Source organism: Actinoplanes sp. NPDC020271, assembly GCF_044388125.1.
GTDB lineage: Bacteria > Actinomycetota > Actinomycetes > Mycobacteriales > Micromonosporaceae > Actinoplanes.
In genome coordinates this window covers 1-57,671 of sequence record NZ_JBIRWQ010000038.1, presented here as the reverse complement: position 1 = coordinate 57,671, position 57,671 = coordinate 1, and the positions used below count along the sequence as shown (strand labels likewise).

24 protein-coding genes and 3 pseudogenes (1 of these 27 running past the window's edge) are annotated in these 57,671 nt (G+C 73.0%); 18 read left to right on the top strand and 9 right to left on the bottom strand.

What is annotated here, in order from left to right:
- The 10 genes and pseudogenes from ACH442_RS43905 to ACH442_RS43860 form a co-directional block, all read left to right on the top strand.
- A protein-coding gene (locus tag ACH442_RS43905; protein WP_396344115.1) for a type I polyketide synthase crosses the window boundary here: on the top strand, window positions 1-7,820 show its 3' portion. 1,699 nt of this gene lie to the left of the window's left edge; only the last 7,820 of its 9,519 coding nucleotides appear in the window; its start codon lies off the left edge, out of view; its stop codon occupies window positions 7,818-7,820.
- A 149-nt stretch (window positions 7,821-7,969) separates the two neighbouring features.
- Window positions 7,970-28,510 carry an SDR family NAD(P)-dependent oxidoreductase gene (locus ACH442_RS43900; RefSeq protein WP_396344114.1) on the top strand — a complete coding sequence of 6,847 codons (20,541 nt, stop codon included), beginning with the start codon at window positions 7,970-7,972 and terminating at the stop codon, window positions 28,508-28,510.
- Between the two features lie 25 nt (window positions 28,511-28,535).
- A pseudogene (locus ACH442_RS43895) lies at window positions 28,536-34,148 on the top strand (SDR family NAD(P)-dependent oxidoreductase); the annotation flags it as partial.
- A 59-nt stretch (window positions 34,149-34,207) separates the two neighbouring features.
- Window positions 34,208-34,966, top strand: a complete 759-nt coding sequence (locus ACH442_RS43890; protein WP_396344113.1) for a thioesterase II family protein — start codon at window positions 34,208-34,210, stop codon at window positions 34,964-34,966.
- Window positions 34,967-34,974: 8 nt separating this feature from the next.
- Complete coding sequence (locus ACH442_RS43885; protein WP_396344112.1) at window positions 34,975-36,042, top strand: hypothetical protein; 1,068 nt, start codon at window positions 34,975-34,977, stop codon at window positions 36,040-36,042.
- A gap of 9 nt (window positions 36,043-36,051) precedes the next feature.
- Window positions 36,052-36,756: a 4'-phosphopantetheinyl transferase gene (locus tag ACH442_RS43880; protein ID WP_396344111.1), complete on the top strand. Its 705-nt coding sequence runs from the start codon at window positions 36,052-36,054 to the stop codon at window positions 36,754-36,756.
- Between the two features lie 92 nt (window positions 36,757-36,848).
- Window positions 36,849-38,195: a crotonyl-CoA carboxylase/reductase gene (gene ccrA, locus ACH442_RS43875; RefSeq protein WP_396344110.1), complete on the top strand. Its 1,347-nt coding sequence runs from the start codon at window positions 36,849-36,851 to the stop codon at window positions 38,193-38,195.
- On the top strand, window positions 38,159-39,187 hold the full coding sequence (locus tag ACH442_RS43870) for a 3-oxoacyl-ACP synthase III family protein (RefSeq protein WP_396344109.1): 1,029 nt from the start codon (window positions 38,159-38,161) through the stop codon (window positions 39,185-39,187). The genes ccrA and ACH442_RS43870 overlap by 37 nt, the downstream gene beginning before the upstream one ends.
- Window positions 39,184-40,020 (top strand): 3-hydroxybutyryl-CoA dehydrogenase, encoded by an 837-nt coding sequence (locus tag ACH442_RS43865; protein ID WP_396344108.1) that lies wholly within the window; start codon window positions 39,184-39,186, stop codon window positions 40,018-40,020. Before ACH442_RS43870 ends, ACH442_RS43865 begins: the two co-directional genes overlap by 4 nt.
- Window positions 40,021-40,414: 394 nt before the next feature.
- Window positions 40,415-43,417 carry a diguanylate cyclase domain-containing protein gene (locus ACH442_RS43860; protein ID WP_396344107.1) on the top strand — a complete coding sequence of 1,001 codons (3,003 nt, stop codon included), beginning with the start codon at window positions 40,415-40,417 and terminating at the stop codon, window positions 43,415-43,417.
- Window positions 43,418-43,568: 151 nt separating this feature from the next.
- Here the strand turns inward: ACH442_RS43860 and ACH442_RS43855 are convergent, their stop codons facing one another.
- Entirely contained in the window at window positions 43,569-43,865 is a 297-nt protein-coding gene (locus ACH442_RS43855) for a putative quinol monooxygenase (protein WP_396344106.1), read from the bottom strand.
- 111 nt (window positions 43,866-43,976) lie between these two features.
- Here ACH442_RS43855 and ACH442_RS43850 point away from each other — a divergent pair, with 111 nt between their 5' ends.
- Complete coding sequence (locus tag ACH442_RS43850; RefSeq protein ID WP_396344104.1) at window positions 43,977-44,954, top strand: GlxA family transcriptional regulator; 978 nt, start codon at window positions 43,977-43,979, stop codon at window positions 44,952-44,954.
- 462 nt (window positions 44,955-45,416) lie between these two features.
- Here ACH442_RS43850 and ACH442_RS43845 read toward each other — a convergent pair whose 3' ends face one another.
- Entirely contained in the window at window positions 45,417-45,602 is a 186-nt protein-coding gene (locus ACH442_RS43845; RefSeq protein ID WP_396344117.1) for a hypothetical protein, read from the bottom strand.
- 42 nt (window positions 45,603-45,644) lie between these two features.
- On the opposite strand from ACH442_RS43845, the gene ACH442_RS43840 reads away from it, so the two are divergent.
- Both ACH442_RS43840 and ACH442_RS43835 read left to right on the top strand, forming a co-directional pair.
- A complete protein-coding gene (locus ACH442_RS43840; RefSeq protein WP_396344103.1) occupies window positions 45,645-46,196 on the top strand; it encodes a hypothetical protein in 552 nt (183 codons plus the stop codon).
- Window positions 46,197-46,260: 64 nt separating this feature from the next.
- Window positions 46,261-46,413: pseudogene (locus tag ACH442_RS43835) on the top strand (heavy-metal-associated domain-containing protein); the annotation flags it as partial.
- Here the strand turns inward: ACH442_RS43835 and ACH442_RS43830 are convergent.
- Window positions 46,366-46,842: pseudogene (locus tag ACH442_RS43830) on the bottom strand (RNA polymerase sigma factor); the annotation flags it as partial. The pseudogenes ACH442_RS43835 and ACH442_RS43830 overlap by 48 nt on opposite strands.
- Window positions 46,843-46,998: 156 nt before the next feature.
- Here ACH442_RS43830 and ACH442_RS43825 point away from each other — a divergent pair.
- The 3 genes from ACH442_RS43825 (at window position 46,999) to ACH442_RS43815 (ending at window position 50,224) form a co-directional block, all read left to right on the top strand.
- Window positions 46,999-47,826: a DUF4397 domain-containing protein gene (locus ACH442_RS43825; protein WP_396344102.1), complete on the top strand. Its 828-nt coding sequence runs from the start codon at window positions 46,999-47,001 to the stop codon at window positions 47,824-47,826.
- On the top strand, window positions 47,823-48,506 hold the full coding sequence (locus ACH442_RS43820) for a class F sortase (RefSeq protein WP_396344101.1): 684 nt from the start codon (window positions 47,823-47,825) through the stop codon (window positions 48,504-48,506). The genes ACH442_RS43825 and ACH442_RS43820 overlap by 4 nt, the downstream gene beginning before the upstream one ends.
- A 221-nt stretch (window positions 48,507-48,727) precedes the next feature.
- Entirely contained in the window at window positions 48,728-50,224 is a 1,497-nt protein-coding gene (locus tag ACH442_RS43815; protein ID WP_396344100.1) for an IS701 family transposase, read from the top strand.
- 124 nt (window positions 50,225-50,348) lie between these two features.
- Here ACH442_RS43815 and ACH442_RS43810 read toward each other — a convergent pair whose 3' ends face one another.
- From ACH442_RS43810 to ACH442_RS43795, 4 genes are all read right to left on the bottom strand, one after another.
- Window positions 50,349-50,603 carry a hypothetical protein gene (locus ACH442_RS43810; RefSeq protein ID WP_396344099.1) on the bottom strand — a complete coding sequence of 85 codons (255 nt, stop codon included), beginning with the start codon at window positions 50,601-50,603 and terminating at the stop codon, window positions 50,349-50,351.
- On the bottom strand, window positions 50,552-51,382 hold the full coding sequence (locus ACH442_RS43805) for a hypothetical protein (RefSeq protein ID WP_396344098.1): 831 nt from the start codon (window positions 51,380-51,382) through the stop codon (window positions 50,552-50,554). Before ACH442_RS43805 ends, ACH442_RS43810 begins: the two co-directional genes overlap by 52 nt.
- A gap of 111 nt (window positions 51,383-51,493) precedes the next feature.
- Window positions 51,494-51,994, bottom strand: a complete 501-nt coding sequence (locus tag ACH442_RS43800) for a hypothetical protein (RefSeq protein WP_396344097.1) — start codon at window positions 51,992-51,994, stop codon at window positions 51,494-51,496.
- Between the two features lie 153 nt (window positions 51,995-52,147).
- Window positions 52,148-53,953, bottom strand: a complete 1,806-nt coding sequence (locus ACH442_RS43795) for a serine hydrolase domain-containing protein (RefSeq protein ID WP_396344096.1) — start codon at window positions 53,951-53,953, stop codon at window positions 52,148-52,150.
- 257 nt (window positions 53,954-54,210) lie between these two features.
- Here ACH442_RS43795 and ACH442_RS43790 point away from each other — a divergent pair, with 257 nt between their 5' ends.
- Both ACH442_RS43790 and ACH442_RS43785 read left to right on the top strand, forming a co-directional pair.
- Window positions 54,211-55,368, top strand: coding sequence for a sensor histidine kinase (locus tag ACH442_RS43790; RefSeq protein ID WP_396344095.1), 1,158 nt, complete (start codon window positions 54,211-54,213; stop codon window positions 55,366-55,368).
- On the top strand, window positions 55,365-56,018 hold the full coding sequence (locus ACH442_RS43785) for a response regulator (protein WP_396344094.1): 654 nt from the start codon (window positions 55,365-55,367) through the stop codon (window positions 56,016-56,018). The genes ACH442_RS43790 and ACH442_RS43785 overlap by 4 nt, the downstream gene beginning before the upstream one ends.
- 323 nt (window positions 56,019-56,341) lie before the next feature.
- On the opposite strand, the gene ACH442_RS43780 is transcribed toward ACH442_RS43785, so the two are convergent.
- Both ACH442_RS43780 and ACH442_RS43775 read right to left on the bottom strand, forming a co-directional pair.
- A complete protein-coding gene (locus ACH442_RS43780; protein WP_396344093.1) occupies window positions 56,342-57,169 on the bottom strand; it encodes an NAD(P)-dependent oxidoreductase in 828 nt (275 codons plus the stop codon).
- A gap of 22 nt (window positions 57,170-57,191) precedes the next feature.
- A partial coding sequence (locus tag ACH442_RS43775; RefSeq protein ID WP_396344092.1) for an IS5 family transposase occupies window positions 57,192-57,671 on the bottom strand: 480 nt, incomplete at its 5' end.

Sequence of the window (57,671 nt, the reverse complement as noted above, 5' to 3'; positions counted from 1 at the left end):
CGTTGCGGCCGTTGGTGGGTTTCTCGGTCGAGGAGGTGCTGCGGTCGGACGAGTCGTGGTTGAGCAGGGTGGAGGTTGTTCAGCCGGTGTTGTGGGCGGTCGGTGTGGCGTTGACCGCGTGGTGGCAGGCGTACGGGGTGGTCCCGGCTGCGGTGGTCGGTCATTCGCAGGGTGAGGTGGTCGCGGCGGTGGTGGCCGGGGCGTTGTCGGTGCGCGACGGTGCCCGGGTGGTGGCGGCGCGGTCGCGGGCGTTGGTGGATCTGGACGGTACCGGGGGGATGGCGTCGATCGGTGCGAGTGCTGAAACGGTCACCGGCTGGTTGCGGGATGGGATCACGATTGCCGCGGTGAACTCGCCCGGTCAGGTGGTGGTGGCGGGGGAGCGGGCGGCGATCGTGGCGTTCGTGGCGTGGTGTGAGCGGCAGAGTGTGCGGGCGCGGCAGGTCGAGGTCGGTTACGCCTCGCATTCGGCGCAGGTGGAGCCGGTGCGTGCGGATGTGCTGACCGCGGTCGAGGACATCGCCGGTACGGTCCCGGTCATCCCGTGGTATTCGACGGTCACGGGTGAGCGGGTGACCGGGCCGGTCGGCGCGCGGTATTGGTGGGACAACTTGCGTCGGCCGGTGGAGTTCGCTCCGGTCGTCAGCCGGCTGGCCGAGGACGGGTTCCGGTTGTTCGCCGAGGTGTCCGGGCATCCGGTGCTGACCTTGGCGCTGGAGCAGTGCGCGCCGGAGGCCGGGGTGTGGGGCACCCTGCGCCGCGGTGAGGACGGCCCGGCCGCGCAGATCCGGGCGCTGGGCGAGGCCTGGGTACGCGGCGCCGACGTCGACTGGTCCGCCTGGCCCACCGACGGCCGGTGGCTGCCGGACCTGCCCACATACCCGTTCCAGCGCGAGCACTTCTGGCTCGCCTCCGCACCGGGCGCCGGCGACCTGGCCGCCGCCGGCCTCGACGGCACCGGCCACCCGCTGCTGGCCGCCACCGTCCTGCTTCCGGGCTCGGACACCGTCGTGTTCACCGGCCACGTCTCCCGCCGCAGCCAGCCGTGGCTCACCGACCACGACGTGCTCGGCACCGTCCTGGTCCCCGGCGCCGGCCTGCTCGAACTGGCCCTGGCCGCCGGTGAGCGGGCCGGCCTGCCCGTGGTTCGGGAACTGCTGCTGCAGACGCCGATGGCGCTGCCCGAGACCGGCGGCATCGACCTGCGTGTCACGGTGACCGGTGACCGGGCCGTCACCATCCACTCCCGTACCGACCGTGACCAGCCGTGGACCGAGCACGCCACCGGCACCCTGGCCGCGGCGTCCCCGGCCTCCTCGGACTTTCTGGCTGAGGCGAGCGAGACCCAGCCGTGGCCGCCGCGGGACGCCGAGCCGGCCGACCCGGACACCCTGTACGCGAACCTGGCCGACACCGGCCTGCTCTACGGTCCCGCCTTCCAGGGTCTGCGCCGGGTCTGGCGCGGCGCCGGCGAGATCTTCGCCGAGGTCACCCTGGACACCACGACCGACGGGTACGGCATCCACCCCGCCCTGCTCGACTCCTGCCTGCACGCCCTGGCCGCGGGCGGCCTGATCCCCGGCGACGCGGCCCGGCTGCCGTTCACGTTCACCGGCGCCCGCCTGCACGCGGTCGGCGCGAGCAGCCTGCGCGTCCGGCTCACGTCGGCCGCCGGGGCGGAGACGATCCGTCTCCGGGCGGTCGACGAGGGCGGCCGTCCGGTCCTCGACATCGACGCGGTGGCCGTGCGCCCGGCCACCGCCGCCGAGAAGGTCGAGCCCCTGCACACCCTGGACTGGGTCGAGGCCGAGGTTCCGGACGCGCCCGCGCGAGACCTGGTGGTCCTTGACTTCACGAGCGACGCCGACGCCGACCCGGCCGCGGTGCGCGAGCAGACCGCCCGGCTGCTCGCCGCGCTGCAGGAGACGACCGCCGGGCACGTCGTCGTGCGGACCAGCGGGGCCGTCGCCGCCACCGGCGAGGACACCGTGCCGGGGCTGGTCTCGGCCGCGCTCTGGGGCCTGGTCCGCTCGGCCCAGTCGGAGCAGCCGGGCCGTTTCACTGTCGTCGACGCTCCCGACGACGGCCGCCTGGCCGCGATCGTGGCCGCCGGCCACCCACAGGCCGCCGTGCGCGGCGACCGGATCCTCGTTCCCCGGGTGACCCGGCAGGCCCCGTCCGGCAACGAGCTGCCCGATCTGACCGGGGGCACGGTCGTGGTCACCGGCGCCACCGGCACGCTCGGCCGGCTCGTCACGCGTCACCTGGTGACGGCGCACGGGGTACGGGACCTGCTGCTGCTGTCGCGGTCCGGCGGGACCGTCGAGGTGGACGGCGCCACCGTCACCGCCGTCGCCTGCGACGTCACCGACCGCGAACAGGTCCTCGCCGCCCTGCGCGACGTGCCGGTGACCGCGGTCGTGCACACCGCGGGCGTGCTCGACGACGGGTTGCTGGCCGACCTGACGCGTGAGCGGCTGGACGCCGTGCTGCGGCTCAAGGTCGACGCCGTACGGCACCTGCACGACGCCACCGCCGGCCGGGACCTGGCCGCCTTCGTTCTCTTCTCCTCGGCCGCCGGCCTGCTCGGCAACGCCGGGCAGGCCAACTACGCCGCGGCCAACACGTTCACCGACGCGTTCGCCGCGTGGCGCCGCGCCCGTGGGCTCTCGGCCGTGTCGATGGCCTGGGGCCTGTGGGACACCGACGCCGGCATGGCCGGCCGCCTGACCGGCGCCGACCGGCGCCGGCTGCGCCGCGGCGGCGTCCTGCCGCTCGACGCGGCGACCGGCCTGGCGATGTTCGACGCCGCGCTGCGCGCCGATGCCGCCCTCGCGGTGCCGGTAGCGCTCAGCCTGCCCGCCCTGCGCGAGACCGCCGCGAGCGGCCTGCTGCCGGCCGTGCTCTCCGGCCTGGTGCGCACCGGACCGCGCCGCGCCGGCGGCGCCGGCTTCGCCGACCGGATCGCCGCCGTGTCCGACAGCGAGCGCGAGCAGACCGCCACCGAGCTGGTCCGCGGCACCATCGCGGCGGTGCTCGGCTTCGGCGCCGGCGGCGCCGTCGACCCGAACCGGGCGCTGCGCGAACTCGGTTTCGACTCGCTCACCGCGGTCGAGCTGCGCAACCGCCTGCAGCTGGCCACCGGGCTGACCCTGCCGGCGACGCTCGCCTTCGACTACCCGAACGCCCGCGCGATCGCCCGGTTCCTGCTCGAGAAGGTGCTCGGCGCCACCGCCGTCACCGCCTCGGCCGCACCGGCCCGCACCGACGAGCCGATCGCGATCATCGGCATGGCCTGCCGGTTCCCCGGCGGTGTGCGCTCGCCGGAGGATCTGTGGCGGGTGCTTCGCGACGGCGTCGACACGATCTCCGGCTTCCCGGCCGACCGCGGCTGGGACGACCTCGGCGGCGACTTCACCAAGCAGGGCGGTTTCCTCTACGACGCCGGTGACTTCGACGCCGGCCTGTTCGGCATCTCCCCGCGCGAGGCCCTGGCGATGGACCCGCAGCAGCGGCTGCTGCTGGAGATCTCGTGGGAGGCGTTCGAGCGGGCCGGGCTCGACCCGCTGGGCCGCCGCGGCGAGCGCGTCGGCGTCTTCACCGGCCTGATGTACCACGACTACGGCTCCGGCCTGACCACGCTGCCCGAGGGCGTCGAGGGCTATCGCGCGACCGGGGTGTCGGGCAGTGTCGCCTCGGGCCGGCTGGCTTACGTTTACGGCCTGGAGGGCCCCGCCCTCACCATCGACACCGCGTGCTCGTCGTCGCTGGTCACCCTGCACCTGGCGGCCGAGTCGCTGCGCCGTGGCGAGTGCACGATGGCCCTGGCCGGCGGCGTGTCGGTGATGGCCAACCCGAGCACGTTCGTCGAGGTGGCCCGGCAGGGCGCGACCGCGGCCGACGGGCGGTGCAAGCCGTTCTCGGCCGCCGCGGACGGCGCGACCTGGTCCGAGGGCGCCGGCATCCTGCTCGTCGAACGGCTCTCCGACGCCCGCCGGCTCGGCCACCCGGTGCTGGCCGTGATGCGCGGCTCCGCGGTCAACTCCGACGGCGCGTCCAACGGGCTGACCGCCCCCAACGGGCCGTCCCAGCAGCGGGTCATCCGGGCCGCGCTGGCCGGCGCCGGCCTGACCACGGGCGACGTGGACCTCGTCGAGGCGCACGGCACCGGCACCACGCTCGGTGACCCGATCGAGGCACAGGCGTTGCTGGCCACGTACGGGCAGCGCGACGGCGAGCCGCTCTACCTCGGCTCGGTCAAATCCAACCTCGGGCACACACAGGCCGCCGCCGGCGTCGCCGGGCTGATCAAGGCGGTGCTCGCGCTCGGCCACGGCGTGATGCCGCGCAGCCTGCACATCGACGCGCCGTCCCCGCACATCGACTGGCAGTCCGGGGCGGTGGCCCTGCTCGACACCGAACGCGACTGGCCCGAGCTGGACCGTCCGCGCCGCGCGGCCGTCTCGTCGTTCGGCATCAGCGGGACCAACGCCCACATCATCCTGGAGCAGGCCGAGCCGGCCGAGCCCGCGCCGGCGAACGCGGACCTGCCGGTCGTCCCGCTGCCGCTGTCCGGCCGGGACGCCGGCGCGCTCGCCGGGCAGGCCCGCCGGCTGGCCGGTTTCCTGCGCGAGCATCCCGGGGTGCCGGCCGTCGACGTCGCCCACACGCTGGCCGGACGCGCTCAGCTCGAGCACCGGGCCGTCGTGCTCGGCGCCGACCTCGACGCCCTCGCGGCGCTGGCCGACGCCCGGCCGACGCCCGGCGCGGTCAGCGGCACGAGCGGCCCGGCCGGCGGTGTCGTCTTCGTCTTCCCCGGCCAGGGCGGTCAGTGGGTGGGCATGGCGGCCGACCTGCTGGACAACTCCCCGCAGTTCGCGGCCCGGCTGCGGGAGTGCGACGCCGCGCTGGGCCAGCACCTCGGCTACTCGGTCGAGCAGGTGCTGCGCGAGGGCCGCGAACTGGACCGGCTCGACGTGGTCCAGCCGGTGCTGTTCGCGGTGATGGTGTCCCTGGCCGCCTGGTGGCAGGCGCACGGCGTCACCCCGGCCGCGGTGGTCGGGCACTCCCAGGGCGAGATCGCCGCGGCCTGTGTCGCCGGGGCCCTGACTCTCGAGGACGCGGCGCGGATCGTGGCGCTGCGCAGCATCGAGATGATGTCGATCGCCGGGGCCGGGGCGATGCTCGCGGTCGCCGCTCCCGAGGCCGGCATCGTCCTGGCCGACGGGGTGGAGATCGCCGCCGTCAACGGCCCGGCCTCGGTGATCCTGACCGGCACCGAGGACGGCATCGAATCCATGGCGGCGGCGTACGAAGCCGCCGGCGTCCGGGCCCGCCGGATCAAGGCCAGCGCGGCCGGGCACTCGGCGCAGGTCGAGGTGCTGCGCGAGCGGGTCCTGGAGCTGCTCGCCGACGTCCGCATCAGTGCCGCCCGGGTGCCGTGGTACTCGACCGTGCGGGCCGAGCCCATGGCGCCCGAGGACGGCGCCGGCTACTGGTACGACAACCTGCGGCAGCCGGTCCGCTTCGCCGACGCCGTGCAGCGCCTGGCCGCCGACGGCTACCGGCACTTCGTCGAGGTCAGCCCGCACCCGGTGCTGACCGGCGCGATCCAGGACACCGCCGCCGACGCGGCGGTCACCGGCACGCTGCGCCGCGACGAGCCCGGGCGCGCGGTGACCACCCTGGCCGAGGCCTGGGTGATCGGCGTCCCGGTGGACTGGTCCACCGTGCTGACCGGGACACGTCGCGCGCCCGGCGTGCCCACCTACCCGTTCCAGCGGCAGCACTACTGGCTCGCCGACGAGCCCGGCGCGGCCCGCACCGACCCGCAGAGCGACGAGTTCTGGGCCGCGGTCGAGGCCACCGACGCCGGCCGGCTCGGTGAGGCGCTCGGGCTGGACCCGGCCGCGCTCGCCCCGGTGCTGCCCGCCCTGGCCGGATGGCACCGCGGCCGGCAGGAACGCTCCGTGGTGGACCGGTGGCGGTTCCGGATCGCCTTCACGCCGCTGCCCGAGCCCGAGCCCGGGCGGCTCGACGGCACGTGGCTGGTCCTGCACCCGGACGGCGCCGACCCGTCCGACGTCACCCTCGCGCTGATCGGCGCCGGCGCGGACGTCGAGCAGGCCACGGAACTGCCGGACAAGCCGTACGCGGGAATCGTCTCGATGCTGGACGTCACCGGCACCCTCGCGCTGATGCGCGCGCTCGCCGGCACCACCACACCGCTGTGGCTCCTGACCCGGGGCGCGGTCTCGGCCGTCCCCGGCGACCCGGCCGCCCTGCCCGGCCCGGCCCAGGTGTGGGCGCTGGGTCGCACGTTCGCCCTGGAGCACCCGGAGGCGTGGGGCGGCCTGATCGACCTGCCGGCCGTCCTGGACTCACGGGCCGGCGACCGGATCACCGCGGTGCTGGCCGGGCTCCACGACGAGGACCAGGTGGCGATCCGCTCCACCGGGGTGCTCGCCCGCCGCCTGGTGCCGGCGCCGGCCGATCCGACCGCGCCGCTGTGGACCCCGCGCGGCACCGTGCTGATCACCGGCGGCACCGGCGCCCTCGGTGCCCACGTGGCCCGGTGGGCCGCCACGGCCGGGGCCGAGCACGTGGTGCTGACCAGCCGCCGCGGCCCGGACGCGCCCGGCGCGGCGGAGCTTCGCCACGAGCTGGAGGCGCTGGGCGTACGCGCGACGATCGCGGCCTGCGACACGGCCGACCGCAAGCAGACAGCGGCCCTGCTGGCCGATCTGGATCAGCCGGTGAACGCGGTCATCCACGCGGCCGGCACCCTGGACCCGATCCTGATCGCCGACACGACCGAGGCCGATCTGGCCTACGTCAGCGGCGGCAAGGTCGACGGCGCGGTGCACCTGCTCGACCTGATCGACCCGGCCCACCTCGATCAGGTGGTGCTGTTCTCGTCCAACGCCGGTGTCTGGGGCAGCGCGCGGCAGGGCGTCTACGGCGCGGCCAACGCCGCCCTGGACGCGCTGGCCGAGCAGGCCCGGGAACGAGGGTTGCCGGTCACCTCGGTGGCCTGGGGCCTGTGGGGCGGCGGCGGCATGGCCGAGGACAGCGGCGGCGAGGACTACATGCGCAAGCGCGGCTTCCGGGCGATGGACCCGGCGGCCGCGATCACCGCGATGCGGCAGGCCGCCGGGGCCGGGGACGCGTTCCTGGCGGTGGCCGACGTGGACTGGCCGCTGTTCGCCGGCGCGTTCACCTTCGCCCGGCCGCGGCCGCTGATCGCCGACCTGCCCGAGGTACGGGCGATGCGGGAGAGCGCCGAGGCCGCGCCGGCCGCGGACGCCGGGGCCGGACTGCGCCGGGAGCTGGCCGAGGCGGCGCCGCACGAGCACGAGCAGATCGTGCTGGACCTGGTGCGCGGGCACGCCGCCGCGGTGCTCGGGCACGCCTCGGCCGACGCGGTCGACGCCCGGCGGCCGTTCAAGGAGTTCGGCTTCGACTCGCTGACCGCCGTCGACCTGCGCAACCGCCTGACCCGGGCCACCGGGCTCACCCTGCCGGCCACGCTGGTCTTCGACCACCCGACCCCGGCCGCGGTGGCGAAGCTGCTGCTCGACCGGCTCAACGGCGGGGAGAACGGCCCGGAGGCGGTGCTGGCCACCATCGACCAGCTGGCCAAGGAGCTCACCGCCACCGCCGGGGACACCGCGTTGCGCCTGCGCGCCGAGATGTTGCTGCGCGGGCTGCTCGACGGGCTGGGCGAGACCAAGGAACCGGCGGCGGACGCCACGGTCGACCTGGAGTCGGCCAGCGCCGACGAGGTGTTCCGCTTCATCGACGAGCTCGGCGTGGGGTAAAGCCCCAGCTAGGGGAGCGCTAGGGGTAGGGCGGCCCGCGGGGGCCGCCTACCTTCGGCCGAGGCTGGCGGAGTGCGGACACGCGCTCCGGACGGACCGTCACGTCGATCTCCCGCGCCCCGCGCGTACCGATGTCAGTGAGGCCCGAGTTGGCAGATCAAGACAAGCTCCTCGACTATCTCAAGCGCGTCACCGCGGATCTGCACCAGACCCGCGAACGTCTGCGCCAGGCCGAGAGCGCCGACCGGGAACCCATCGCCATCGTGGCGATGAGCTGCCGCTACCCGGGTGGTGTGCACACCCCGGACGACCTGTGGCGGCTCGTCGCCAACGGCACCGACGCGATCGGCCGGGCGCCCGGCGACCGCGGCTGGGACCTCGAGGACGCCTACGACTCGGACGACGAGTACGCGGCCGAGGGCGGCTTCCTCGAGGGCGCCGGGCAGTTCGACGCCGCGTTCTTCGACGTCAGCCCGCGCGAGGCGCTGTCCATGGACCCGCAGCAGCGGCAGGTCCTGGAGGCGTCCTGGGAGCTGTTCGAGCGGGCCGGCATCGACCCCGGAACGCTCAAGGGCAGCCGCACCGGCGTGTTCATCGGATCCAACACCCAGGATTACGTACGCCTCATCGGCGGTTCCGTACAGGCGGCCGAGGGCCTGCTGATCACCGGCACCACCGCCGCGGTCATCTCCGGCCGGGTCTCGTACACGCTGGGCCTGGAGGGCCCCGCGGTCACCATCGACACCGCCTGCTCGTCGTCGCTGGTCGCCATGCACCTGGCCGCGCAGGCCCTGCGCACCGACGAGTGCACGATGGCGCTGGCCGGCGGCGTGACCGTGATGGCCACCCCGAGCGCGTTCACCGAGTTCTCCCGGCAGGGCGGCATCGCCGCCGACGGGCGCTGCAAGGCGTTCTCCGAGCGCGCCGACGGCATCGGCCTGTCCGAGGGCGTCGGCCTGGTCCTGCTCGAACGACTCTCCCGCGCCCAGCGCCTGGGCCACCCGATCCTCGGCGTGATCCGGGGCAGCGCGGTCAACCAGGACGGCGCCAGCAACGGCATCGCCGCCCCGAACGGCCCCTCCCAGCAGCGCGTCATCCGGCAGGCGCTGGCGAACGCCGGGCTGTCCGTGGACGACGTCGAGATGATCGAGGCGCACGGCACCGGCACCCGGCTCGGCGACCCGATCGAGGCGCAGGCGGTGCTGGCCACGTACGGCCAGGACCGGACCACCGGCCGCCCGGCCCGGCTCGGCTCGGTCAAGTCCAACATCGGCCACACCCAGGCCGCCGCGGGTGTCGCCGGCGTGCTGAAGGCCGTGCTGGCCATGCGGCACGGCCTCATGCCGAAGTCGCTGCATCTGGAGCAGCCCAGCCCGCACGTGGACTGGACGGCCGGGCAGGTCGAACTGCTCACCGCCGACCAGCCGTGGCCGGCCGGCGACAGGCCGCGCCGCGCCGGCGTCTCCTCGTTCGGCGTCAGCGGCACCAACGCCCACATGATCATCGAGGAGCCGCCCGTCCCGGCCGCCACCGAGCCGGTCACGCCGATCCCGGCGCCGGTGCCCGTGGTCCTGTCCGCCCGCGACCCCGAGGCGCTGCGCGCCCAGGCCCAGCAGCTCTACACGCACCTCGAGGACCAGCCGCAGGTCGAGGTCGCCGACCTGGGCTGGGCCCTCGCGACCGGCCGGGCCGCCCTCGAACACCGCGCGCTGGTGCTGGCCGACGACCGGGACACCCTGCAGGCGGCGCTGGCCGCGCTGGCCGTCGGCGAGCCCGGCCTCGGCCTGGTCACCGGCGTTCCGGCCGCGGGCAAACTGGCCTTCCTGTTCACCGGGCAGGGCGCGCAGCGACTCGCCATGGGCCGCGCCCTGGCCGAGCGGTTCCCGCAGTACGCCGACGCCTTCGCCACCGTCGCCGCGGCCGTCGACCGGCACCTGGACCGTCCGCTGCACGACGTGCTCGACTCCGAGGACCTGCACACCACCGGGTACGCGCAGCCGGCCATCTTCGCCGTGGAGGTCGCGCTGCTGGAGACCGTGCGCGCGCTCGGGCTCACCCCGGAGATCGTCGCCGGTCATTCCATCGGGGAGATCACCGCCGCGTACGCGGCCGGGGTCCTCTCCCTCGACGATGCGGCCGCGCTGGTCGTCGCTCGCGGCCGGCTGATGCAGGCGCTGCCCGCGGGTGGCGTGATGGTCGCCGTGCAGGCCGGCGAGGCCGAGGTACGGGCCGCGTTCCCCGGCGTCGACATCGCCGCGGTCAACGGACCGACCTCGGTCGTGGTGTCGGGGCCCGAGGCCGACCTGGCGCCGATCGAGGCGTCGGACTTCACCACCACCCGGCTGCGCACCAGCCACGCCTTCCACTCCCGGCTCATGGAGCCCATGCTCGACGACTTCGCGCAGGTCGTCCGCGGTCTCACCTTCACCGAGCCGACGATCGCCGCGGTCTCCACGGTCACCGGCCGCCCGGTCGCGGTCGGGCAGTGGAGCGATCCGCGGTACTGGGTGGACCAGGTGCGCCGGCCGGTCCGCTTCGCCGACGCGGTGGACGCGCTCGCCGCGCTCGGCGCCGGCCGCTTCCTGGAGCTGGGCCCGGACGCGGTGCTGTCGGCCATGGTCGACGGCGCCGTGCCGCTGCTGCGCCGCGACCGCGACGAGGTGACCGCGTTCCTCACCGGGCTCGGCCGCATCCACGCGTCCGGATCCACCGTGGCCTGGGCCGCGCTCCACCCGCAGCGGCCGCAGCGGCGGCTCGACCTGCCCACCTACCCGTTCCGGCACCAGCTGTACTGGCCGTCCGCGGCCGATCTGGTCACCGTCGACGCGGCCGGGCTCGGGCTGACCGCGACCGATCACCCGATGCTCGGCGCCGCGCTCACCCTGGCCGACGGCGACATCAGCGTCTTCACCGGCCGGATCACCGTGGCCACCCATCCGTGGCTGGCCGACCACGCGGTGCTCGGCACCGCCGTGCTGCCCGGCACCGCCATGGTCGAGCTGGCCCTGCGGGCCGGCGAGCAGACCGGCACGCCGGTGCTGGAAGAGCTCACCGTCCAGGCGCCGCTGGCGGTCGGCGACTCCGGCGGCATCGCGCTGCAGGTGGTCACCGGGCCCGCCGACGACGCGGGACGGCGGCCGGTCACCATCCACTCCCGGGTGGCCGACGAGCCCTGGACGCTGCACGCCGCCGGTCACCTCGCGCCCACCGGCCCCGGCAGCGGCGACCTGCGGGTGTGGCCGCCCGCCGGCGCCGTGGCGGTGCCGGTCGACGGGTTCTACGAGCGGCTGTCCACCGCCGGTTTCGGCTACGGCCCCGCGTTCCGGGGGCTGAGCGCCGCCTGGCGGCTCGGCGACGAGGTCTACGCCGAGATCACCCTGCCCGCGACCGCGGCCGGCGAGGCCGCCCGGTTCGGGATCCACCCGGCGCTGCTCGACGCCGCCCTGCACGGCGTGGCCCTGGCCGGGACCGGCGCCGAGCCGGGTGCGCGGATGGCGTTCTCGTTCACCGACGTGACGCTGCATGCGGTCGGTGCGACAACCCTGCGCGTACGCCTGACGCCCGCCGGCACCGACCGGGTCACCCTGCTCGCGGCCGACGGCGCGGGCGAGCCGGTCGTCACCATCGGTTCCCTGGCCATGCGGTCGGTCGCGGCCGACCGCCCGGCGCCGGCCCAGTCGCTGTTCGGCGTGGACTGGGCCGAGCACCTGGTCGAGCCGGTGCCGGCCCCGTCCGGCTGGGCCGCGCTCGGCGACACCCGATGGGCGCTTCCGGACGTCGACAGCCTCGACGACGCCCCCGCCGTGCTGCTTCTCGACTGCCCGCCGGCGCCGGCCGCGGACACGTCCGGCCTCGCCGGCCGGGTGCACGCCGCCACCGGGCGGGCCCTGTCCGCCCTGCAGCGCTGGATCACCGACGAACGGATGGCCGCCACCACCCTGGTCGTCACCACCACCGGAGCGGTCGCCGGCGGCCCCGGCGAGGAACCCACCGACCTGACGCACGCCGCGGTCTGGGGTCTGCTCCGCTCCGCCCAGTCCGAATACCCGGCCCGGATCGTGCTGGCCGACCTGGACGGCGCCGCGGCCTCCTGGGACGCGCTGGCCGCGGTGGTCGCCGCCGGTGACATCGCGCAGGCGATCATTCGCGGCGGCAGCGTCAGCACGCCACGGCTGGTGCGGGCGCTCACCGACCCGGCGATGACCCCGCCCGCCGCGCCGGCCTGGCGGCTGGAGAGCGCCGGCGGCAACACCCTGGAGCACCTGCGGCTGGCCGCCTACGAGCCGCCGGCGCAGGCGCTGGAACCGGGCATGGTCCGGGTCGCGGTCCGCGCCGCCGGCCTGAACTTCCGGGACGTGCTGATCGCGCTCGGCGTCTACCCCAGCGACAACCCGCTGGACATGGGCAGCGAGGGCGCCGGCGTGGTGCTCGAGGTCGGGCCCGGCGTGGACCACCTGGTCCCCGGAGACCGGGTGATGGGCGCCTTCGCCGGCGGGTTCGGTCCGGTCGCGGTCACCGACGGGCGCCTGCTCGTGCGGATGCCGTGCGACTGGACGTACGCCGAGGCCGCCGCCGTCCCGATGGCGTTCCTGACCGCGTACTACGCCCTGGTCGACCTGGGCGGGGTGCGGGCCGGCGAGACCGTGCTCGTGCACGCCGGCGCCGGCGGGGTCGGCACGGCCGCCGTCCAGATCGCCCAGCACCTCGGCGCTCGCGTCCTGGCCACCGCCAGCCCGGCCAAGTGGGACGCCCTGCGCGCGCTCGGCCTGGCCGACGACGCGATCGCCTCCTCGCGCACCCCCGAGTTCGCCGCCACGTTCGGCCGCGCCGACGTGGTGCTCAACTCCCTGGCCGGCGAGCTCATCGACGCGTCGCTGAGCCTGCTGCCCGAGGGTGGCCGGTTCCTGGAGATGGGCAAGACCGACCTGCGCGACCCGGCCGGGCTGGCGCACCTGCGCTACCGGCCCTTCGACCTGTTCGAGGCCGGCCCGGAGCGCATCCGGGAGATGCTCACCGAGATCGTCGCGCTCTTCGACAGCGGTGCGCTGCGCCTGCCGCCGCTGCGTGCCTGGGACATCCGGCACGCCCGCGAGGCGTTCCGCTTCGTCAGCCAGGGCCGGCACGTCGGCAAGAACGTGCTGATCATGCCGCGCCCGGTCCGGGAGACCGGCACCACCGTGGTCACCGGCGCCACCGGCACGCTCGGCGCCCTGCTGGTCAAGCACCTCGTCGAGCACCGCGGCGTGCGCGACCTGCTGCTGCTCAGCCGCAGCGGCGCCGACGCGCCCGGCGCCGGCCGGCTGTGGTCCGAGCTGGTCGAGGCCGGCGCCCGGGTCCGGCTGGTCCGCTGCGACGTGGCCGACCGGGACGACCTGGAACGGGCGCTGCACGACGTCGACGTGCGCGCCGTCGTGCACGTCGCCGGCGTGCTCGACGACACCGTGCTGACCGGGCTGACCCCGGAGCGGCTCGGCACCGTGCTGCGGGCCAAGGTGGACGCGATCGTCAACCTGCACGAGGCCACGCTCGGCGCCGACCCGGACACGTTCGTCGTGTACTCCTCGGTGGCCGGCCTGCTCGGCACCCCCGGCCAGGGCAACTACGCCGCGGCCAACGCGTTCCTGGACGCCTTCGCGGCGGCCCGGCGCCGCCGCGGGTTGCCCGCCACCTCGCTGGCCTGGGGCGCCTGGGACACCGCGGCCGGCATGGCCGGCAACCTCACCGACGTCGACAAGCGGCGGCTCAGCCGGGGCGGCATCGCGGCGCTGCCGCCGGCCGAGGCCCTGGCTCTGTTCGACGCCGCGCCGGACAGCGAGCGGCCGCTGCTCGTGCCGATCCGGATCGACCGGACCGTGCTGCGCGCCCGCCAGGGTGACGCCGGCCTGCCGCCGCTGCTGCGCGCGCTGGCCGGCGACGCGGCGCCGGCCCGTCGCACGGCCGCGGGCGCCACCGCCACCGGCCTGCTGCAGCGGCTGGCCGCGCTGGCCGTCGCCGACCAGGACCGGATGCTGCTCGACCTGGTCCGGACGCAGGTCGCGGCGGTGCTCGGGCACGCCTCGCCGGACACCGTCCCGGCCGGGCGCGCGTTCAGCGAACTGGGATTCGACTCGCTGACCGCCGTCGAGCTGCGCAACCGGCTCAACGCGGCCACCGACCTGCGCCTGCCGGCGACCCTGACCTTCGACTACCCGACCCCGCAGGCCCTCGCGACGTTCCTGCGCGGCGAGCTGGTCGGCGCGCTCGCGGTACCGGCCGGGCCGGACCGGATGGCCACGACCGATCAGGACGACCCGATCGTCATCGTCGGCATGGGCCTGCGCTACCCGGGTGGGGTGAGCACGCCCGACGAGTTCTGGCGGCTGCTCGCCGACGGGCGTGACGGCATCGCCGGCTTCCCCGACGACCGCGGCTGGGACCTGGAGCGGCTGTACCACCCGGATCCCGATCACCCGGGCACCTCGTACGTCAAGCAGGGCGGTTTCCTGACCGGCGCGGGGCAGTTCGACGCCGGGTTCTTCGGGATCAGCCCGCGCGAGGCGGTGACCATGGACCCGCAGCAGCGACTGCTGCTGGAGACCTCGTGGGAGGCGATGGAACGGGCCGGGATCGACCCGTCCCGGCTGCGCGGCAGCCGGACCGGCGTGTACGCGGGCGTGCTCTACGGCGACTACGCCACCCTGCTGCGGCAGGGCGACACCGGCGCCGAGGGCTACGCGGGAGCGGCCAGCGCCGGCAGCCTGGTCTCCGGGCGGGTGTCCTACACGTTCGGCTTCGAGGGCCCGGCGGTCACCGTGGACACCGCCTGCTCGTCGTCGCTGGTGGCCATCCACCTGGCCGCGCAGGCCCTGCGCTCCGGCGAGTGCGACCTGGCCCTGGCCGGCGGTGTCACGGTGATGGCCACCGCCGGCGCGTTCGTCGAGTTCAGCCGCCAGCGCGGGCTCGCTGCCGACGGGCGGTGCAAGGCGTTCTCGGCCGACGGTGACGGCACCGGCTGGGGGGAGGGCGCCGGTGTGGTGCTGCTCGCCCGGCTCTCCGACGCGCGCCGCTCCGGATACCCGGTGCTGGCGGTCGTCCGCGGCAGCGCGGTCAACCAGGACGGCGCCTCCAACGGCATCACCGCGCCCAACGGGCCCTCGCAGCAGCGGGTCATCCGGCAGGCGCTGGCCACCGCCGGGATCGCGGCCACCGCTGTCGACGCGGTCGAGGCGCACGGCACCGGGACCTCGCTCGGCGACCCGATCGAGGCACAGGCGCTGCTCGCGACGTACGGGCAGGGGCGGACCGGGGCGCCGCTGTGGCTCGGCTCGGTCAAGTCCAACATCGGGCACACCCAGGCCGCGGCCGGAGTGGCCGGCGTCATCAAGATGGTCCTGGCGATGCGGTACGGCGTCCTGCCGCGCACCCTGCACGCCGACGAGCCGACCCGTCAGGTGGACTGGAGCGCCGGGGCGGTGTCGCTGCTCACCGAGCCGCGGCCGTGGCCGGCCACCACACACCCGCGCCGTGCCGGCGTCTCGTCGTTCGGGATCAGCGGCACGAACGCGCACGTCATCGTCGAGGAGCCGCCGCTCGCCCCGGAGCCGGCGGCCGTACCCACCCCCGCGCTGGTGCCGCTGGTGCTCTCCGGGCACGACGCCGCGGGGCTCGCCGGGCAGGCCGGCGCGCTGCTCGACTTCCTCGACGTCCGGCCGACCGTCTCGCGGGCCGACGTGGCGGTGTCGCTCGCGGGGCGCACGGCGCTGCCGCACCGGGCGGTCGTGCTCGCCCGGACCGCCGACCAGACGGTCGTCGACCTGCTCGACATCGCCGAGAGCGCCGACCGGCACAAGGCCGCCACCGACGGCCGGCTGGCGATCGTCTTCACCGGTCAGGGTTCGCAGCGCGCCGAGATGGGCCGTGAGCTGTATAGGGCGTTCCCGGTGTTCGCGCAGGCGTTCGACGAGGTGTCGGCGTTGCTGGAGATTCCGGATCTGGAGCCGGATCAGACGGGGTGGGCGCAGCCGTCGATCTTCGCGTTGGAGGTGGCGCTGCTGGCGCTGGTCCGTTCGTGGGGGATCACGGCGGATGTGTTCGCCGGGCATTCGATCGGTGAGATCACGGCCGCGTACGCGCGCGGCGAGTTGTCGCTGGCGCAGGCGGCGACGCTGGTGTCGGCGCGGGCGCGGTTGATGCAGGCGCTGCCGGCCGGTGGGGTGATGCTGGCGGTGCAGGCTTCCGAGGACGAGGTCCGCGCCGCGTTCCCCGATGTCGATCTCGCCGCGGTCAACGGTCCGCGAGCGGTAGTCGTCGCCGGACTGGAAGACGACATCGCGCCGGTCGAGGCGCAGGGGTGGAAGACGACGCGGCTGCGGACCAGTCACGCGTTCCACTCGCGGTTGATGGACCCGATGCTGGATGAGTTCCGGGCGGCGGTCGCGGCGATCCCGGACGCCGACTACTGGGTCGGTCACGTACGTGACACGGTCCGCTTCGGTGACACGATCGCCGGGCTGGGCGCCGAGCGGGTGCTCGAACTGGGGCCGGACACCGTGCTCGCCACGCTCGCTCGTGAAGCCGACATCTTCGCGGTGGCGGCGCTGCGCCGGGGCCGGGACGAGGTGAGCACGCTGCTCGGCGCGGTCGCCCAGCTCTGGGTCGACGGGCAGGACGTCGACTGGGCCGCGGTGGTCGGCGAGGGTTCGCGCGTCGATCTGCCCACCTACGCGTTCCAGCACGCGCTGTACTGGCCGCGCCCGCGCCCCGGCCGTCACGTCACCGACCCGGCCGGGCTGGGCCTGATCGGAACCGGGCACGCGCTGGTCGGCGCGGCCGTCGAGCTGCCCGACTCGGCCGCGACCGTCCTGACCGGCTGGTTGTCGGTCACCACGCATCCGTGGCTCGCGGACCACGTCGTCCTGGACCGGATCGTGGTTCCCGGCACTGCCCTGGTGGAGATGGTGCTGGCCGCGGCGGACCGGGCCGGCGCCGGCGTTCTCGACGAGTTGCTGCTCCAGACGCCGCTGACCCTCACGGCCGACGGCGGCGTCCAGGTCCGCGTCACCATCGGTGACGGCCCGGAGGTACGGCCGGTGACCGTGCACGCCCGCGCCGACGAGTCCGAGCCGTGGACCCTCCACGCCACCGGTTCGGCGTCGGCCGACGGCAGTCCGGAGCCGGCCGGTCTGGTGGCGTGGCCACCCGCGGGCGCCGATGAGGTGCCGATCGGCGACTTCTACGCGTCCCTGGCCGAGACCGGCATGACCTATGGGCCGTCGTTCCGGGCCCTGCGCCGGGTGTGGCGCCGCGGTGACGAGGTGTTCGCGGAGGTCGCCAACGACGAGGCGATCACCGGGTACGGCCTGCACCCGGCCCTGTTCGACGCCGCCCTGCACGCGGTCGGGGCCGGCGGCCTGCTGCCCTCGCACGGCGTGCGGCTGCCGTTCACGTTCGCCGCCACCCGGTCGTTCCGCCCGGGTGGGCCGTTGCTGCGGGTCCGGCTCACCCCCGGTGCCGCCCCGGACAGTGTGCGCGTCGACCTGGCCGACAGCTCCGGACTCCCGGTCGCCGAGGTCGGGCGCCTGACGTTGCGGACGGTCGACAACGCGCAGCTCACCAACGCCGACCGCCTGCTCTTCGCGGTCCGTTGGGTGCCGGCCGACGCCACGGCCGACGAGGCGCCGGTCGTCGCGCTCGGTGACGAGCTACCGCCCGGTCTCCCGCTGGTCGTCGTGGACGCCTCGGCTCCCGGCCCGGCCGTGGAACGGACGGCTGCCCTGCTGGCGACGCTGCAGGCGTGGGACGGCGAGTCCCGGATCGTGGTGCGCACGTACGGCGCGGCCGGTGACCGGATCACCGACCCGGACGGCGCCGCGCTCTGGGGTCTCGTGCGCAGCGCCCAGGCCGAACACCCCGGGCGGCTCCACCTGGTCGACGCGGCCGAGAACGTGGCCGTGCCGGTGCCGGAAGCGGTGGTGCGGGACGAGGACGTCCTGGTCCCGCGGCTGGTCCGGGTGGCCGCGACCGGGACGCCCGGCCTGGGCGACGGTGTGGTCGTGGTGACCGGGGCGACCGGCACGCTCGGCGGGCTCGTCGCCGAGCATTTGGTGCGGGCTCACGGCGTACGCGAAATGATTCTGATGTCGCGGTCGGCGAAGCCGACGCACATCGAGGGAGCTTCGGTACGGGCGGTGGCCTGTGACCTGGGTGATGCGGACGCGGTGGCGGCGGCGCTGGCCGGTGAGCGGGTCTCGGCGGTGGTGCACGCGGCCGGTGTGCTCGACGACGCGCTGCTGGCGGATCTGACGCCGGAGCGGCTGCGGACGGTGTTCCGGGCCAAGGTGGACGCGGCTCGCAACATCGTCGCCGCCACGAGCGGGCTGACCGCGCTGGTGTTCTTCTCCTCGGCGGCCGGCCTGTTCGGCAACGCCGGTCAGGGCAACTACGCGGCGGCCAACGCATTCCTGGACGCCTACGCGGAACGGTTGCGCGCCGAGGGCATCCCGGCGACCTCTCTCGCGTGGGGCCTGTGGGAAGCCGGCATGGGCGGCGAGTTGGGCGAGGCCGAGAAGGCGCGGGCCCGGCAGGGCGGCATCGTGCCGCTGACCGCGGAGCAGGGCCTGGCCGCGTTCGACGCGGCGCTCGGCAGCGGGCGCGCCATGATCGCGCCGATCGGGCTCGATCTGGCCGCGCTGCGTACCCATCACCAGGTCGCGCCGCTGCTGCGCACGCTGGTCCCGGCGCCGGACCGGCGCGCGGGGGCGGAGGGCGCCTTCGCCACCCAGCTCGCCGGACTGTCCGAGACCGATCGCACCCGGATCCTGCTCGAACTGGTCCGCACGCACGTCGCCGCCGTGCTCGGGCACGCCGACGGCGCGCTGCTGGACGCGGACATGCCGTTCCGTGAGCTCGGCTTCGACTCGCTGACCGCGGTCGAGCTGCGCAACCGCCTTGCCACGGTGACCGGGCTGCGGCTGCCGTCCACGCTGATCTTCGACTACCCGAACGTGACGGCGCTCGCCGAGCACCTGGCCGCGGAGCTGTCCGGGGCGGGCGCCGACCGCGCGCCGGTGGTCACCGCGTCGGCGCTCTCCGACGAGCCGATCGCGATCGTCGGCATGGCCTGCCGCTTCCCGGGTGGCGTGACCGACCCGGACGAGCTGTGGAACCTGGTCGCCGGTGGCCGCGACGGCGTCGGCCTGTTCCCCGACGACCGTGGCTGGGACGTCGAGAACCTCTACCACCCGGACCCCGACCACCCGGGCACGTCCTACACCCGCGAGGGCGGCTTCCTCTACGACGCCGGTGACTTCGACCCGGCCGTGTTCGGCGTCTCGCCACGTGAGGCCCTGGCGATGGACCCGCAGCACCGGCTGCTCCTCGAGACGTCGTGGGAGGCGTTCGAGCGGGCCGGGGTGAACCCGCTGGGGCTGCGCGGCTCGCGGACCGGCGTGTTCGTCGGCGTGATGTACAACGACTACGCGATGGTGCTCGGCGCCTCGGAGGACAGCGCCGAGGGGTTCATGGGCACCGGCGGCAGCATCGCCAGCGGCCGGGTGTCGTACACCTTCGGCTTGGAGGGCCCGGCCGTCACCGTCGACACGGCGTGCTCGTCGTCGCTGGTGGCGCTGCACCTGGCTGTGCAGGCGCTGCGCAACGGCGAGTGCGAGGCCGCGCTGGCCGGCGGGGTGACGGTGATGGGCACCCCGAACACGTTCATCGGCTTCTCCCGGCAGCGCGGGCTCTCGGCCGACGGCCGGTGCAAATCGTTCGCCGCGGGCGCCGACGGCACCGGCTGGTCGGAGGGTGTCGGCATGCTGCTGGTCGAGCGCCTGGCCGACGCCGAGCGGCTGGGTCACCCGGTGCTCGCGATCGTGCGCGGCAGTGCGGTCAACCAGGACGGCGCGTCCAACGGGCTGACCGCGCCGAACGGTCCCTCGCAGCAGCGGGTGATCCGGCAGGCGCTGGCCAATGCGCGGATCACGGCCACCGAGGTGGACGCGGTCGAGGCGCACGGCACCGGTACGTCGCTGGGTGATCCGATCGAGGCGCAGGCGCTGCTGGCCACCTATGGTCAGGATCGGTCGGAGCCGCTGTGGCTGGGCTCGGTCAAGTCGAACCTGGGGCACACGCAGGCCGCGGCGGGTGTCGCCGGCATCATCAAGATGGTCCAGGCCATGCGGTACGGCGTCCTGCCGCGCACCCTGCACGTCGACGAGCCGTCCTCGCAGGTGGACTGGACCACGGGCGCGGTCGAACTGCTCACCGAACCGCGCGACTGGCCGTCGGTGGACCGGCCCCGGCGGGCGGCGGTGTCCTCGTTCGGCATCAGCGGCACCAACGCCCACGTCATCCTCGAAGCCGGCCCGGCCACCGAGCCGGCCACCTCCCCGCAGAACCGCACCGCGCCGGTGGCGGTCAGCGCCGCCACCGAGGACGGGCTCCGGGCCTACACCGACCTGGTGCGCGGGCTCGACGCCCCGGCGCCCGACGTAGCCCGGACGCTGATCCGGCGTCCGGTCATGCGGCACCGCGCTGTCGTCCTCGGCGACACCACCACCGAGGGTGTCGCATCCCCCGGCCGGCTGGCGATCGTCTTCACCGGCCAGGGCTCGCAGCGCGCCGAGATGGGCCGGGAGCTGTATCAGGCGTTCCCGGTGTTCGCGCAGGCGTTCGACGAGGTGTCGGCGCTGCTGGACATCCCGGACCTGGAGCCGGATCAGACCGGGTGGGCGCAGCCGTCGATCTTCGCGCTGGAGGTGGCGCTGCTGGCGCTGGTCCGCTCGTGGGGCATCACCGCGGACGAGTTCGCCGGCCACTCGATCGGCGAGATCACCGCGGCCTACGCGCGCGGTGACCTGTCATTGCCGGAAGCTGCGACGCTGGTCTCGGCCCGGGCCCGGCTGATGCAGGCATTGCCGCCCGGTGGCGTGATGCTGGCCGTGCAGGCCTCCGAGGACGAGGTCCGCGCCGCGTTCCCCGACGTGGACCTGGCCGCGGTCAACGGTCCGCGATCGGTTGTCGTCGCCGGACCGGAAGACGACGTCGTCCTGGTCGAGGCGCACGGGTGGAAGACGACCCGGCTGCGGACCAGCCACGCGTTCCACTCGCGGCTGATGGACCCGATGCTGGACGACTTCCGGACGGCGATCGCGGCGATCCCGGACGCTGACCACTGGGTCCACCATGTGCGCGACACGGTCCGTTTCGCCGACACGCTCGCCGCCCTCGACGCGGACCGGGTGCTCGAACTCGGCCCGGACACCGTGCTGGCCACGCTGGCCCGGGAGGCCGACCTGGTCGCCGTTGCCGCCCTGCGCCGGGGCCGCGACGAGGTGGAAACGCTGCTCACGGCGGTGGCGGAGCTCTGGGTCGACGGGCAGGACGTCGACTGGGCCGCCGTCGTGGGCGACGGCCCGGTCGCGCCGGTGCCGACCTACCCCTTCCAGCACACGCGGTACTGGCCGCGTCCGCGGACCGGCAACCGCGGCGACGCGAGCGGCCTCGGACTGGCCGACACCGGGCATCCGCTGCTCGGCGCGGCGATCGAGGCGCCGGACACCGCGACGACGCTGTTCACCGGGTCGCTCTCGCGGCGTACCCACCCGTGGCTGGCCGGGCACGTCGTCCAGGGCCGGGTGATCGTTCCCGGCACCGCGTTCGCCGAGATGGTCCGGGCCGCCGGTGACCGGGCCGGCGTCCCGGTCGTCGAGGAACTGCTGTTGCAGGCGCCGCTGCCGGTCCCCGAGCGCGGCGGTGTCCAGTTGCGGGTCACCCTGGCCGGGCCGGATGCGGACGGGCGCCGCCCGGTGACCGTCCACGCCCGGGCCGACGAGGACGAGCCGTGGATCACGCACGCCACCGGTGTGCTGGCGTCCGCCGGCGAAATCGCGTCCGAGACGCCGGGGGAGTGGCCCCCGGCCGGCGCCGACCCGATCGAACTGGACGGGTTCTACGCCGAGACCGCGGCCGGTGGCCTGGTCTACGGCGAGGCCTTCCAGGGCCTGCGGGCGGTCTGGAAGCGTGGTGACGACGTCTTCGCCGAGGTCGAGCTCGACCACACGACCGGCGGGTACGGCGTGCACCCGGCGCTGTTCGACGCGGTGCTGCACGCCATCGGCGCGGGCGGCGTGTTCACCGACGGGGAGACGCGGCTGCCGTTCGCGTTCACCGGCTTCCGGATGACCGGCCCGGCCGGCGCCCGCGTCCGAGCGGTTCTGCGGCCCGCCGGGAACGCGGTGCAGATCGTGTTGCTCGACGAGTCCGGCACCCCGGTCGCCGAGGTCGGCGGACTGGTGCTGCGCCCGATCGCCGCGGTGCGCGCCGAGGACGCCGCCGCCCGGCTGCTGTTCGGTGTGGAGTGGGTGCGCCAGGACGTCGAGAGCCGTCCCGCCCCCGCGATCATCCTCGGTCAGGAACTGCCCGAGCCGGTCGAGACGCTCGTGGTCGACGCGACCGCGCCGGGTTCGGCCATCGAACGGACGAGCGCCCTGCTGACGCTCCTGCAGACCTGGCTGGCCGACCCGGCGTGGGCGTCGTCCCGGCTGGTGGTGCGCACGTCCGGCGACGACCCGGACGGTGCCGCACTGTGGGGACTCGTGCGCAGCGCCCAGTCCGAGCACCCCGATCGGATCCATCTGCTGGACGGTCCGCGCGACGAGTTCTACCCGGTGCCGCAGGCGCGGGTCCGGGACGGCGAGGTCTTCGTTCCGCGCCTGGCCCGGGTCGGTGCGGGCGGCCCGCCCGACCTGGGGGACGGCGCGGTGGTGGTGACCGGTGCGACCGGCACGCTCGGGCGTCTGGTGGCCGAGCATCTGGTGCGGGCGCATGGCGTACGCGAAATGATTCTGGTGTCGCGGTCGGCGAAGCCGACGCATATCGAGGGCGCTTCGGTACGGGCGGTGGCCTGTGATCTGGGTGATGCGGACGCGGTGGCGTCGGCGCTGGCCGGTGAGCGGGTCTCGGCGGTGGTGCACGCGGCTGGTGTGCTCGACGACGCGTTGCTGGCGGATCTGACGCCGGAGCGGCTGCAGGCCGTGTTCCGGGCCAAGGTGGACGCGGCCAGGAATCTGGTGGCCGCGACCAAGGATCTGACCGCGCTGGTGTTCTTCTCCTCGGCGGCCGGCCTGTTCGGCAACGCCGGTCAGGGCAACTACGCGGCGGCCAACGCGTTCCTCGACGCCTACGCGGAACAGCTGCGCGCCGAGGGCGTCCCGGCCACCTCGATCGTCTGGGGCCTGTGGGAAGCCGGCATGGGCGGCGAGTTGGGCGAGGCCGAGAAGGCGCGGGCCCGGCAGGGCGGCATCGTGCCGCTGACCGCCGAGCAGGGCCTGGCCGCGTTCGACGCGGCGCTCGGCAGCGGGCGCGCCACGATCGCGCCGCTCGCCCTGGACCTCGCGCCGATGCGTGACGCCGCCGCGGCCGGCCTGCTCCCGCCGATGCTGGCCGGGCTGGTCCGCGTGCCGGTGCGCCGGACCGAGGACAGCGGCTGGGCCCGCCGGCTCGCGGCGATGCCCGTCGAGCGGCGCGAACGGGCCGTGCTCGACCTGGTCCGCACGCACGTCGCCGCGGTGCTCGGGCACGCCGGGCCGGAAGCGGTCGAGGCCGGGCGCGCCTTCCAGGAACTGGGCTTCGACTCGCTCACCGCGGTCGAGCTGCGCAACCGCCTGGCCACCGTCACCGGGCTGCGGCTGGCGTCCACCCTGGTCTTCGACTACCCGAACGCCGAGTCGCTGGCCGCGTACCTGACCGTGGAGATCGCCGGTGAGGAGCAGGACACCACCGTCGCGGTCACCGTGGCGGCGCTCTCCGACGAGCCGATCGCGATCGTCGGCATGGCCTGCCGCTTCCCGGGTGGGGTGAGCAGCCCCGACGAGTTGTGGGACCTGGTCGAGTCTGGACGGGACGGCATCGTGCCGTTCCCCGACGACCGTGGCTGGGACCTGGAGAACCTGTACCACCCTGATCCGGATCACCCCGGCACCTCCTACTCGCGGGAGGGCGGCTTCCTGCCGGGCGCGGCCGACTTCGACCCCGGCCTGTTCGGGATCTCGCCGCGCGAGGCGCTCGCCATGGATCCGCAGCACCGGCTGCTGCTGGAGACGTCGTGGGAGGCGTTCGAGCGGGCCGGGATGAACCCGCTGGGGCTGCGCGGCTCGCGGACCGGCGTGTTCGTCGGCGTGATGTACAACGACTACGCGATGGTGCTCGGCGCGTCCGACGAGCCGACCGAGGGCTTCGTCGGCACCGGCGGCAGCATCGCCAGCGGCCGGGTGTCGTACACGTACGGCCTGGAGGGTCCGGCCGTAACGGTCGACACGGCGTGCTCGTCCTCGCTGGTCGCGTTGCACCTGGCCGTGCAGGCGCTGCGCAACGGCGAGTGCGAGGCCGCGCTGGCCGGCGGGGTGACGGTGATGGCCACGCCGAACACGTTCATCGGCTTCTCGCGGCAGCGCGGGCTTTCGCCGGACGGCCGGTGCAAGTCGTTCGCTGAGGGCGCGGACGGCACCGGTTGGTCGGAGGGTGTCGGCATGCTGCTGGTCGAGCGCCTGGCCGACGCCGAGCGGCTGGGTCACCCGGTGCTCGCGGTGGTCCGCGGCAGTGCGGTCAACCAGGACGGCGCGTCGAACGGGCTGACCGCGCCGAACGGTCCGTCGCAGCAGCGGGTGATCCGGCAGGCGCTGGCCAACGCCCGGATCACGGCCACCGAGGTGGACGCGGTCGAGGCGCACGGCACCGGTACGTCGCTGGGTGATCCGATCGAGGCGCAGGCGCTGCTGGCCACCTATGGTCAGGATCGGTCGGAGCCGCTGTGGCTGGGCTCGGTCAAGTCGAACCTCGGGCACACGCAGGCCGCGGCGGGTGTCGCCGGCATCATCAAGATGGTCCAGGCCATGCGGTACGGCGTCCTGCCCCGCACCCTGCACGTCGACGAGCCGTCGACAAAGGTGGACTGGACCGCCGGCGCGGTGGAGCTGCTCACCCAAACCCGCGACTGGCCGTCGGCGGATCGGCCCCGGCGGGCGGCGGTGTCGTCGTTCGGGATCAGCGGCACGAACGCGCACGTCATCCTGGAGGCCCCGGCACTTAAGCCCGCTGCCGCCGAGCTGGCCACGCTGCCGGTGACCCCGATCGTGCTCAGCGCTGCCGATCCGGACGCGCTGGACGTGATGCAGGCCCGGGTCGAGCGGACCGGCGAGGTCGGGCGGGCGCTGGCCGGCCGGGCGGTGCTGCGGCATCGGGCGGTCGCGTTCGGCGACGGCGAGTTCCTGCGCGGTGAGGCCCGCCGGGCGCCCTTGGCGGTCGTCTTCACCGGTCAGGGTTCGCAGCGCGCGGAGCTGGGCCGTGAGTTGTATCAGGCGTTCCCGGTGTTCGCGCAGGCGTTCGACGAGGTGTCGGCGTTGCTGGAGATTCCGGATCTGGAGCCGGATCAGACGGGGTGGGCGCAGCCGTCGATCTTCGCGTTGGAGGTGGCGCTGCTGGCGCTGGTCCGTTCGTGGGGGATCACGGCGGATGTGTTCGCCGGGCATTCGATCGGTGAGATCACGGCCGCGTACGCGCGTGGTGATTTGTCGCTGGTCGAGGCGGCGACGTTGGTGTCGGCGCGGGCGCGGTTGATGCAGGCGCTGCCGGCCGGTGGGGTGATGCTGGCGGTGCAGGCCTGCGAGGACGAGGTCCGTGCCGCGTTCCCGGATGTCGATCTCGCCGCGGTCAACGGTCCGCGGTCGGTGGTGGTCGCCGGGCGGGAAGACGACATCGCGCCGGTGGAGGCGTACGGGTGGAGGACGACGCGGCTGCGGACCAGTCACGCGTTCCACTCGCGGTTGATGGACCCGATGCTGGACGAGTTCCGGGCGGCGATCGCGGCGATCCCGGACGCCGACTATTGGGTCGGTCACGTGCGTGACACGGTCCGCTTCGGCGACACGATCGCCGGGCTGGGCGGTCATCGGGTGCTGGAACTCGGGCCGGACACCGTGCTGGCCACCATCGCTCGTGAGGCCGACCTGGTCGCGGTGGCGGCGTTGCGCCGGGGCCGGTCCGAGGCGGAGACCCTGCTGGGCGCGGTCGCCGCGCTGTGGGTCGACGGGCAGGACGTGGACTGGGCCGCGCTGCTCGGCGACGGCCCGCGCGCCGACGTGCCCACCTACGCGTTCCGCCACCGCAGGTTCTGGCCGCGGCCGCGGACCGGACCGGCCGGTGACGCGTCCGGGCTGGGCCTCGACGGCACCGGGCACCCGCTGATCGGCGCCGCCGTGGCGCTGCCCTCCGGGGACAGCGTGTTCACCGGCAAGCTGACCGCCCGCAGCCACCCCTGGCTGCCGGACCACGCCGTGGGCGGGCGCACCGTCGTCCCGGGCACCGCGCTGGTCGAGATGGCGCTGGCCGCCGGCGATCAGGTGAACCGGCCCGTCCTCGACGAGTTGCTGCTGCAGGCACCCCTCACCGTCGAAGACGCCGGCGGCGTGCAGATCCGCGTGATCGTGACCGCCGAGGGGGAGCTGAGCATCCACTCACGGTCCGGCGGCGACGAGGAGTGGGCGCTCAACGCCACCGGCGCTCTCGTCGCGGGCGATGCCCTTCCGCCTCAGGACGGCCTGGCCGCCTGGCCCCCGACCGGTGCGGACGAGATCGACGTGACCGGTTTCTACCCGGCCGCGGCGGCCGACGGCCTCGACTACGGCCCCGCCTTCCAGGGCCTGCGGCGGGTCTGGCGCCACGACGGCACGGTGTTCGCCGAGGTCGAGATCGACGAGCCGATTTCCGGGTACGCCCTTCACCCGGCCCTGTTCGACGCCGCGCTGCACGCCATCGGCGCCGGTGGGGCCCTCCCGTCCGAGGGGGGCACCCGCCTGCCGTTCGGCTTCACCGGCGTCCACCCGGCGCCGGGCCGACCGGCGGCGACCGCACTGCGCGTGGCGATCACCCCGACCGGCGCCACCGACACGGTCCGGATCGTCCTCGCCGACGGCGACGGCGCCCCGGTCGCCACCGTCGACGGCCTGGCCCTGCGCCCGGTCGCGCCGGCGCAGCTGGGCGGAGCCGCCGACCGGCTCCTGTACGGCATCGACTGGGTGCCGCAGCGGGTCGACGGCGTGCCCGCCCCCGCGATCCGCCTGGGTGACCCGCTGCCCGAGCCGGTCGAGACGCTCGTCGTCGACGCGACCGCACCCGGCACCGCTCTCGACCGGGCCGGCACTCTGCTGGCCCTGCTGCAGGACTGGCTGGCCGACCCGGCGTGGGCGTCGTCCCGGCTGGTGGTCCGCACGTCCGGCGACGACCCGGACGCGGCCGCGCTGTGGGGGCTGGTCCGCACCGCGCAGTCGGAGAACCCGGGCCGGATCTTCCTGCTCGACGGGCCGGACAACACGTTCTACCCGGTCCCGCAGGCGCGGGTCCGCGGCGGCGACGTGCTGGTTCCCCGCCTGTCGCGGCGGCGGGCCGATGCCGCCCCGGACTTCGGGGACGGTGTGGTCGTGGTGACCGGTGCGACCGGCACGCTCGGGCGTCTGGTGGCCGAACATCTGGTGCGGGCGCATGGCGTACGCGAAATGATTCTGGTGTCGCGGTCGGCGAAGCCGACGCACATCGAGGGCGCTTCGGTACGGGCGGTGGCCTGTGATCTGGGTGATGCGGACGCGGTGGCGTCGGCGCTGGCCGGTGAGCGGGTCTCGGCGGTGGTGCACGCGGCTGGTGTGCTCGACGACGCGTTGCTGGCGGATCTGACGCCGGAGCGGCTGCAGGCCGTGTTCCGGGCCAAGGTGGACGCGGCCAGGAATCTGGTGGCCGCGACCAAGGATCTGACCGCGCTGGTGTTCTTCTCCTCGGCGGCCGGCCTGTTCGGCAACGCCGGGCAGGGCAACTACGCGGCGGCCAACGCGTTCCTGGACGCCTACGCGGAACAGTTGCGCGCCGAGGGCGTCCCGGCCACCTCGATCGTCTGGGGCCTGTGGGACGCCGGTATGGGTGGCACGCTGGGCGACGCCGAACGGCGGCGCATGCGGGCCGGCGGCATCGTGCCGCTCACCGCCGAGCAGGGCCTCGCGGCCTTCGACGCCGCGGTCGCCACGCAGAGTCCGGTGGTCGCGGCGCTCGGCCTCGACCCGGCCGCGCTGGGGCAGGCGGCCGAGGCCGGCCTGCTGCCCCCACTGCTGTCGGGCCTGGTCCGGACCCCGCGCAAGACCGCCGCCCCGACCGGGCCGCTGCTCGGTGCGCGCCTGGCCGGGCTGGCCGCCGAGGATCAGGACCGGATCGTGCTGGAAACCGTTCAGGCGCAGGTCGCGGCGGTGCTCGGCCACGAGTCGAGCAGCGCGGTCCCGCCCGGCCGGGCGTTCCAGGAGCTGGGCTTCGACTCGCTCACCGCGGTCGACCTGCGCAACCGGCTGATGACGGTGACCGGCCTGCGGCTGCCCTCGACGCTGGTCTTCGACTACCCGAACGCCGCCGCGCTGGCCGGGCACCTCGCCGAGCAGCTGCGCCCCGAGGTGGTGTCCCCGGTCGTGGCCCTGCTGGCCGAGCTGGATCAGCTGGAACAGGGGCTGCGCGCGACCACGGCCGACGACGCCGAGCGGTCCCGGGTGACCGCGCGGCTGACCGGCCTGCTCACCGCCTGGCAGGGCGGGCCGGGCGGCGGTGCTGGCCTGGCGCAGGAGCTGGAGACGGCCACCGACGACGAGATGTTCGACCTGCTCGGCAAGGAATTCGGAATCTCCTGAATGACCCCGGAAGAGGCGTAGGCAGATGAGCGAGTCAGGACAGGTTCCGGAGGACCGGCTGAGGTACTTCCTCAAGCGGGTCACCGCCGAGCTGCACGACACCCGGGAACGGCTGCGCGAGGCCGAGCAGGCCGCCGCCGAGCCGATCGCGATCGTGGGCATGGCCTGCCGTTTCCCCGGTGGCGTCCGGAACCCGCAGGACCTGTGGGAGCTGGTCGCGCAGGGCCGCGACGCGATCGGCACGTTCCCGGACGACCGTGGCTGGGACGTCGAGAACCTCTACCACCCGGATCCCGACCACCCGGGCACGACGTACTCGCGCGAGGGCGGATTCCTCGAGGACGCGGCCGGCTTCGACCCGGGTCTGTTCGGGATCTCCCCCCGCGAGGCCCTGGCGATGGACCCGCAGCACCGGCTGCTCCTCGAGACGTCGTGGGAGGCGTTCGAGCGGGCCGGGGTGAACCCGCTGGGGCTGCGCGGCTCGCGGACCGGCGTGTTCGTCGGTGTCATGTACAACGACTACGCGCTGGTAGTACAGAACTCGGCGGACGCGGCCGAGGGCTTCATGGGCACCGGCGGCAGCATCGCCTCCGGCCGGGTGGCCTACTCCTTCGGGCTGGAGGGGCCGACCGTCACCGTCGACACCGCCTGCTCGTCGTCGCTGGTGGCCCTGCACCTGGCCGTGCAGGCGCTGCGCAACCGCGAGTGCGAGATGGCGCTGGCCGGCGGCGTGACCGTGATGGCGACGCCGAACACCTTCGTCGGCTTCTCCCGCCAGCGCGGCCTCGCCCCGGACGGGCGGTGCAAGTCGTTCGCCGAGGGCGCCGACGGCACCGGCTGGGGGGAGGGTGTCGGCATGCTGGTGGTCGAGCGGCTCTCCGACGCCCAGCGACTCGGCCACCCGGTCCTCGCGGTGGTGCGCGGCAGCGCGGTCAACTCCGACGGCGCGTCCAACGGCCTCACCGCCCCGAACGGCCCCTCCCAGCAGCGGGTCATCAAGCAGGCGCTGGCCGGCGCGCGCCTCGAACCGGCCGACGTGGACGCGGTCGAGGCGCACGGCACCGGCACGCCGCTGGGCGACCCGATCGAGGCCCAGGCGCTGCTCGCCACTTACGGCCAGCGGCGCACCGAGCCGCTGTGGCTCGGCTCGCTCAAGTCCAACATCGGGCACACCCAGGCCGCGGCCGGTGTCGCCGGCATCATCAAGATGGTCCAGGCCATGCGGTACGGCGTCCTGCCGCGCACCCTGCACGTCGAGCGCCCGTCCACCCAGGTCGACTGGACCGCCGGCGCCGTGGCACTGCTCACCGAGGCCCGGGACTGGCCGTCCGTGGACCGCCCCCGACGGGCGGCGGTCTCCTCGTTCGGCATCAGCGGCACGAACGCGCACGTCATCCTGGAAGCCCCGCCGGCCGTCGAAGCCGTACCCGAGACGACCGGGCCGCTGGTGTTCACCGCGGCCGACGAGACCGCGCTCGACGCCCTGCTGGCCACCCGCTTCGACCAGCCGCACGCCGCGCGCACCCTGGCCGGGCGGGCCGTGCTGGCCCACCGCGCCGTGCGCGTCGACGACACGACGACGATCCGCGGCGTCGCGCGCCCCGGCCGCCTGGCGATGCTGTTCACCGGCCAGGGCAGCCAGCGCGTCGCCATGGGGCACGAGCTCTACCAGGCATTCCCGGTCTTCGCGTCCGCGTACGACGAGGTCGCCGCGCTGCTGGACATCCCGGACCTGGAACCCGAGCAGACCGGGTGGGCGCAGCCGGCGATCTTCGCGCTGGAGGTGGCGCAACTGGCGCTGCTGCGCTCGTGGGGCCTGCAGCCCGACGTGGTGGCCGGCCACTCGATCGGGGAGATCACCGCGGCGTACGCGGCCGGGGTCCTGACCCTCGCCGACGCGGCCACGGTGGTCGCCGCTCGCGCGCGCCTCATGCAGGCGCTGCCCGCCGGCGGCGCCATGGTCGCGGTGCAGGCCTCGGCCGATGAGGTCCGCGCGGCGTTCCCGGACGTGGACATCGCGGCGATCAACGGTCCGGTGGCGGTCGTGGTCGCCGGCACCGATGCGGAGATGTCCGCGGTCGAGCAGCACCCGTGGAAGACCACCCGGCTGCGGACCAGCCACGCGTTCCACTCGCGGCTGATGGACCCGATGCTCGACGACTTCCGGGCGGTCGTACGGACGCTGACCTTCACCGAGCCGCGCCTGCGTGCCATCTCCACCGCCGAGCCGGGCCGGCCGCTGCGCTGGACCGACCCCGAGTACTGGGTACGGCAGGTGCGCGAACCGGTGCGCTTCGCCGACGCGGCCGCCCTGCTCGACACCGAACGTGTCCTCGAGGTCGGCCCGGACACCGTGCTGGCCACCCTCGTGCCGGACGCGGTCGCCACCGTGCGCCGCGGCCGTCCCGAGGTTACGACGCTGCTCACGGCGGTCGCCACGCTGTTCGTCGACGGCGCCGATGTCGACTGGCCGGCCGTCGTCGGCGGCGCCGGCCACGCCGACCTGCCGACCTATCCGTTCACGCACCGCCGGCTGTGGCCGCGCCCCCGGCCCGGCGGCGCCGGCGACGCGCACGGCCTCGGCCTGGAACCGACCGGCCACCCGCTGCTCGGCGCCGCGATCGAGATCCCGGATGCGCAGACGCTCGTGCTCACCGGGACCCTGGACCCGGTCGCGCAGCCGTGGCTCACCGAGCACCGCGTGACCGACCGCATCGTCGTCCCGGGCACCGCCCTGGCCGAGCTGGTCCTGACCGCGGCCCACCGGGCCGGCCTCCCGGCGATCGAAGAGCTTCTGCTGCAGGCGCCGCTCACGCTGCCGGCCCGGGGCAGCGTCCCGGTCCGCGTGACGGTCACCGCCGAACAGGTCAGCGTGCACAGCCGCGACGGCGAGGACGGACCGTGGACGCTGCACGCCACCGGCACGCTCGCCGCCGGGCCGGCGCCCGACCCGGACGCCGATCTGGTCACCTGGCCACCGGCCGGGGCCGAGGAGCTGCCGATCGCCGGCCTGTACGAGACGTTCGCCGACGCCGGGCTCACCTACGGGCCGGCCTTCCGCGGGCTGCGCCGGCTGTGGCGGCGCGGCGACGAGGTGTTCGCCGAGGTGCGCACCGAGGCGCCGGTCGACGGATACGGGCTGCACCCGGCCCTGGTCGACGCGGTGCTGCACGCCATCGGCCCGGCCGCCATGCTGCCCGGCGAGGGACTGCGGCTGCCGTTCGCGTTCGCCGGGGTGCACCGCTTCGGGCCGGCCGGCGAGACGCTGCGCGCACGGCTGGCCGGTGCCGGCGCCGACGCCGTGCGCCTCGACCTGGCCGACCCGGCCGGTCTGCCCGTGGCCGCCGTGGAGCGGCTCACCCTGCGCCCGGTCACGGCGGCGCAGCTGGCCGACCGGGTGACCTACGGCGTCGAATGGGTGCCCCAGCCGATCTCCGGAACGCCCGCGACGGCGATCACCCTCGGTGAGCAACTGCCCGGCGAGCCGGTCGAGGTGCTGGTCGTGGACGCGTCCGCGCCCGGCGAGGCGTATGCGCGGACGGTCACCCTGCTGGCCCTGCTGCAGGACTGGCTGGCCGGCCCGGCGTGGGCCGAGTCGCGACTGGTCGTGCGGACCTTCGGCCACGACGCGTCGGACGCGGCGCTGTGGGGGCTCGTGCGCAGCGCCCAGTCGGAGAACCCGGGCCGGATCTTCCTGCTGGACGGGCCGGACGACGAGTTCTACCCGGTGCCGCAGGCCCGCGTCCGCGACGGCGTGGTCCGGGTGCCGCGTCTCGTGCGGGTCACCGGCCGGGAGACGCCCGGCTTCGGGGACGGCGCCGTCGTGGTGACCGGGGCGACGGGCACGCTGGGCCGGCTGATCGCGGAACATCTGGTGCGGGCTCATGGCGTACGCGAGCTGGTTCTGATGTCCCGGTCGGCGAAGCCGACGCAGATCGAGGGGGCGACGGTACGGGCGGTCGCCTGCGATCTGGGTGATGCGAGCGCCGTGGCCGAGGCGCTGCAGGGGCAGCGGATCTCCGCGGTGGTCCACGCGGCCGGGGTCCTCGATGACGCGCTGCTGACCGATCTGACCCCCGAGCGGGTGCGGACGGTGTTCCGCGCCAAGGTGGACGCGGCGAGGAACATCGTGGCCGCCACCGGTGACCTGACGGCGCTGATCTTCTTCTCCTCGGCGGCCGGCATCCTCGGCAACCCGGGCCAGGGCAACTACGCGGCGGCGAACGCCTTCCTCGACGCCTACGCGGAACAGTTGCGCGCCGAGGGCGTCCCGGCCACCTCGCTGGCGTGGGGCCTGTGGGAATCCGGGATGGCCGGCACGCTCAGCGACGCCGAGCAGCGCCGGATCCGGCAGGGCGGCATCGTCCCGTTCACCGCCGAGCAGGGTCTGGCCGCCTTCGACGCCGCCCTGGCCACCGGCCGCTCCCTGGTCGTCCCGGTCGCCCTCGACCTGGCCGCGCTGCGTCACGCCCCCGCGGTCCCGCCGGTGCTGGCCGGCCTGATCCCGGCCGCGCGCAGCGGTCCCGACGAGCAGGCCCTCGCCGCGTTCCAGCGCAACCTGGCCCGGATGAGCGCCGGCGACCGGCGCGTGGCGCTGATCGATCTGGTGAACCGGCAGACCGCGATCGTGCTGGGGCACGCCGAGACCGAGACTCTCGACCCCGACCGCCCGTTCCTGGAGGCCGGCTTCGACTCGCTCACCTCGGTCGAGCTGCGCAACCGGCTGGCCGCCGCGACCGGGCTGAAACTGCCCACCACCCTGCTGTTCGACCAGCCCACGCCCGGCGCGCTGGTCAGTCACCTGACCGGCCGGTTCGACACCGGGCCGCAGACCGCGCCCGCCTCGGGCGGCGGCACGCTCGGGGCGATGTTCCGCCAGGCCGAGCAGACCCGCCGTACCGGAGAGTTCTTCCAGGTCCTGGTCGGCGCCTCGGCGTTCCGGCCGGCCTTCCGCACACCTGCCGAGCTGCCCCGGCCGGTCGACGTGGTGCGCCTGGCCACCGGGGACGAGGCGCCCGCGCTGGTCTGCCTGCCGTCGATCCTGGCCATCTCCGGGCCCCACCAGTACGTCCGGTTCGCCGGCGCGCTCCGCGGCCGACGGACCGTGGCCGCGGTCGCCGCCCCCGGCTTCGGACCCGGGGAGATGCTCCCGGCCACGGTCGAGGCCGTCGTGAAGGCACAGGCCGAGGCGATCCGCGCACGTCTCGGCGACAACCCGTTCGCGCTGGTCGGGCACTCCTCGGGCGGCATGCTGGCCCAGGCGGTCGCTGCCGAGCTGGAGTCCGGCGGCCTCGACGTGACCGCTCTCGTGCTGATCGACATCTACTCGCACGACGTCGAGGCGCTCGCCGGCATCCAGCCGGCGCTGAGCAGCGGCATGATCGAGCGCGAGGAAGGCTACGTGCCGATGGACGACACCCGGCTCACCGCGATGGGCGGCTACGTCCGGCTGTTCCACGGCTGGCAGCCCACCCCGATCGCCGCACCGACCCTGCTGGTCCGGGCCACCGAGCCGATGTTCGGCTGGTCCCGTGACGGCGACTGGCGGTCGTCCTGGACCCTTCCGCACCTGGCCGTGGACACGCCCGGCAATCACTTCTCGGTCATGGAGGAACACGCCACCGCGACGGCGAAGGTCGTCGACGAGTGGATCACCTCCCTGGCGGTTCCACCCACTCAACCGAAAGCGACAGCTCGATGATCGACGACAACCCCTGGATCCGGCGGTTCCACCGCGAGCCGAACAGCCGCGTCACCCTGGTCTGCTTCCCGCACGCCGGCGGCTCGGCGAGCTTCTTCTACCCGGTGTCCGACGCCATGCAGTCGACCCTCCAGGTGGTGGCGTTGCAGTACCCCGGCCGCCAGGACCGCCGGATGGAGAAACCGCTGACCAGCATCGCCGAACTCGCCGACCAGTCGTTCGCGGCGCTGCGCCCGCTGATGGACCGGCCGCTGGCGTTCTTCGGGCACAGCATGGGCGCCACCCTGGCGTTCGAGGTCGCGGTGCGGATGAAGCAGGAACTGGGCACCGGCCCGGTCACCCTGTTCGCCTCCGGCCGTCGCGCCCCGTCCCGGCACCGGGACGAGACCGTGCACCGGCTCGACGACGACGGCGTGGTCGGCGAGCTGAAGAAGCTCAGCGGCACCGACACCCGGATCCTCGGTGACCTGGAGCTGCTCCGGATGATCCTGCCGGCGATCCGCGCCGACTACACCGCCGCCGAGACCTACCGCTACCAGCCCGGCCCGGCCCTGGACTGCCCGGTGGTCGCGCTCACCGGCGACAACGACCCGAAGGTCTCCATCGAGGAGGCCACCGCCTGGGGCGAGCACACCAGCGGCGGCTTCGAACTGCGCGTGTTCCCCGGCGGGCACTTCTACCTGGCCCAGCACCAGCGCGCGGTGATCAACCTGATCAGCGACCAGTTGCTCCTGCTCGCTCCCCAGTACCGGTAAGGACGGCCATGGCTCCGACATTCGTGATCAGCACCGGGCGGTGCGGGTCCACGCTGGTCTCCCGGATGCTGCGTCAGCACCCCGAGGTGCTCAGCGTCAGCGAGTTGTTCAGCACGGTCCGCAACCGTGGGTGCTTCGACGGCGAGCCCGACGGTGCGGCGTTCTGGCGGATGCTCAGCGAGCCCGACCCGGCCGTGGACGTCATGGTCTCCTCCGGCCTCGGCGTGTCGGAGCTGGTCTATCCGTACGGCAAAGGTCGTTTCCGGCCGGAGGACGGTGTTCCGGCGATCTGTCACATGACCCTGCCCATGCTCACCGACGACCCCGACGCCCTTTACGACGAGCTGGCCGCGCAGGTGCCGGCCTGGCCCGCACGCCCGATCGCCGAGCAGTACACGGCCCTGTTCACCCACCTGGCCGGCCGGTTCGACCGGCCGGTGGTCGTGGAACGCTCGGGCGGATCGCTGAGCATGGTGCCGGACCTGCGGCGGCTGTTCCCGGACGCCCGCTTCGTCTACCTGACCCGCAACGGGGTGGACTCGGCTCGTTCGATGAGCCGCCACGCCGGGTTCTGGATGATGCTGCTGAGCCGGGAAGCGGCGCGCCTGACCGGGTCGTCGTCGCCCGAGCAACTCGGCCCGGAACAGATCCGGTTGCTACCGCCCACCCTGCGCGAGTACCTGACGACCCCGTCGAAGCTTCCCGAGCTGCTGAACAGCGACGTGCCGGTGACCGCGTTCGGTGCGATGTGGGCACGGATGACCACCGAGGGCGCCCGGGAGCTTCTCCGGCTTCCGGCCGAGGGGTGGATGATGCTGACGTACGAGAGTCTGGTCGCCTCGCCCGGCATCGAACTGACCCGGTTGGCCGACTTCCTCGGGATCGCCTCACCCGGCGGTTGGCTGACCGCGGCGTCGGAGCTGGTGGGCCGTCCCCGCCGTGCCGGCGGCGAGCCGGATCCCCGGCTGATGGCGGCCCTACGGCGATCGTGTGCGCCCGGCGCCGCGGCGGATGCCTCGCTCGCGGCCGCCGCCGGACTCCCCGCGCCGTCCGCCTTCGCGGCCGCCGGTGTCTGACCGGCCGCCATGTCGCCCGTCATCGCCGTCTCCGGTGCGGCCGAGCTCCCGGAGCTGTCCACGGCAGGCCGCCAGATGACCGGCTTGCTGGCTGAGCTGCTGCCCGAGGTCGCCACCGGCGAGGCCTACACCGACCCGCCCGGTATCGCCTTGTTCCCGGCCGAGCGACAGGTGATCGCGTCCGCGGTGGAGAAGCGGCGGCGCGAGTTCACCACCGTCCGTCACTGCGCCCGGATCGCCCTCCGGGAACTGGGCCTCCCGGCGGTGCCGATCCTCCCGGGTGAGCGCGGCGCACCGGGCTGGCCACCGGGTGTGGTAGGCAGCATGACCCACTGCGCGGGCTTCCGCGGCTGCGCCGTCGCCTTCGCCGCACACGTGCGGACCATCGGCGTGGACGCGGAACCGGCCGCCCCGCTGCCGAACGGGGTACTGGAGGCCATTGCGCTGCCGGAGGAGCACGTGACGATCAAGGCGCTCGCCCCGGACCTGCCGGCCGATCGCATCCTGTTCAGCGCGAAGGAGTCGGTCTACAAGGCATGGTTTCCCCTGACGCGGCGTTTCCTGCAGTTCCACGAGGCGCGCATCGACCTGGACCCGGGTGGGACGTTCACGGCCACGCTGCTGGCCGATCCGCCGCTGCCGGTGACCGGGTTCCAGGGCCGCTGGATGTGCCGCAACGGGGTCATCGTCACGGGAATCGTGATGCCCGCTTAGGGGTGGCTCAGGGGTGGGTCGGTGGCCGGGAACCGCCCACCATGCTGCGGGAAGACCCCGGACCCGTTGCCGATCGCGATCGCGAGGAGACCATGGACACATTGGCCGAGGCGGTGATCGCCGGCGCCCCGCCGGAGGAGCTGCTCAGCATCCCGCTGCCGGGCCGGTTCCTCGCGGCGCATCTGCGGGCCGAGGACGCCGGGATGTTCGCGGGGGAGACCGACAAGGACGTACGGCGGTCGCTGCGTGTCGGCGAGGTCGACATGCCCGTGCTGGCCCCAGACGAGGTGGTCGTCGCGGTGATGGCCAGCTCGATCAACTACAACACGGTCTGGTCGGCGATGTTCGAGCCCATCTCGACGTTCGACTCGCTGCGCCGGTACGCCCGCCAGGGCGGCTACGCGACCCGCCACGACCTGCCGTTCCAGGTCGTCGGCTCGGACGCGGCCGGTGTCGTGGTGCGCGTCGGGGACGGCGTCCGGCACTGGGGCGTGGGCGACCACGTGATGATCAGCCCGGCCTACGTCGACGACCAGGACCCGCGCGCCCACGCCGACGCGATGATGGGACCGTACGGCCGGGCCTGGGGGTATGAGACGAACTTCGGTGGGCTCGCCCACTACACCGTCGTGCGGGCGACCCAGCTGGTTCCCAAGCCGGCCCACCTGACCTGGGAGGAGGCCGCGTCGATCACGCTGTGCGCCGGTACGGCGTACCGAATGCTGGTGAGCGACGCGGGTGCCCGGATCAAACAGGGCGACATCGTGCTGATCTGGGGCGCGACCGGCGGCCTGGGTGGATACGCCGTGCAGATGGTCAAGAACGGCGGCGGCGTTGCGGTCGGCGTGGTCAGCTCGGAGGCCAAGGCCCGCATCCTGCGCGAGCAGGGCTGCGACGTGATCATCGATCGGCGCGAGATCGGCATGGGCGACGGCGACAGCGACGGCGACGCCATCGAGTACGGCAAACGGCTCGGCCGCAAGATCCGCGCCGAGCTGGGCGAGGACCCGCACGTGGCCTTCGACTACGTCGGCCGGGCCACCTTCGGCACCTCGGTGCATGTGGTGCGCCGCGGTGGCGTGGTAGTGACCTGTGGCTCCAGCTCCGGATATCAGCACGAGTACGACAACCGCTACCTCTGGATGAACCTCAAACGGATCATCGGCAGTCACATCGCCAACCTGCAGGAGCAGTGGGAGACCTCCCGCCTGTTCCACCAGGGAGGCCTCGTGCCGATCCTGACCGACGTGTTCCCGCTCGCGGAGACCGGGGAGGCGTTGCGCCTGGTGCAGACGAACCGGCACGTCGGCAAGGTGGGCGTGCTCGCCCTGGCGCCCGAGGAGGGCACCGGCGTGACCGATCCGGAGCTGCGAGCGCGTATCGGCGAGGACCGGATCACCACGTGGCGCTCGTACGCGACGACGACGGCGCGGGTGTGACCATGACGGGCATCGGCATCCTCGCGACCGGGTCGTACGTCCCCAAGCAGATCGTGACCGGCGACGACGTCGCCGGACCGGCGGGCGTCACCCCGGAATGGATCGAACGCAAGACGCAGATCGTCACCCGCCGCTACGCCGCCCCCGACCAGGCCACCTCCGACCTGGCGGCGCAGGCCGCGAACCGGGCGCTCGAGCAGGCCGGCGTGCCCGCGAGCGCCCTGCGGTACCTGATCGTCTCCACCTCTACCCCCGACTCGCCGCAGCCGCCGACCTCATACGTCACCCAGGACCTGATCGGCGCGGACCGGGCCGCCTGCTTCGACATCAACGTCGTCTGCAGCGGTTTCGTCTACGGCCTGGCCCTGGCCCGCGCCCTGGTCGCGCAGGAGCCGGGCGCCCTGGCCCTGGTCGTGGCGGCCGACATCTACTCCCGCATCCTCGACGTCACCGACCGCAAGACGGTCGTGCTGCTCGGCGACGGGGCCGGCGCGGCCCTGGTCGGCCAGGTCCCCTCCGGCGGGTTCCTCGACGTGGAACTAGCCAGTTTCGGCCACGCCCAGCGGCTGATCCGGGTCGACGGCGGCGGCACCCGGATGCCGCTGACCGACGAGACCGTGGCCAACGGCGACCACTTCTTCCGGATGAACGGCCGGGGTGTCCGCGACTTCGTCATGGACAATGTCCCCGGCGCGGTACAGACCCTGGTCGAGCGGACCGGGCACCGGCTCGGCGACGTCGACCACTTCGTGCCTCACCAGGCCAACGGCGTGCTGCTCAGCGAACTTGTCACCCGCTGCGGTTTAGACACCGCACAGACGCATCGAACCCTGGAACGCTACGGCAACACCGGCAGCGCCTCGGCCGCCCTGGCCCTCGATGACGCCAACCAGAACGGCCACCTCAAGGCGGACGACCTCGTGCTGATCACGACGTTCGGCGGCGGCATGTCGCTCGGTGCGACGCTGCTGCGCTGGACGGCGGCGTCATGATCGAGTACGTCGGTATCGTCGGCTGCGGCACCATGGGCGCCGGCATCGCCGAGATCAGCGCCAAAGCCGGTCTGGATGTGCTGGTCGCGGTTTCGTCGGCGGCGTCGGCCGAGGCCGGGCAGGCGCGGATCACCAAGTCCCTGCAACGAGCGGTCCGCAAGGGCAAGCTCGCCGTCGAGGACGCCGACCGGCTCCGGGCGTCGATCAGGTTCACCGAGTCGCTCGGCGACCTGGCCGACCGGCAGCTCGTCGTCGAGTCGGTGCACGAGGACGAGAAGCTCAAGCGGCGGCTCTTCGCCGACCTCGAGGACGCGCTCACCGACCCGGCCACCATCATCGCCACCAACACGTCGTCGATGCGGATCACCCCGCTCGCCGACTGCACGCGCCGCCCGCACCGGGTGGTCGGCACACACTTCTTCAATCCGGCCACCGTCATGCCGCTGGTCGAGCTCGTGCCGGCCGAGCAGACCGGCGCCGAGGTGATCGACGCGGTCGAGGCGTTCCTGACCGGGCCGCTGGGCAAGCAGGTGATCCGCTCGGCCGACCGGCCCGGGTTCGTGGTCAACGCGCTGCTCGTGCCGTACCTGGTCGAGGCCGTCCGGCTGGTCGGCGACGGGCACGCCACCGCCGAGGACGTGGACCGCGGCATGAAACTGGGCTGCTCGCATCCGCTCGGCCCGATCGAGCTGGTCGACATGATCGGCCTCGACGTCATCGCGTCGGTTGCCGACGCTCTCGAGGTGCCCCCACCGCAGCTGCTGACCGACCTGATCAGCAAGGGACGGCTGGGCGTCAAAACCGGTGCCGGCTTCTTCGACTACCCACGCTGAGCAGACCTACCGAGCGGCACGCGAGACGACAGACCGGCTCTCGACGGATGGAAGCGCTCGGCCAGCGAGGCGTCTATGGAGCACGACGAACTCCAGGCAGAGGAGTAGCAGTGGCGGCTGATTCGCGTTCAGGTGTCGTGCTCGGCGGCCGATCGGGATAGCGAAGGCGGAGTAAAGGTGCGGAGAAACGAATCGTCGAGGCGGCGCGGGGCAGTTGATGCGACTTGGGTCATCCGTTCAGCGGACGTTGCTGTTCACCGCTGCCTACGTGGCCGCCACCTATGCCGGGCGCCTGACCGTGATGGATGCGACGAGTCTGGTCTGGCCGGCCGCGGGCGTAGCTGCCCTCTGGGCGGTGATGCAGTACCGGTCGTCCTGGCGCGGAGCGGACGCGGTGGCGCTGGCCGCGGCGACAATGACCGCCAATACCGCTACCGGTGCACCAGCCTTGCTGGCTGCCGGGTTCGTGGTCGCGAACCTGGTCCAGGCGACCATCTTCGGATGGTCGTTTCATCGATGGCTGCCACAGCTGTGGGAAGCTGACCGATTACGACCGCTGCAGCGGCCTCGCGATCTGTGGCGTCTGTCCGCGATCGCTTGCCTCTGCTCTGCTTGTGGAGCGGCCGTCGGCCCGCCCGCGGTGTGGCTGGTCAGCGGCACCTATTCGTGGTGGGCGCCCGCTCTGTGGCTGACGCGCAGCACGGTCAGCATCATGCTGATCGGCACCACGGGGCTTCTGCTCGGCGCATGGTGGCACCGGCGCCGGGCGAGCACACCGCGGACCGGCCCTTGGACGCTGTGGGCAGCTATGCCCGTGCAACGGCGCCTGGAATACGCGATCTTGGTAGTGATGTCCGCGATGTCGTACGGTGTCGTGTTCGGTGTCAACCGTCACCTGCCGCTGGCGTTCACCGTCCTGGCGCTGACCATCTGGTCGGGCTCACGGCTGCACACCGCATTCGTCGCCGTGCACGACCTGGTGTTCGGCACTGCGGCGATCCTGTTCACCCTGGCCGGCCGCGGTGTCTTCGCCAACATCGCCTTCCCGCCGGCCAGAGCGATGGTGGCCCAGGCGTTCGTCGGCATGATCGCCATGGTCGGGCTGGCGTTGGCCCTGGGCCGCGACGAGCGCTCTGCGCTGCTGGACCAGCTCCGTGGCGCTGAGCGCGTTGCGGCACGGCAGGCCAAGATGATGAACGCCATCGTCGACTCGATGGCCGAGGGTGTGACCGTCGTCGACGAGCCCGGCCGCTTCCTGCTGCGTAACGCCGCGGTACGCCGACTCGTCGGCGGCGTCGTCAGTCCCTCGGACCGGATGGCCCGACCCGACTTCTACGGCCTGTTCCACCCGGACGGCCGGCCCTTGGCGCCCGACGAGATGCCGTACCGTCGGGCGCTTGCCGGCACTCACGTGCGCAGCATGGACATCATGGTCCGCAACCCCGGTGTGCCCGAAGGTCGCATCCTCAACGTCAACTCCACCGCCCTGCCCGACGGCGAGGACGGCACCCGCTGCGCCGTGACCGTGTTCCACGACGTCACGGCCGAGCGACGGCACCGCCAAGAACTCGCTTCTTTCGCCGGTGTCGTCGCCCATGACCTGCAGAACCCCCTCGCCACGGTCGAAGGCTGGAGCACCGCCCTGACCGAGATGATCGAGGAGGCGCCGGCCGGATCCATGACGGCACCCTTGGCCGCACCCGTGCAGCGCATCAGCCGCGCCGCCGCCCGCATGCGCGACCTGATCGACGATCTGCTGGCCTACACCACATCCCGCGACGCCAATCTGGCACCCAGCGCGGTCGATCTCGGCGACCTGGTCAACGACATCGCCATCGCCCGTATCGACCAGGCACAGAGCAACGACGCTCCCGCACCAGCATTCACCATCGGCCGACTGCACCCGGTCTACGCCGACCCCGTGCTGGTACGCCAGTTGCTGGAGAATTTGATCGGCAACGCCATCAAGTACAACGCCCCCGGCGCTAGCGCACACCTGACCGTCACCACCCGGCACGACGACGCCATGGTCGAAGTCACCATCGACGACAACGGCATCGGCATACCGCCCGGACAACACGAGGCGATCTTCGACAACTTCCACCGCGCCCACGCCACTAACGGCTACACCGGAACCGGCCTCGGACTGGCTATCTGCCAACGCATCGTGCAACGCCACGGCGGAACGATCCGGGCCACCGACAACCCGGCCGGCCAGGGAACCCGGATGACCTTCACCCTGCCCGCCGACGCCGCAGCCCTGCCCGCCCCCGAAACCGACACCATCACGGCAGAGCCATCACCGGAGCCGGACGCGGCCACCACCGGCGCGACGCCCGCGCCGGTACCAGCGGTGACGCCGGCGCCTGCCATACCACCGGGCCGGCAGACGTCCCCGGCGACCACGTTCGACAACGCCGCCCACCTGGTCCTCAATTACCTGCATGAGCAGATGCCGCTGGCGTTCTGGGCCGTTACCCGCGTCGAGAACGGCCGGCAGACCTATCTCTATCTGGACGCCGACAACGGCTACGGGCTGCGGCAAGGTGAAAGCCACCCGTGGAAGGACAGCTTCTGCGTTCACATGGCGGCCGGCGATGCCCCGGCCGTTGCTCGCGACGCACAGATGGTGCCGCAGTACGCTGCCGCCGGCGTCAACGCGCTGATCGACATCGGCACCTACGCCGGCGCGGCCATCACCGAACCCGACGGCACCCTGTTCGGCGCCATCTGCGGTCTCGACCCACAGATCCACACCGGCGACCCCTGCATGATCACAGCTGAACCGCTGCTCGCCCTTTTCGGCGAACTCCTGAGCACCGCACTGGCCGCCGACCGCGCATACGACCACTACACCGACGCCTACCTGCGCGAACAACTGAGCGGACACACCGACCCCCTCACCGGCCTACCGAACCGCCGCGCCTGGGTCCACCTGCTCGACCAGGCCCGGACCCGTTACCAACGCCTGGCCGATCCGCTGGTCGTCGCCGTCATCGACCTGGATCGGCTCAAGACGATCAACGACAGCCATGGCCACGCTGCCGGTGACGCATACCTGATCGCCGCCGCGGCGGCGATACGCCGCGCGCTCAGGGACAGCGACGTCGTAGCCCGTCTCGGTGGCGACGAATTCGGCCTGCTGCTCAACAGCTGCACCGAAGCCGACGCACCGGACGCGATCGGCCGGATCCACGCCGCACTCGAGGCGGCAGCCGTCGCCGCCTCGATCGGATGGTCCGCTGTCACCACGACCGACGGTCTCGCGGCGGCATGGGAACGGGCCGACGACGCCATGTACGCCAGCAAACGCGACAAAGGTCAACGTCAGGCCCTATCTGCCGCCCCGCCGCCCGTCATCGGGGATGACGACGAACGACTTCCACCATCCCGGTGACAACCCGGCCCAGACGACGCATCCGCGGTGGCTACGAGTCCGGATGAGGGTTGAGCTGGGAATGCGTTGCTTTCAGGCCAGGCTGCGAGCACGACGGCACCGCTCCGGGGGCCGAGCGGTGCCGTCGTGCTCAGTCCGGGGCCGTGACCCGTCAGGCGGTCTTGGCGCCCAGCAGGTCGACCTTGGTGATGACCGGGGCCGAGCTCAGCATGGTCTCCGCGGAGTCCATCAGCGCGGCGGCGATCTTGCCCTCCAGGTGGCTCTGCCGGCCCTGCTCGTCGTCGAAGGTGTCGAACACCCCGAACGTCGTCGCGTTCTGCCGGAACGAGTACCAGGTCACGGTGCCGGGCTCATTCTCGGCCAATTCCAGCGCGCCGCGCAGCATCGCCTCGATCTCATCGGCGTGCTCCGGCTTGGCCTCGATGTATGCCAGCAGACCGATCTTCATGGTGTCTCTCCCTGTCGGGGAACTGCCGGCTCGTTCCGGCTGACATGAACCTATGACGCCCCGATCGAGGGCGTCAGTGGCGGAAGCGCCATCCCTGATAGCGTTTCCGACATGAAAATCGCCATTCTCGTGTACGACGGGGTGTTCGACTCGGGGCTGTCGGCGATCCTCGACGTGCTGGACGCCGCAAACGCGATGGGTGAGGAAGCCGCCTCGATGGGGGTGCAGCCGCCCGACGCACCGCGGTGGGACGTGACGACGGTCGGCTTCCAGCCACAGGTGCGCACCGGCGCGGGGCATCTCGTGACGGCATCACCCGTCGCCGACGCCGACGCGGCGGATCTCCTCATCGTCCCGGCGTTGGCCGAGCGACGCCCCGCGGCCCTGCTCGACCAGGTCACCGGTGACGAGACCCGGCCCGTACGCGAGGCGATCGCCCGGCATCGCGACCGTGGCGCGGCCGTCGCCTCGGCGTGCACCGGCACCTTCCTACTGGCCGCGACCGGCATCCTCGACGGCCTGGAGGCGACCACCACGTGGTGGCTGGCGCCGATCCTGCGGGCGCGCCACCCGATGATCCGCGTCGACCAGGACCGGATGCTCATCACCTCGGACCGGGTCACCACCGCCGGGGCGGCGTTCGGCCACATCGACCTTGCCCTGGCGATCGTGCGCGACCGCAGCCCGATGCTGGCCGACCTGGTGGCCCGCTACCTGGTGATCGACAACCGCCCGTCGCAGTCCGCGTACATCATCCCCAGCGCCCTGGCCCAGAACGATCCAGTGGTGGCAGCCTTCGAACGCTGGGTCAGGGAACGCCTGACCGGCCCGATCAGCATCCCCGACGCGGCCGCCGCGATCGGGATCAGCGACCGCACCCTCCAGCGCAGTGTGCAACGCACGGTCGGCACTTCACCGATCCGCTTCGTGCAGGACCTGCGGGTCGAGCAGGCCACCCACCTGCTGCGGACCACCGGGCTGTCGCTGGAGACGATCGCCCGCCGGGTCGGCTACGAGCACCCGAACACTTTGCGGGTGCTGCTGCGGGAACGCACCGGCCAGACCACGACCACCCTCCGCGGAATCTGACGCGGCGGCCTGGCAGCGAGCAGCACCTGATCAACATCCTCAAGTGGGTAGCCCGCCGGCGGGGGCGGTGGCGCCTCACCCCGGACGGGATCATCGATCGGCAGGTGTACGGGCACCTCCTCGTACCGTGGGAGGCCCTGGCCACACCGGACCCGGCATACCCCTGTGACGCCTATCAGGTGGGTCTCCGCGTCGGGTGCTCGGATCTGGTACGCAAGCGCAGCTTCCGCAGCGGCGGCCGCACCACACTCCCGGCCACGGGTACAAGTGCCGCATTCCTGACCCGCGCGATCAACGAATACACGAGCCATCCCGAGGGCCGGCTGACGATCGGCTCCGTGGCAGCCCTGACCCACCTTCACACGATCGCTCCGGTCATGGCGCCCGCAGATCAAACCCGATCCGTTCCGAGGACCACGAACTCATCCCGGGCCAACGAGCAGAAGAGGACAACAACTCGCTCTACCTCTGCTGGCGTGCCGGGTGTCCCGGTCTCGATGCGATCGGGGCCGCGGCCAGCAGCGCCTTGGTGTGCGCGTCACCGACCGAGTAGTGGATGTTCGTACCCTCGCGGCGGCCTTTGACGATGCCGGCCAGGCGCAGCTTGGCCAGGTGCTGGCTGACCGCGGTCGGCGCGGCGCCGACCAGGTCGGCCAGGCAGGCGACGGAGGTCTCGCCCGGCCTCGGCGCGTGACCTCACGGCAGTGGGCGCTCACCGAGATCCGCTGGGCGACACTGGCCACGCTGCTGTTCGCCGCCGGCGGCATCACGCAACTCGCCGGGGCGCCGGCTCCGATCTGGTGGGCGCTCTACCTGGCCTGTTACGCCGCCGGGGGATGGGAACCGGCGCTGTCCGGCCCGCAGGCGCTACGCGAACGGACCCTCGACGTCGACCTGCTGATGATCGTCGCCGCGATCGGTGCCGCCGGGATCGGCCAGGTCTTCGACGGCGCCCTGCTGATCGTCATCTTCGCGACCTCCGGGGCGCTCGAGGCGTTCGCCACCGCCCGGACCGCCGACAGTGTGCGGGACCTGCTGGGCCTGCCCCCCGAGCGAGCCACCCGGGTCGACGCCGACGGCACCGAGCGCAGCGTGCCCAGCGAGCAGCTGCAGCTCGGCGAGGTGATCCGGATCCGGCCTGGCGAGCGCATCGGCGCCGACGCGCGAGTCGTCGACTGTCCACCGCCTGGCCTCGGACCGCCTGGTCATCACCGCACTCCCTTCCATACCCCTAGGGGGTAGGGGTGAGGCGGTGGTTGGAGGGCGGCACTGTGCCGCCCGTCGTCCAGAGCTGAGGGAGATCGTGATGGCGACTCAGACCTACACCGTGACCTGCATGACCTGCTCGCACTGCGTCAACTCGGTCAGCACCGAGATCGGCAAGCTGCCCGGCATGACAGATGTCCAGGTCGACCTGCCCGCCGGGGCGGTCACCGTCACCAGCGACCAGCCTCTCGAGCAGATCGTCGAAGAACGCCAGTTCCAGGGTGCGTCGCTGGTCGTCGGGCAGACGCCCCAGCTCGTCGACGACCACCAGCCGGTCGACGATCCGCTCCGGGCTGTCCTCGACGACCGGCGCCGGGTGCTGCGCCTGCACCGTCTCGGCGATCCGCTGCTCGCGAGCCGCGGCCCGGAACCGGTCCATCACCTTGCGCCGAGCGATCCCGAGCAGCCAGCCCAGCATCGTCCCGCGCTGCGGGTCGAAGCCGTCCCGGCCGTTCCACGCCGCCACGAATGTCACCTGGGTGACGTCCTCGGCGTCGGCCCGATTGCCGAGCAGACGTTGGGCCAGGTACAGCACGGCCGCGCCGTGCCGGTCGTACGCCTCGCGTAATGCCTTCTCGTCGTCGGCGCGTAAGCGCTCGGCGAGTTCGTCGTCGGAGCTCATCGACCTCCTTCCTGTTCCCAGGGTTCTTCATGTGTTCGTTCGCCGGGGCCTCGCCGGTTGCAGCCGGGCACTTTTTCGTTCGCCTGCATCCAACCGTCGCGGTGCTGACGAAGGACCGGACACAGCCAGTCAACGAGGACCATGTGGAGGAATCAGATGCGCATTCCGGTTTTCGGCCGCCGCGCCGCCGTCGTCGGCGCCGTGTGGTTGCTTGGGTTCGGCGGCCTGGCCGGGCTCACCACGTCCCCGGCTTTCGCCAAGGCGAACTCGAAGGTTACCGTGGTGCACGGCATTCCCGGCCAGCCGGTCGACGTCTACGTCAACGGCAAGAAGACCATCCCGGATTTCCAGCCCGGAAAGGTTGCCGGCCCGCTGAGCCTGCCCGCCGGCGAGTACGACATCGCGCTCACCAAGCCCGGCGGTGCCATCGGTGACGCGCTGCTCAAGGTCGACGACGCCAAGGTTCCCGGCGACGCCAACATCAGTCTGGTGGCGCACCTGGACGAGGGCGGCAAACCGGCTCTGACCCCGTTCGCCAACGACACCGGCAAGCTCGGCCCGGGCCAGGCGCGGCTGATCGTCCGCCACACCGCGGCGGCGCCCGCCGTCGACATCCGGGCCGGCGGCAAGCCGGTGTTCAAGGACGTCACCAACGGCAAGGAGGGCAAGGCCGACCTGCCGGCCGGGACGGTCTCGGCCGACGTGGTGCTGGCCGGCACCGACACCCGGGTGCTCGGCCCGGCCGACCTCGACCTGAAGGAAGGCACCGCGACCATCGTCTACGCGGTGGGCTCGGCCGACGACAAGACCCTGGACATCGTGTCGCAGAGCATCGACGGGCTGCACTCCACGCCCGGCGGTGTGCCCAGCGGTGACGGCGGCGCCGCCGACGGGAACGGGTCGCTGCCCTGGTACGGAGCCGGCGCGGTCGGCATCCTGCTCGCCGTGTTCGGCCTCACCCGGCTGGTCATCGCCCGCCGATGAGCGTCTCGCCCGCGGACCGCACGCTCCGGCGATGGCCGGGGCGTGCCCTGCTCCTGATGATGCTCGGCATCGCGGTGGCAGTCGCGGCCGGCATCGTCGTCCACCGGTCGCAGCCCCGAGCGGATTTCGGCGCCTCGACGGTCATCGGCCTGGAGTCCCCGGAGCCGTCCGCCGCGGACACTCGGGTGCCGATCGCGGACGGAACGGTGCCGGCGGTCACGGCCGTCGACCGGCCCGCTCGCCTCCGTGTCCCCGCCCTCGGACTGGACGCGGCGGTGGACGCGGTCGGCATCGACCCGGCGACCGGCGAGTTCGCCGTCCCACCCCGCGTCGACCGGGTCGGTTGGTACCGGTACGGCCCGGGCTTCTCGGCCGACGCGGGATCCATCGTCATCGCCGGACACGTGGACAGCGCCGCCGAGGGCAAAGGCGCCTTCTTCCGGCTCGGCTCGCTCGGTGACGGCGACCGCATCACCCTCACCTCCGACGACGGCAAGGAGCGACAGTTCGACGTGGTCGCCCGTGAGCGCTACCGGAAGACCGCCATCCCGCTGCAGAAGTACTTCGCTCGCGACGGCGCCGTCCGGCTCACCCTCATCACCTGCGGCGGTCCCTTCGACTCGAAGACCAGGCACTACCGCGACAACGTCGTGGTGACCGCCGAAGCCCGTACCCCATGACACACGCGGCAGGCCCCGGCAGCCCGCCGGTCTGCTCGGCCCGGTCCGCTTGGAGACCGTTGCGTGACGTCCCGCCGTCGTCGTCTCGGGACGACGCCGGCGACGACTCGATGCTATTAGATGATCACTGAAAGTAAGGTCAAGTCTTTACAGACCTGGATGGCCGGCGATTGAATCAGCCATCGGCCTCGCGCCGCCCGCAAAGACAAACGGGATCCGCCATGGCAGTGAGTGCCGCGACACCGACGTCCGACCCGATCGAGTCCCCGCCGTCCCAGGTCGACTGTCTGTTGTGCTCTTATGCCTGGCTCCAGCCGGCCTTCGGCCGCTACCTGTACTCGATGCTGATCGAGCCCGGCCTGGGCGCGGGCAAGGTGCTGACCCGCTGGAACGTGCAGGTCGACACGACGAAAGCGGGCCGGGACGACAAGGGGCAGCCACGCACCCCGCGGAAGGTCGACGCGGAGGAGTTGCAGAAAGCGCTGTCGATCACCGTCCGCAAGGCCGGCATCGCCGGTATCCGGGTCCACAACCGCCTGTTCGTGGACGGGGTGCGGCCGGACGTGGTGGACGGCCTGCTGCCCGACCGCGAGCAGCCGCCGTCCCCGGTGGTGGCCCGCCACGAGATCCGGCACGCGATCCTCCATGCGACCGAGGCCGCCCGCACGTATCTGTGCATCGAGTTGCCCGCCTGGAACGGCGAGCTGCTGGTGACCGTTTATGTTCGGGCGGTCGAGTACGGCGACGACCTCTACGTGGAGTTCTACGCCTACGTGCTGCTGCCGCTGCACCCGGTGATCGCCTCGGCGGAGAAGCTTCCGGTGTCGCCGTACGGCCGGGCCGTGCACGTCGCCCGATGGACCGGGCCGATCGGGCTCCGGCTGCTGCGTGACGCCCCACGGACGCTGATCATGTCGGCCCGGTGGCGGTGGTTCCTGGCCCGGCGCCCGGCCCGTCAGCGGCGGCTGATCCGCAAGTCGGCCTACTTCGACTACGGCGCCTCCCGCGGCATCCGTGCCGCGGTCGCGGCACAGCACCGGGATCGGCGATTCGCCACGAAACCCCAGCTTGCACTCACGATGATCGAACGTGCCCTGGACGCCGGCATGCCCGCCGGGTGGGTCACCGCCGACGAGGCGTACGGAGGCGACTCGAAGTTCCGCATCGCGCTGCAGCGCCGCCGGGTTGGCTATGTGGTCGCCGTGGCCTGCCGGCAGAAGATCCCGACCGAGCCCGGCAGTGCCCGCGCCGACACGTTGACCGCCGCAGCCCCGGTCCTCGCCTGGAAACGGCGCAGTTGCGGACCCGGCGCCAAAGGCGAGCGTCTCTATGACTGGGCCGCTGCGACTCTGCCCGATACCGGCACCGCCGACCACGGCTATCAGCGTTGGCTGCTGGTGCGCCGTAGCATCGTCAAGCCCGCTGAGCTGGCCTACTACCTGTGTTACGGGCCCGCCGACACCACCGACGAGCACCTCATCAAGATCGCGGGAAGTCGCTGGGCTATCGAGGAATGCTTCCAAACCGCGAAGGGCCAGGTCGGCCTCGACGAGTACCAGGCCCGCCGCTACAACGCCTGGTACCGGCACATCACCCTGGCCATGCTCGCCCACGCGTTCCTCGCCGTCACCGCCACCACAGCGGGAAAAGACGACCGCCCGAAGACGGGCTCATCGCCCTCACCCTCAACGAAACCCGCCGTCTGCTGGCACACCTGATCACCACCGGCCGCAGTCGCGACTTCATCGATCGATGGTCGCGATGGCGCCGCCGACACCAGCACAGAGCCAAAACAAGCCACTACCAGCGAAGACTCCGCCTCACGGAAGTGCTGCTGTCGTACTAGGTCGCGAGGACGTTGCCGCGCAGGGCGACGCCCTCCTCCGCGTCGGCGAGAACCGAGCGGATGGCGCCGTCGTCGCCGTCCCAGTCCGCGACGATAGCGCTGAGCATGAACAAACAACTCGGGTAGACGTCGCGGTTGGTGATCCCCTCCAGGGGCGGCTTCTCGCCGAAGAGGAGGCGCGTCAGGTAATCCGCCTTCATCAGGTCGATGTCCCGCCAGTGCTGGGCCTTGGTGAGGCTGGCCAGAGCCATCGTCTCGGTGAGGTCGGGATCCGGTGCAGGTAGGTGCGGACGGCGACCGTGAAGGCCAGCCGGGCCACCCGTAGCAGATCCACCTGTGGGATCTCGTCCACCGGCGGTCCGGACAACCGATTCCCGCGCAGCAGGTGGCGCAGGTACCGGCCGGCCAGCGAGGCGGGCTCGGTGTACCGCCGCTCTTGCTCCGGGAACGGCCGGGGCGGGCGGGCGACGGGGCGGGCGCGCGGCACGAAGTCCTCAACGGCCAGGAGGCGTTCGAAGGTCCGCCGCCACCGGTCACCGTCCAGCACCGGAGCGTCGTCGGGGTCCGGCGGCTCGGAGACGGCCGCCACCGCGGCCGTCTCCCGCACCGCCTCCACGAGCAGCGCGTCCACCGCCCGGTCGTCGAGTGCCAGCTCGTCGGCGAGACCGAGCAGCGAGGCGAGGACGATCTCGGCGACCGCCTCGTCCGGCACGGCGGTGAACAGCTCGGTCTCCCCCGTCATGCCGCGCAGGATCGCCTCGACGTGCCGGGGGTGCAGCGAGCGACCGGCGGGCGTCCGCTCGACCAGACGCCGGGCGAAGGTGGTGATGACCCGGCGGTCCCACCGGTCGTCGAACAACCGGCGGGCCGCCACGCCGCACGCCAGGGGGGTCACCTGGAACGGCGGGCCGCCGGCCAGCTGCTCCCGGGCGATCCGCCGGCGCTCCCGGTGGTCGCCGGTCAGCGCCGCGCGGAGCCACCGCGCCTCCGCCGAGTACGGGGCCGCGTTGCCGCCATCAGGTGAGCCCATCCGCTGTTTCCCTCCCGGGTCACGGTCCACGAAGTTCACCGGCCACGCTATCGGCCGATCACCTTCGTCGCTTGCTCGCCGACTTGGGCGCCACCCACAGGATCGTGCCCATCAGGGCGTAGGCGCTCCCGGTGTCGAGACCGTCCGCCGCGTTCGTACCCGCAGAGACTGCGGTATCGCCGACGCCCTGACCGGGACCGAAGCTCGCGTCTGCGTCGTGGCGCCGTCGATTATGGAGCTGGCGTAGTCGTTCATGTCGTCCAGGTCCTCGAGGCCGTCGCCCATGGCGTCGGCGATGTCGTCCGGTATCTTCTTGCGGCGTTCGTTCTCATGGCTCGGGGCGTCCAGGGCGTCGTCGGGGTCGACCTCGTCACGCGGCCGGGTGCCCGGCTTCGGGCCTCTCGTGCCGCCCCTCGGAACGGCGGAGTGCTGCATCCGCTGACCCGCCGCCTCGACCTCCTGGCGGCCACCGGAGCCGGCGGCGTGGCCGGCGAGGGCGCGGCCCACCAGGCCGCCGACCTGGGTGTTGCCGAACGAGCGGACCATGTTCACCGCGGCCGATCCGCTGACCTGGACGGCCTCGCGCAGGCCACCGCGGACCTGGCCGCGCACCGCGCCACGCCGGTGAGCTAGATGCGGTTGGCGATGCGAGTGACCTCGCCGGTGAGGTCGATACTGCCATGCTAGGCCGCGACCGTGGCCGGTTGAGGCTATCCGGGCCACCGCCGCTGTGACAGCCGTATCAGCCGGTCGCTCCGCGACCCATCAACCGAACTGCCAGCCGATCAGGTTCCACTGCCAGCAGAACCAGGCCAGGGCCCCGACCCCGGCCAGCAGCACTCCCTGGTGGACGCGTTCCGCGACGGGCGCCTCACGCCAGCCGGTGATGGCGGTGCCGACGGCACCGAGCCCCAGCGCAAACACCACGATCGGTACGACGAGCAGGGCGCGCAGGCCCACCGGGGCGCCGGGCAGAAACGCGCTGGCACTGCCGGACAGGACGGTTGCCAGCCCGGCGAGGAACCCGAGCCCCAGCAGCGTCGCCAGGGCGGCCAACGCGCGCGACAGCCGCCACGAACGTGCGCTTTTGGCGCGGCCGCGTATCCGGCGTACCACCGCGGCACCGGGCACCACCGGCGCACTGAGCGCCACGACCAGGAATCCGGCCAGCACCGCGATGTTGACCGGCAACGTCTGCGCGGCACTGATCCGCTCGAACGCGGCCCCGTCGGTCTCGACGTACCGGCCCCCGTCCACGACCACCAGATGGTCGTCGCCGGCCTGGTAGGAACCGTCGCCCTGGGGCGTCCACGTCTTGTCTTGGAACCGGAGCGCTCCGGCGTCGGTCACCGTCAAACGCGCCGGATCGAGCAAGGTGAGCAGTTTCTCGACGCCGGTGACGTTACGCCGGGCCGGGGCGTAGGAGCCCGCCTGCGGCACCACGGCGCGCTGCGACCCCGACGCCGCCGGCGGCGATCCGGGCGCGAACCGGTCGAGGAACCCGTGGACGACCTCGTTCAGCGCGCCGGCCCCGTGCAGCGAGTTGAGCGACAGGAAGAGCCCCAGCCGGCAGTCCGGCACCAGCACCAGCACGCTTTCGAACCCCTCCCAGTCGCCGCCGTGCGTGAGCACTCGATGCCCGTTGAACACCCGGTCCATGAAGCCGTGCGCGTACCCACCGACCCGGGGATCCGCCGGGAACGACCGGGTCCGCATGAGCGCGGCCGTCTGCGGCTTCAGGATGCCGTCACCCCGGCCGAGCTGCGCGATCATGAACTTCGCCAGGTCCGACGCCGTCGCGCTGATCGAACCGTCCGGCGTGAGCTGGTCGAACATGAACGGAACCGGCGCGTCACCCTCGCCGTAGCTCTTCGCGAGGTCGGGGGCGAGCGCCGGGGGCAACGGCTCGGACGCGGTGCTGTGCGTCATGCCCAGCGGCGTCAGCAGATGCCGCTGCACGTAGGCGTCCCACGGCTCACCGCTGACCTGAGTCACGAGATAACCGGCCAGCGCCGCCCCGTAGTTCGAGTACGCCGGCACCACTGCGGGCGGACGGATCCGCGCCGGGACGTTCTTGGCCAGGTACTCGCCCAGCGGCACGACGCTGCCGGCGGTGCGGGCGCCTGTGCCGATGAGGCGATCCTCGAAGCCCGTGGTGTGGTCGATCAGGTCGCGCACCCGGATCGGCTGCGGGTAGGTGCGCGGGATCCGGAACGTGGTGAGGTACGAGTTCACGTCCGCGTCCAGGTCCAGTCGACCGGCTTCGACCTGCTGCATCACCGCCGTTGCCGTGAACAGTTTGGTGATCGACGCGATACGCACGAGAGTGCGCTCCGGATCCATCCCGGTGCCGGCGGCCACGTCGGCGTGGCCGAAGCCGTGGGCGTAGGCGACGTCTGTGCCGGAGACCACCGACACGACCGCTCCCGGCGTCCCCGTCCTGCGCAACTGTTCCGGCACCACGGACTCGAAGTACGCGGAGGCCGGGCTCGCGGTCGGTGGGGCACAGCGGGGCGGGGCGGCGTAGGCGGGGGCGGCCCCCATCAAGCCCGCCACCAGCGCCAGCGCCATGGCGGCACCGGGTTGCGGCCTTCGCCGGGCCGGCCGGGGCGGTCGGGGGAGCGGTCCGCGAGGCGCGGACGGTGGGGTCGAATCGCTTCGGGGACTCACAGGTCTCCTTCTCCGGGGTCAGGGCGCAGCCAGTGTCACGGCCGGCCCGGGCCGGGCACATCGCCGCAGGGTCGACGCCGGGATGCGACCAAAGTCGGAGTACGGCCTGGACCTGAGGGGCAGGTCACGCGGGGTACGGCACGCCTATGCTGCGACCCATGCGGCTGACGTCCTGGCGAACGGCACGATCCTGGTCCGGCCGCCCGCGGGTGGGTGACGCGCTGATCGTGGCCGCCTGCCTGGTCCTCACCACGCCGGCGGTCACGACGCCGTGGTCGCCGCTTCCCTCGCCGGTCGTCGGGACAGCGGGCACGCTGGCCGCGCTCGCCCTGTGGTGGCGTCGGAGCCATCCGTACGCCGTCGTGGTGATCGCGGCGCTGGGTTACGCGCTGTCGGGCAACGAGGGGCCGCTGCTGGTCGGACTGTTCGCCGCCGGGCTCAACGCCTCGCGCCGCCACGTCTGGTGGCTGGTGGTGGCCGGCTGGGCCGGGGCGAGCGGCCTTAACTCGGTGAAGGCCGGGCGTCTGGACTGGTGGGACGCCGAGTTCGCCGCAGTCGTGGCCGCCGCGACCATCGGGCTCGGCGTCCACCTAGGCACACGCCGGGCACTGCGGGAGGCGTGGCGCGAGCGGGCCGAGCGGGCCGACGCCGACCTGGCGGTACGCGAGGAACGTGCCCGTACCGTGGAGCGCAACCGCATCGCCGGGGAGATGCACGACGTGCTGGCGCACAAGGTTTCGCTGATCGCCCTGCACGCCGGGGCGCTGGAACTGACCGCGGACGGTGGCGTCGACCGCGTCCGGGAAGGCGCCGGGCTGATCCGGGTGACCGCCCGCGAGGCGCTCGTCGAGCTGCGTGGCGTGCTCGGTGTTCTGCGGGCCGACGCGCAACCGTACGCGGACGTGAAATCCGTGGTCGCCGATGCCCGGTCGGCTGGGCAGCGCGTGGTGGTGCGCGACAGTGCGGGGCTGTTGCCGGCGTCGGCGGCGCGGGTGGTGCAGCGGGTGGTGCAGGAAGGGTTGACGAACGCGCGGAAGCACGCGCCTGGCACGGAGGTGACCGTGACCGTCGTACGGTCGGCCGACGAGGTGACGGTGACCGTGGCCAACCCGGTGAGCGAGTCGGTGCTGGACCTGCCGGGTTCCGGGGCGGGGCTGGTGGGGTTGACGGAACGGGTGCGCCTGGCCGGTGGAACGCTGACCGCCGGTCCGGCCGGGACCGGGTGGCGGCTGCGGGTGCAGATGCCGGTCGCGGTGTCCGCCGGGGATTCCGGGGTGCTTCCGGCGGGAGAGCCACGGGACGTGGACGCCCGATGATCTCGGTCCTGCTCGTCGACGACGAGGCGCTGGTGCGTGCGGGTCTGCGGCTGATCCTGGGGACCACCGACGATCTGACCGTCGTCGGCGACGTGCCAGACGGACGTGCCGCGCTGGACGCGGTGACCCGGCACCGTCCGGATGTCGTCCTGATGGACGTCCGCATGCCCGGGATGGACGGTGTCGCCGCGACGGCGGCCCTGCAGACCCGGACGAATCCGCCATCGGTGATCGTGTTGACCACGTTCGACACCGACGACGACGTGTTCCGGGCCCTGGAGGCCGGTGCCAGCGGTTTCCTGCTGAAGGACACACCGCCGACCGAACTGCTGCGAGCGGTACGCCTGGCCGCGGCCGGAGACGGCATGTTGTCGCCCAGCGTCACCCGGCAGGTCATCGCACGTATCACCGCGGACGACCGGACCCGCCGCCGGCGCGAGGCCCTGGCCCGGTTGGGCGGCCTCACCGGACGAGAACGCGAGGTCCTGATCGAGATCGGACGGGGCGCGACCAACGCGCAGATCGCGGAGCACTTGCGGATGAGCGAGGCGACCGTGAAGAGCCACGTCACACACCTCTTCGAGAAGGTCGCGGCCGGCAACCGGGTCCACCTGGCGATCACCGCGTTCCGCGCGGGGCTGGTCGACTGAAGCCCCTTGCCGACCCGGTGAAGAACAGTTCCGCCAAGCAGCCGGGCCGCATTCGCACGCGCCCACCGGTCGAATGACCCCCGAGGTCGTGCCGAGCGCGGCGAGGGTGAGGGTGGGACAACTGGCGTGCGGTTGTTGTCAGTTGAGGCGGCGCCATCGTGTGGTCGAAGGTGTGCGCTGGATGTGACGGCGTGCGACGCTGGTGGCCATGGCTTCGGGGGATGCCGGGTGGAGATGGTCGAGCCGCATACTGATCTGCCGAGATGAGGATGTTTACCGCTGTCCCCATCTCGGCTGTCATCCGCGTGACCGGACTGCTCTCCCTACTTCGACATCGATGCGGAAATAGCCTGCTCAGCGCCTGCGGTCATGACGGAGATGTCGGCGGTCCCGTGGCCGGAGGCCACCGCGCGCCGGAGCAGTTCGGCGGCTCCATCGGCTGCCGGTAGGGGCATCGTCGTGGCGGCGCGTGCCAGGTCGAGGTCTTTCGCCGCCATCCCTATCGCGAAAGAGGCGCCGGGACCGCCCGCGGCTCGGCCGACAAGTCCGCCGAGTGGGCCTGCCCGCAGCAGGTCCATGGTGTCCGCTCGCGGCACGCCGACCGCCTCTCCGACGGCAACCGCGTCCGTGATCGCCGCCAGACCGGTGATGACTGCGGTGTTGAGGACGAGCTTGAACGCTGCTCCCCGGCCGAGCGGACCACAGCGGCGCACTGTGCCAAGCACGGTAAGGATCGGTTCCACGTGATCGACTACAGCCGGTTCGCCGCCGGCCAGGATGCCGAGCGTGCCCGCGGCCGCGGCGCCCACACTCCCTGCCACTGGCGCGTCCACCATGTCCACGCCCGGTGGCAGCGCGTCCGCGACCTTGCGGACTCCCTCGGGGCCGATCGTTGACATCTCGACCAGAGTCGTGCCGGGGGTCAGATCGGCGGCGGCGACCACTGACAGGACGGCAGTCACGTCGGTGAGCATGGTGACAACCACCTGAGCGTCCACGCATGCCTGGGCAGGTGAGACTGCCGGCGTGGCGCCCGGCACCTGTCTCCCCGGCGTACGGTTCCAGGTCGACACACGATGCCCCTGTTCCACTAACCGTCCAGCTACGGCGGCCCCCATGTGCCCGATTCCAAGCACCGCGATATTTGACATGCGACGAGGCTAAGACCGCATCTCATTTGGGGTTGTTGCTGGTCAACAGTTCCAGCTTGACGGCGCGACGGAAGCAGATGACAGCGCAAGCCAGGCGCAGGAATCCGAGAAAGTGGGAAGCCTTGCGTTCGTAACGGCGGACCAGCCGCCGGAACCGGGTGACCCACTCCAAGCAACGCTCGACGACGTAACGGTGTCGGCCGAGCCGGTTCGACGACTCGACACCTTTACGAGCGATCCGGGCCTTGATCCCGCGCCGGGCCAGAGCCTGTCGGCAGGCCCGGTAGTCATAGCCCTTGTCGCCGTGCAGCTTCGCGGGCCGTTTCCGCGGGCGGCCGACCGGCTGACGCACCGGTGTGACGCCGTCGACAACATCTTCCAGGACCTTGTGGTCGTTGACGTTGGCAGCCGAGATGTCGGCGTGCAGCGGAAGCCCGTTCCGGTCACTGATTGCGTGAACCTTGGAGCCGGGCTTACCGCGGTCTACCGGGCTCGGCCCCGT

Bases quoted from the DNA above. Each gene is read 5' to 3' on its own strand.
- ACH442_RS43820 (WP_396344101.1), top strand. From the start codon at position 47,823: ATGAGCGTCTCGCCCGCGGACCGCACGCTCCGGCGATGGCCGGGGCGT.
- ACH442_RS43825 (WP_396344102.1), top strand. From the start codon at position 46,999: ATGCGCATTCCGGTTTTCGGCCGCCGCGCCGCCGTCGTCGGCGCCGTG.
- ACH442_RS43885 (WP_396344112.1), top strand. From the start codon at position 34,975: ATGGCTCCGACATTCGTGATCAGCACCGGGCGGTGCGGGTCCACGCTG.
- ACH442_RS43850 (WP_396344104.1), top strand. From the start codon at position 43,977: ATGAAAATCGCCATTCTCGTGTACGACGGGGTGTTCGACTCGGGGCTG.
- ACH442_RS43890 (WP_396344113.1), top strand. From the start codon at position 34,208: ATGATCGACGACAACCCCTGGATCCGGCGGTTCCACCGCGAGCCGAAC.
- ACH442_RS43785 (WP_396344094.1), top strand. From the start codon at position 55,365: ATGATCTCGGTCCTGCTCGTCGACGACGAGGCGCTGGTGCGTGCGGGT.
- ACH442_RS43865 (WP_396344108.1), top strand. From the start codon at position 39,184: ATGATCGAGTACGTCGGTATCGTCGGCTGCGGCACCATGGGCGCCGGC.
- ACH442_RS43810 (WP_396344099.1), bottom strand. From the start codon at position 50,603: ATGGCTCTGGCCAGCCTCACCAAGGCCCAGCACTGGCGGGACATCGAC.
- ACH442_RS43815 (WP_396344100.1), top strand. From the start codon at position 48,728: ATGGCAGTGAGTGCCGCGACACCGACGTCCGACCCGATCGAGTCCCCG.
- ACH442_RS43805 (WP_396344098.1), bottom strand. From the start codon at position 51,382: ATGGGCTCACCTGATGGCGGCAACGCGGCCCCGTACTCGGCGGAGGCG.
- ACH442_RS43880 (WP_396344111.1), top strand. From the start codon at position 36,052: ATGTCGCCCGTCATCGCCGTCTCCGGTGCGGCCGAGCTCCCGGAGCTG.
- ccrA (WP_396344110.1), top strand. From the start codon at position 36,849: ATGGACACATTGGCCGAGGCGGTGATCGCCGGCGCCCCGCCGGAGGAG.
- ACH442_RS43790 (WP_396344095.1), top strand. From the start codon at position 54,211: ATGCGGCTGACGTCCTGGCGAACGGCACGATCCTGGTCCGGCCGCCCG.
- ACH442_RS43780 (WP_396344093.1), bottom strand. From the start codon at position 57,169: ATGTCAAATATCGCGGTGCTTGGAATCGGGCACATGGGGGCCGCCGTA.
- ACH442_RS43855 (WP_396344106.1), bottom strand. From the start codon at position 43,865: ATGAAGATCGGTCTGCTGGCATACATCGAGGCCAAGCCGGAGCACGCC.
- ACH442_RS43795 (WP_396344096.1), bottom strand. From the start codon at position 53,953: ATGGCGCTGGCGCTGGTGGCGGGCTTGATGGGGGCCGCCCCCGCCTAC.